Source organism: Stenotrophomonas sp. AR029 (assembly GCF_047520695.2).
GTDB lineage: Bacteria > Pseudomonadota > Gammaproteobacteria > Xanthomonadales > Xanthomonadaceae > Stenotrophomonas > Stenotrophomonas sepilia.
In genome coordinates, this window is sequence record NZ_JAXBQQ020000007.1 from 177,767 (window position 1) to 225,918 (window position 48,152).

41 protein-coding genes (1 of these 41 cut by a window edge) are annotated in these 48,152 nt (G+C 67.7%); 23 read left to right on the forward strand and 18 right to left on the reverse strand.

Annotation, left to right across the window (positions count from 1 at the left end; genetic code table 11):
* Positions 1–347, forward strand: partial view of a zinc-binding dehydrogenase gene (locus ACM0PB_RS18385; RefSeq protein ID WP_374082852.1) — the 3' end only. The gene continues 631 nt to the left of window position 1, outside the view; only the last 347 of its 978 coding nucleotides appear in the window; the start codon falls outside the window, past its left edge; the stop codon is at positions 345–347.
* A gap of 217 nt (positions 348–564) precedes the next feature.
* Entirely contained in the window at positions 565–3,192 is a 2,628-nt protein-coding gene (locus ACM0PB_RS18390; protein WP_164229992.1) for a TonB-dependent receptor, read from the forward strand.
* A gap of 66 nt (positions 3,193–3,258) precedes the next feature.
* Here ACM0PB_RS18390 and betT read toward each other — a convergent pair whose 3' ends face one another.
* The 4 genes from betT to ACM0PB_RS18410 form a co-directional block, all read right to left on the reverse strand.
* Positions 3,259–5,238 (reverse strand): choline BCCT transporter BetT, encoded by a 1,980-nt coding sequence (betT, locus tag ACM0PB_RS18395; protein ID WP_005416952.1) that lies wholly within the window; start codon positions 5,236–5,238, stop codon positions 3,259–3,261.
* 196 nt (positions 5,239–5,434) lie between these two features.
* Positions 5,435–5,815, reverse strand: a complete 381-nt coding sequence (locus ACM0PB_RS18400; protein WP_005416954.1) for a VOC family protein — start codon at positions 5,813–5,815, stop codon at positions 5,435–5,437.
* A 96-nt stretch (positions 5,816–5,911) separates the two neighbouring features.
* Positions 5,912–6,235 (reverse strand): DMT family transporter, encoded by a 324-nt coding sequence (locus tag ACM0PB_RS18405; RefSeq protein ID WP_005416957.1) that lies wholly within the window; start codon positions 6,233–6,235, stop codon positions 5,912–5,914.
* Positions 6,235–6,588, reverse strand: coding sequence for an SMR family transporter (locus ACM0PB_RS18410; protein WP_005416959.1), 354 nt, complete (start codon positions 6,586–6,588; stop codon positions 6,235–6,237). Before ACM0PB_RS18410 ends, ACM0PB_RS18405 begins: the two co-directional genes overlap by 1 nt.
* Before the next feature lie 158 nt (positions 6,589–6,746).
* Between ACM0PB_RS18410 and ACM0PB_RS18415 the strand changes: the two genes are divergently transcribed.
* On the forward strand, positions 6,747–7,598 hold the full coding sequence (locus tag ACM0PB_RS18415) for a LysR family transcriptional regulator (RefSeq protein WP_005416961.1): 852 nt from the start codon (positions 6,747–6,749) through the stop codon (positions 7,596–7,598).
* 33 nt (positions 7,599–7,631) lie between these two features.
* On the opposite strand, the gene ACM0PB_RS18420 is transcribed toward ACM0PB_RS18415, so the two are convergent.
* Positions 7,632–8,552, reverse strand: a complete 921-nt coding sequence (locus ACM0PB_RS18420) for a M14 family metallopeptidase (protein ID WP_005416963.1) — start codon at positions 8,550–8,552, stop codon at positions 7,632–7,634.
* Between the two features lie 131 nt (positions 8,553–8,683).
* On the opposite strand from ACM0PB_RS18420, the gene ACM0PB_RS18425 reads away from it, so the two are divergent.
* The 3 genes from ACM0PB_RS18425 (at position 8,684) to ACM0PB_RS18435 (ending at position 13,418) form a co-directional block, all read left to right on the forward strand.
* Entirely contained in the window at positions 8,684–10,765 is a 2,082-nt protein-coding gene (locus ACM0PB_RS18425; RefSeq protein WP_005416965.1) for a TonB-dependent receptor family protein, read from the forward strand.
* Positions 10,766–10,827: 62 nt separating this feature from the next.
* Entirely contained in the window at positions 10,828–12,600 is a 1,773-nt protein-coding gene (locus tag ACM0PB_RS18430) for a chloride channel protein (protein ID WP_050562703.1), read from the forward strand.
* A gap of 101 nt (positions 12,601–12,701) precedes the next feature.
* On the forward strand, positions 12,702–13,418 hold the full coding sequence (locus tag ACM0PB_RS18435) for an MgtC/SapB family protein (protein ID WP_005416969.1): 717 nt from the start codon (positions 12,702–12,704) through the stop codon (positions 13,416–13,418).
* A gap of 1 nt (position 13,419) precedes the next feature.
* Here the strand turns inward: ACM0PB_RS18435 and ACM0PB_RS18440 are convergent, their stop codons facing one another.
* Entirely contained in the window at positions 13,420–13,824 is a 405-nt protein-coding gene (locus ACM0PB_RS18440; RefSeq protein ID WP_005416971.1) for a MerR family transcriptional regulator, read from the reverse strand.
* A gap of 63 nt (positions 13,825–13,887) precedes the next feature.
* Here ACM0PB_RS18440 and ACM0PB_RS18445 point away from each other — a divergent pair, with 63 nt between their 5' ends.
* Positions 13,888–14,715, forward strand: a complete 828-nt coding sequence (locus ACM0PB_RS18445) for a class I SAM-dependent methyltransferase (protein ID WP_005416972.1) — start codon at positions 13,888–13,890, stop codon at positions 14,713–14,715.
* Between the two features lie 80 nt (positions 14,716–14,795).
* Here ACM0PB_RS18445 and ACM0PB_RS18450 read toward each other — a convergent pair whose 3' ends face one another.
* The 4 genes from ACM0PB_RS18450 to ACM0PB_RS18465 form a co-directional block, all read right to left on the reverse strand.
* On the reverse strand, positions 14,796–15,059 hold the full coding sequence (locus ACM0PB_RS18450; RefSeq protein WP_223224455.1) for a DUF6959 family protein: 264 nt from the start codon (positions 15,057–15,059) through the stop codon (positions 14,796–14,798).
* Between the two features lie 148 nt (positions 15,060–15,207).
* Entirely contained in the window at positions 15,208–16,044 is an 837-nt protein-coding gene (locus ACM0PB_RS18455) for an OmpA family protein (RefSeq protein ID WP_414604554.1), read from the reverse strand.
* A gap of 61 nt (positions 16,045–16,105) precedes the next feature.
* Complete coding sequence (locus ACM0PB_RS18460) at positions 16,106–21,487, reverse strand: ESPR-type extended signal peptide-containing protein (RefSeq protein WP_495495131.1); 5,382 nt, start codon at positions 21,485–21,487, stop codon at positions 16,106–16,108.
* 235 nt (positions 21,488–21,722) lie between these two features.
* The gene (locus ACM0PB_RS18465; RefSeq protein WP_053500175.1) at positions 21,723–22,703 is read right to left on the reverse strand and encodes an AraC family transcriptional regulator; all 981 of its coding nucleotides are present in this window, start codon (positions 22,701–22,703) and stop codon (positions 21,723–21,725) included.
* Positions 22,704–23,390: 687 nt separating this feature from the next.
* Here ACM0PB_RS18465 and ACM0PB_RS18470 point away from each other — a divergent pair.
* From ACM0PB_RS18470 to ACM0PB_RS18530, 13 genes are all read left to right on the forward strand, one after another.
* Positions 23,391–23,579: a Flp family type IVb pilin gene (locus tag ACM0PB_RS18470; protein ID WP_005416979.1), complete on the forward strand. Its 189-nt coding sequence runs from the start codon at positions 23,391–23,393 to the stop codon at positions 23,577–23,579.
* An 89-nt stretch (positions 23,580–23,668) separates the two neighbouring features.
* Positions 23,669–24,214: an A24 family peptidase gene (locus tag ACM0PB_RS18475; protein WP_065185730.1), complete on the forward strand. Its 546-nt coding sequence runs from the start codon at positions 23,669–23,671 to the stop codon at positions 24,212–24,214.
* Complete coding sequence (locus tag ACM0PB_RS18480) at positions 24,211–24,687, forward strand: TadE/TadG family type IV pilus assembly protein (RefSeq protein WP_053500170.1); 477 nt, start codon at positions 24,211–24,213, stop codon at positions 24,685–24,687. Before ACM0PB_RS18475 ends, ACM0PB_RS18480 begins: the two co-directional genes overlap by 4 nt.
* 25 nt (positions 24,688–24,712) lie before the next feature.
* Complete coding sequence (gene cpaB / locus ACM0PB_RS18485) at positions 24,713–25,750, forward strand: Flp pilus assembly protein CpaB (protein WP_065178476.1); 1,038 nt, start codon at positions 24,713–24,715, stop codon at positions 25,748–25,750.
* Between the two features lie 18 nt (positions 25,751–25,768).
* Positions 25,769–27,127, forward strand: coding sequence for a type II and III secretion system protein family protein (locus tag ACM0PB_RS18490; protein WP_065178477.1), 1,359 nt, complete (start codon positions 25,769–25,771; stop codon positions 27,125–27,127).
* A 28-nt stretch (positions 27,128–27,155) separates the two neighbouring features.
* Complete coding sequence (locus ACM0PB_RS18495) at positions 27,156–28,412, forward strand: CpaE/TadZ family protein (protein ID WP_065185731.1); 1,257 nt, start codon at positions 27,156–27,158, stop codon at positions 28,410–28,412.
* Positions 28,397–29,743, forward strand: coding sequence for a TadA family conjugal transfer-associated ATPase (locus ACM0PB_RS18500; RefSeq protein ID WP_053500164.1), 1,347 nt, complete (start codon positions 28,397–28,399; stop codon positions 29,741–29,743). The genes ACM0PB_RS18495 and ACM0PB_RS18500 overlap by 16 nt, the downstream gene beginning before the upstream one ends.
* Before the next feature lie 2 nt (positions 29,744–29,745).
* Complete coding sequence (locus ACM0PB_RS18505; protein ID WP_005416988.1) at positions 29,746–30,702, forward strand: type II secretion system F family protein; 957 nt, start codon at positions 29,746–29,748, stop codon at positions 30,700–30,702.
* A gap of 28 nt (positions 30,703–30,730) precedes the next feature.
* Positions 30,731–31,666, forward strand: coding sequence for a type II secretion system F family protein (locus tag ACM0PB_RS18510; protein ID WP_005416989.1), 936 nt, complete (start codon positions 30,731–30,733; stop codon positions 31,664–31,666).
* A complete protein-coding gene (locus tag ACM0PB_RS18515; protein ID WP_414604856.1) occupies positions 31,666–32,556 on the forward strand; it encodes a tetratricopeptide repeat protein in 891 nt (296 codons plus the stop codon). Before ACM0PB_RS18510 ends, ACM0PB_RS18515 begins: the two co-directional genes overlap by 1 nt.
* The gene (locus ACM0PB_RS18520; protein WP_164093277.1) at positions 32,553–33,026 is read left to right on the forward strand and encodes a DUF3613 domain-containing protein; all 474 of its coding nucleotides are present in this window, start codon (positions 32,553–32,555) and stop codon (positions 33,024–33,026) included. The genes ACM0PB_RS18515 and ACM0PB_RS18520 overlap by 4 nt, the downstream gene beginning before the upstream one ends.
* A gap of 8 nt (positions 33,027–33,034) precedes the next feature.
* Positions 33,035–35,185 carry a TadG family pilus assembly protein gene (locus ACM0PB_RS18525; protein ID WP_005416993.1) on the forward strand — a complete coding sequence of 717 codons (2,151 nt, stop codon included), beginning with the start codon at positions 33,035–33,037 and terminating at the stop codon, positions 35,183–35,185.
* Between the two features lie 99 nt (positions 35,186–35,284).
* Positions 35,285–35,989 carry a DUF2968 domain-containing protein gene (locus tag ACM0PB_RS18530; RefSeq protein WP_032954256.1) on the forward strand — a complete coding sequence of 235 codons (705 nt, stop codon included), beginning with the start codon at positions 35,285–35,287 and terminating at the stop codon, positions 35,987–35,989.
* A 74-nt stretch (positions 35,990–36,063) separates the two neighbouring features.
* On the opposite strand, the gene ACM0PB_RS18535 is transcribed toward ACM0PB_RS18530, so the two are convergent.
* Positions 36,064–36,450, reverse strand: a complete 387-nt coding sequence (locus ACM0PB_RS18535; RefSeq protein WP_005416995.1) for a hypothetical protein — start codon at positions 36,448–36,450, stop codon at positions 36,064–36,066.
* Between the two features lie 186 nt (positions 36,451–36,636).
* On the opposite strand from ACM0PB_RS18535, the gene ACM0PB_RS18540 reads away from it, so the two are divergent.
* Positions 36,637–37,461 (forward strand): alpha/beta fold hydrolase, encoded by an 825-nt coding sequence (locus ACM0PB_RS18540; protein WP_005416996.1) that lies wholly within the window; start codon positions 36,637–36,639, stop codon positions 37,459–37,461.
* Between the two features lie 102 nt (positions 37,462–37,563).
* On the opposite strand, the gene ACM0PB_RS18545 is transcribed toward ACM0PB_RS18540, so the two are convergent.
* The 7 genes from ACM0PB_RS18545 to ACM0PB_RS18575 form a co-directional block, all read right to left on the reverse strand.
* Positions 37,564–39,213 carry an MFS transporter gene (locus ACM0PB_RS18545; RefSeq protein ID WP_005416997.1) on the reverse strand — a complete coding sequence of 550 codons (1,650 nt, stop codon included), beginning with the start codon at positions 39,211–39,213 and terminating at the stop codon, positions 37,564–37,566.
* On the reverse strand, positions 39,207–40,490 hold the full coding sequence (locus tag ACM0PB_RS18550) for an alginate export family protein (protein WP_005416999.1): 1,284 nt from the start codon (positions 40,488–40,490) through the stop codon (positions 39,207–39,209). The genes ACM0PB_RS18545 and ACM0PB_RS18550 overlap by 7 nt, the downstream gene beginning before the upstream one ends.
* A complete protein-coding gene (locus ACM0PB_RS18555; protein WP_171955791.1) occupies positions 40,469–42,316 on the reverse strand; it encodes an amidohydrolase in 1,848 nt (615 codons plus the stop codon). Before ACM0PB_RS18555 ends, ACM0PB_RS18550 begins: the two co-directional genes overlap by 22 nt.
* Before the next feature lie 119 nt (positions 42,317–42,435).
* Complete coding sequence (locus tag ACM0PB_RS18560; protein ID WP_005417004.1) at positions 42,436–42,861, reverse strand: DoxX family protein; 426 nt, start codon at positions 42,859–42,861, stop codon at positions 42,436–42,438.
* Between the two features lie 2 nt (positions 42,862–42,863).
* The gene (locus ACM0PB_RS18565) at positions 42,864–43,520 is read right to left on the reverse strand and encodes a hydrolase (RefSeq protein WP_005417006.1); all 657 of its coding nucleotides are present in this window, start codon (positions 43,518–43,520) and stop codon (positions 42,864–42,866) included.
* Positions 43,517–43,960 (reverse strand): helix-turn-helix transcriptional regulator, encoded by a 444-nt coding sequence (locus ACM0PB_RS18570; RefSeq protein WP_050562701.1) that lies wholly within the window; start codon positions 43,958–43,960, stop codon positions 43,517–43,519. Before ACM0PB_RS18570 ends, ACM0PB_RS18565 begins: the two co-directional genes overlap by 4 nt.
* 50 nt (positions 43,961–44,010) lie before the next feature.
* The gene (locus tag ACM0PB_RS18575; RefSeq protein ID WP_005417009.1) at positions 44,011–44,343 is read right to left on the reverse strand and encodes a hypothetical protein; all 333 of its coding nucleotides are present in this window, start codon (positions 44,341–44,343) and stop codon (positions 44,011–44,013) included.
* Between the two features lie 96 nt (positions 44,344–44,439).
* On the opposite strand from ACM0PB_RS18575, the gene ACM0PB_RS18580 reads away from it, so the two are divergent.
* Both ACM0PB_RS18580 and ACM0PB_RS18585 read left to right on the forward strand, forming a co-directional pair.
* The gene (locus ACM0PB_RS18580) at positions 44,440–47,469 is read left to right on the forward strand and encodes a sensor histidine kinase (protein ID WP_164230004.1); all 3,030 of its coding nucleotides are present in this window, start codon (positions 44,440–44,442) and stop codon (positions 47,467–47,469) included.
* Positions 47,462–48,115: a response regulator gene (locus ACM0PB_RS18585; RefSeq protein WP_065196123.1), complete on the forward strand. Its 654-nt coding sequence runs from the start codon at positions 47,462–47,464 to the stop codon at positions 48,113–48,115. The genes ACM0PB_RS18580 and ACM0PB_RS18585 overlap by 8 nt, the downstream gene beginning before the upstream one ends.
* Positions 48,116–48,152 lie beyond the last annotated feature (37 nt).

A 48,152-nucleotide genomic window follows, 5' to 3' on the forward strand; every position in this document is an offset into this window, starting at 1 on the left:
CCGCAGTGGATTCCATCGGCGGCGACGCCAGTGGCGATCTCGTCGACCTGCTCGGCCACCACGGCACGCTGGTGTCGTTCGGTGTGATGAGTGGCGAACCGATGCACATTCCCGCCGGCGGCCTGATCTACAAGGAGGCCACGGTGAAGGGCTTCTGGGGCAGCAAGGTCAGCCAGGCGATGGCGGTGGAGGACAAGCGCCGGCTGGTCGGCGAGCTGCTCAAGCGCGCGGCCAGCGGCGAACTGACCTTGCCGGTGGAGCAGATCTTCGCGCTGGACGATATCGCCCAAGCGGCGAAGGCGGGCGCCGGTTCGGGCCGTAACGGCAAGGTGCTGCTGCGGCCGTGATGGCCGGACAACCGGGGTCAGATCCTTTTCCAACGGAATGGGATCTGACCCCCAGGAGGAGTGACCCCCAGGAGGAGTGCGGACCAACGGTCCGCACCCACCGAGTCGGCTCGTTAAGAACCTGTGATGTATAACTGAATGCGCTTTCGTCATTGGAAGGCGCAGGTACCTGCATGCGGTACTGACGGCTCCCCCCCCGTTCGGCGTTGCCGCTTCCATGTACCGCACCACCCTGAACCTGCTTGCCGGCGCGATCGCGCTGGGCCTCACTGCTGGCACCGCCAGCGCCTCTGAAACCACCGATGCCGGCAAGGACAGCACCACCCTCGGCGCCGTGCTGGTGACCGGCTCCAACATCAAGCGCAGCGATACCGCCGGGCCCAACCCGGTGCAGATCGTCAGCCGTGAACAGATCGAGCAGACCGGCCGCTCCACCCTCACCGACGTGCTGCGCAATCTGTCGGCCAATGCCGGCAACAGCTTCGACGAGCAGTACACGGGCAGCTTCGCCGCCGGCTCTGCATCGATCGGCCTGCGTGGCCTGTCGCCGAAGAACACGCTGGTGCTGGTCAACGGCTACCGCGTATCCAACTTCGGCTTCGCGCTCAATACCCAGGACACGTTCGTCGACCTCAACGCGCTGCCGATCAGCGCAGTCGAGCGCATCGAAGTGCTCAAGGATGGTGCTTCGGCGGTGTATGGCTCCGATGCCATCGCAGGTGTCATCAACATCATCCTGCGCAGGAACTTCCAGGGCGTGGAAGTGGGTGGCGGCTTCGGTACCGCCACCCAGGGCGGCCTGAACGAACGCAAGGCCAACCTGCTGGCCGGCTTCGGCGACCTCGAACAGCAGGGCTGGAACGTGCTGTTCGGCTTGGACCTGCTCAAGCGTGATCGCCTCGACGCCGACCAGCGCGCCTATACCCGCAGCGGCGATTTCCGCGACAAGCCCGGCGGACGCCTGGCCGGCTGGTCCACCGCCGGTGGCAACTGGCTGTCCAACCCACGTGCACCTCAGCCGTTCGCCAACTGCCCCGAGGGCAGCCAGCTGCGCCCGTACAGCGACTTCGGCAGTACCCTGCCCGGCCAGGCCTGCGCCTTCAATGCGCAGCCGTTCAAGACCCTGCAACCCGGCGCCGAGCGCCTGCAGGCCTCGTTGAGTGCAACCTACCGCTTCAATGACAGCGTCGAGGCCTTCGCCGATATGCTGTACAGCCACAACAAGGCCGACCAGATCTTCAGCGCGCCGCTGACCGTCGGCCCCGGCCTGCGCGCGTACAACCCGGCCACCGGCACGCTGATTGACGTGCCGGCGGTGCTGCCGGTCGGCCACCCGAACAACCCGGGCAGCACGCCGCTGCCGTTCGAGTACACCTTCTTCGATCTCGGCCCGCGCCTGAAGGACAACACGCAGGTGTTCTACCGTGCCCTGGCCGGCGTGCGCGGCAGCGGTGAACGCTGGGACTGGGAAGTCGCGGCGCTGACCTCGCAAAGTGCGCAGCGCGAGTACGTCGACAATTTCGTCAACCGCTATGCGTTCGAACAGATCCTGCGCGACGGAAGCTACAACTTCCTCAACCCGTCCGCCACGCCGGGCGCGCTGGATGCACTGCGTCTGCAGACCAAGCGGCCAGGCTGGTACAAGCTGCACGCGTTGAACCTAAAGGCCTCGACCTCGCTGTGGCAGATGCCGGCCGGTACGGTCGGCTTTGCCTGGGGTGCCGAGTTCCGCAAGGAATCGCTTGACGCGCGCACCAGCGCGCAGGTGCTGTCGGGCACCGAACTGCGCCCGGCCATCAACGTGGTCAACGGCGAGCGCCAGGTCAGTGCCGCCTATGCCGAACTGAGCGTGCCACTGCACCGCACGTTGGAGCTGCAGGTGGCCGGCCGCGGCGATCACTATGACGACTTCGGCAAGGCGTTCTCGCCGAAGGTGGCGCTGCGCTGGCAGCCGCTGGACAGCCTGCTGCTGCGTGGTTCGTTCTCGCGTGGCTTCCGCGCCCCCTCGCTGCCGGAGATCGCGCCCGGCCAGACCGTCAGCTACGGCTCGGTGATCGATCCGCTGGATCCGCTGCAGCCCGGCGGCAGCCGTGGCGTCACCAACATCCGCACCGGCAACCCCGACCTGAAGGCCGAACGCTCGCGCAACTTCAACGTGGGTGCGGTGTGGTCTCCGGATGGTGATACCAGCATCGGCCTGGACTGGTACCGCATCGAGCAGGACAACCTGGTCAAGCCGGACAGCGCGCAGTTCATCGTCGACAACCCGACCCTGTTCCCGGGCCGCGTGCAACGTGATGCGCAGGGACGCATCCAGTTCATCTCCAACCAGTATGCCAACCAGGGCGAGTTGACCACCTCGGGGCTGGACCTGGACGCCAGCCGCACCTTCCGTACCCACGGCTGGGGCAACTTCACCGTGGCCGGCAGCTGGACCCACCTGCTGAGCTTCAAGCAGCCGCTGGTGGCTGGCCAGTCGCCGTACGAAGGCGCCGGCAACAACCGCCACGGCGCACTGCCGCGTACGCGCGGCACCACCTCATTGAACTGGGCGGTGGGCGACTGGAGCAGCACGCTGAGCCTGCAGTACGTGAGCGGCTACGACCAGCGCGTGGCGACGGCGACCAGCAATCCGGGGCTGCGTAACCGCGTCAAGCCGTATCACCAGCTGGACCTTTACGTGGCGTACGAGGGAATTCCGAATACCACGCTGTCGCTGTCGGTGCTGAACCTGACCGACAAGGATCCGCCGTTCGATCCGGCTGGCGGTTCCAACGGCTTCGACATCAGCCAGTACAACCTGCGCGGACAGTTCGTCTCGCTGGGTGCGCGCTACCGGTTCTGATGCGCCAACGGGGCGGCGATGATGCGCCGCCCCGTTCGCGTTGCCGGCCAGCGGCCGGCACTACCATCACCGGCTCAGGTGCAGGAACTGCAGGTGCCGTTCGTACTGGCTGATGATGTCGTTGATGATCTGCTTGCGGCTGTAGCCCACCAGGTCGTAGTCCTGGCTGCCTTCGAACAGATGCACCTCGGCGCGGTAGTAGCGCTGGTTGCGCAGTTGCTGCGCGGCAAACGACGGGGTCAGGTAGCCGCTCAGGATCACCCGGTACAGGAAGTCCTGCTGCTCGCCGTGGTTCACCGTCAGCTCCATGTCGCCGGCCTCGAAGCGGGTGGATACATCCCAACCCTGCCCGCGCAGCTGTTCGGCCACCGCCTCCATCGCCGGCTTCACGGTGTCATCCATGAAGCGGTAGACCTGGTCGCGCACCGGGAAGTGCATGGCCTGGCTCAGGCGCTGGCGCCAGCCCTGATGATGGCGATCGTCTCCGATCAACGGCGACGGCCGGTACTGCAGCGCGCGCTTGCGGTGCGACTCGTCACTGAACGCGCGGGTCAGGCCCCACATCATCAGCAGCAGGATCGCCGAGAACGGCAGCGATGCCAGCACCACCGCCGATTTCAATGCATCGATGCTGCCGGCCAGCAACAACCCTGCGGTCAGCACCGCAATCACTGTGCCCCAGAACACGCGCAGCCAGCGCGGACCATCGTCTTCGGGTGATCCACCATGCGACGACAGCGTGGACAACACCACCGCTCCCGAATCAGCGGAGGTCACGAAGAAGATGAAGCTCACCAGCACCGTCACCGCGATCACCGTGCGGCTCCACGGGTAGCCATCCAGCAGTGCATACAACACGGTCGGTGGGTCATCCACCGCCAGCTGCGCCAGTTGCTGCTGGCCGTGGTGGAGCACCTGGTCCAGCGCGCTGTTGCCGAAGATCGACAGCCAGGCCAGGGTGAAGCCGAGCGGGATCAGCAGCACCCCGAACACGAATTCGCGGATAGTGCGGCCACGTGAGATGCGCGCGATGAACAGGCCGACGAACGGTGCCCAGCCGATCCACCAGGCCCAGTAGAACACCGTCCAGCCGCCCAGCCATTCCGGTCGGCCGCCATAGGCGTACACATCGAAACTCTTGCCGACCACGCTGCCCAGGTAGTCGCCCAGGTTCTGCATCAGCGTGCTGAACAGGTACTGCGTCGGCCCGGCGAACAGCATGAACAGCACCAGCGCGATCGCCAGCAGCATGTTGATGTTGGCCATCCAGCGCACGCCCTTCTCGACGCCGGACACGGCCACGGCCACGGCCGCGCCCATCATGCTGACCACCAGGATGATCTGCACCAGGTTGGAGTGCGGAATGTCGAACAGGTGCGAGAGGCCGGCATTGAGGTGCAGCACGCCGAAGCCCATGTCGGCACCGATGCCGAATACGGTGGCGACGATGCCCAGCGCATCCACGGTGTAGCCGATCGGGCCATTGATGCGCTTGCCGATCAGTGGGTACAGCGCAGAGCGCAGGGCCAGTGGCAGGTTGTGGCGATAGGCGAAGTAGGCCATCGCCATCGCCGCCAGCGCGAACACGCCCCAGCCGTGCAGGCCCCAGTGCAGGAACAGCAGCTGCATGGCCTGGCGCGCGCCAGCCTCGCCTGCGGCCGGATCGCCCTGCGGCGGCTGCAGGTAGTGGGTCAGCGGTTCGGATACGCAGAAGAAGAACAGGGTGATGCTGATGCCGGCGGCGAACAGCATGCCGGCCCATGAGAGGTAACTGAACTCCGGCTCGTCATGGTCGGCACCCAGCTTGATGCCACCGTACTTGGACAACGCCACGCCCACCACGAACACCAGGTACAGGGTCATGGCCAGCAGGTAGTACCAGCCGACGTTGAGGGCGGCCCAGTCCTGTGCCTTGAGCAGAAGGCGGCCCGCGCCGAGCGGGAACAGGCTGACGAACAGCGCGAACGCCACGACAACGATCGCCGCGAAGGCGAACACAGGCCGAAGGGTGCGCACCGGGGATTGTTGCGGCTCCAGTACTTCCATGGGGCGGCGTTCTCCGGAAGATCAAAGGGTTAGCCGACCGATTCTGGCTGAACCGCAGTGGACAGAGCATGAAGTTGCGGCCTGTGGTCGCAGGCCCGTCCGCTCATTCCGTGGTATCACGCGCGCGCTGCGACGCACCCTTGCTTGCGCGGGCCGCGCGCACCGCCTGCGGCGCGGCCACGCGCATCCTGTCCGATCACGACATTACATGCACCGCACACAGCTTGTTGCCATCCGGGTCACGCAGATAGGCCAGGAACACCTGCCGACCGGACATGTTGCGGACGCCGGGCGGATCTTCGATGGCGCTGCCACCGTGAGCCACTCCAGCTTCCTGCCAGGCACGCACGGCCTCTGCACTGCCCAGACTGAAACCGATGGTGCCGCCGTTGGCATGGCACGCTGGCTGCCCATCGATCGGCGCGGTTACACCGAACATCCGTCCATCCTTGAAGTACAGCAGCCGTCCCTTCTCGTCGAATACGCCCGCACGCGCGTCCATCGCGGCGAACAGGGCGTCGTAGAAGCGACGTGCGGCATCCATGTCGTTCGTCCCTACGGTGATGTGGCTGAACATGCGGGCACTCCATGTGGAAAACCGCAGTGTCGATGAGCGCGGGCGACTTCGCAAATCGCTGCACCATCGCCGCCCCGCTCGCGTCCGGGCGTGCTGCTACTTGGCGGTGCTGAGCAGCAGTACCGCCGCCGTGACCAAGGCGATGCCAACCCAGCCGATCGGCCGCAGGCGGTTGCCGAACAACAGGCGTCCGCAGCTGGCGGTGCCGATCACGCCGATCGCCCCCCACATCGCATAGGCCGTGGCCAGATCCATGTAGCGCACGGCCTGGCCCAGCAGGGCGAAGGCGATCCAGACCAGGACGATCGCACGGGCGCCCCAGCGCCAACGACGGAAACCTTCCGACTTGGCCACCATCATGTTGGCGGCGACGTCGATCAGCGCCGAGCAGATCACGAAAAACAGGGCCAGGGTGTTCATCAGTGCGCCTCCCCGAGGGTGACGCAGACGATGCCGGCCACCGCCAGCATCAGGCCGGCCAGCTGCTGCAGCGACAGGCTCTCGCCGAACACGGTGAGGCCGACCACGGTCAGCAGGGTCAGGCCGAGGCCTTCCCACACCGCGTAGGCCACGCCCACAGCAATGCGGCGCACCGACTGCGCGAGGAAGAAGTAGGACAGCGCCAGCGCGCCGGCCATGATCAGGTAGCCGCTCCAGCCGCCGTCGCGGGCGGCATGGGCCATGAACGAGGTGCCGACCACCTCGGCGATGATCGCCACGGTCAGGCAGGCCCAGGCGGCCAGCGCGCCACGGGCGGGAACGGTACGGGACATGTGAAGCTCCTTGCAGGCGGGGACCGCGCCGCCTCTTCAATGGGTCCACGGCATGCGTGGAGGGTCCGGAACGCCCGCAGACAGGGGCGACGGCGGCCAGTATCATCGCCTTTTACGGTGGCACCAAAATGGATCCCATCGACAGGAGCGATGGATCAATGCCCTATTCCCCCGAATCCCTGCAGGCCTTCGTGGAAGCGGCCGCGCTGGGCTCGTTCTCGGCGGCGGCGCGCCGCCTGCGCAAGACCCAGTCAACGGTCAGTACCGCCATTGCCCATCTGGAGGCCGACCTGGGCGTGAGCCTGTTCGACCGCAGCGGGCGCTACCCCCGGTTGACCGAGGCCGGGCGCCAGGTGCTCGGCCATGCCCAGGAAATCCTCGCCGCCGATGCCCGCCTGCAGCAGTTGAGTGTGCGCCTGGCCGCGCCGGTCGAAGCGCGGCTGACCGTGGTGTTCTCCGACGTGTACCAGCTCGATCCGGAGCAGCGCGTGCTGCAGCGCTTTGCCGAAGCATTCCCGGAGATCGAACTGGAATGGCTGGATGCCGAAGGCGATGACGTGCTGGAGCTGGTCGGCAGCGGCCGCGCCGCGCTGGGCCTGCTGCCGCAACAGGAAAGCTATCCGGATGGCCTGATGGCCCGGCCGTTGGCCCATCACAGCGAACTGTCGGTGTACGTGGCGCGCGAGCACCCACTGGCCAGCGCCGGCCGTCGCAGCGCCGCACAGCTGGCGCGGCACCGGCAGGTGCGATTGAGTGCGGAGGTCGATCAATCCCACATCGTCACCGGCCTGGCCTGGACCGCCACCGACTATCTGATGGTGATGGAGATGGCCGAGGACGGCATCGGCTGGGCCGAGCTGCCGCGGGCACTGGTGCAACGTTATGACCGCGGGCGACTGGTGGAACTGACGCTGCCCGGCTGGCCGCGGCGCATCCACAGCGACCTGCTCTGGCGCCGCGACGCGCCGCCGGGACCGGCCGCACTGTGGTGGGCCGACGCGTTGGGGTGATACGAGTTGCCGGCCAGCGGCCGGCACTACCGGTCAACGATGGGCGAGCGCGTAATCCAGTGCCGCGCACACCGCGGCCACCTGCGCGTCGTTGCACTGCTGCGGGGTCGCCCGGGAGCTGTCCGGGTAGACCTCGGTGGTGGTAGTGAACTTCGCACCGGTGATGCCCGCGCACAGTCCCAGCTTCACCAGCGGATATTCGATCACGCCGTGGGCCACCAGCGGCGAACCGATGATCTCGCCCTTGTCGTCAGCCGGCGCGATGTGGGTGACCTTCTCCACCGCGGCGATCACCGCCTGCTGGAAGACCGGCTGCGGGTTCTCGCTGTCATCCACCAGGTAGAAGCCATCGGGGATCAGGCCCGGTTCGAACGGCCTGCCGTCACGCGCGGCCAACGCCGGGCGGAACTCGCTCTCGTCGCTGTCGGTGGTCTCGTGCAGGTCGATGTGCAGCACGAACTGGCCCTTGTACGGCGCGATCAGATCGATCACCGCCGTTGATTCACGCGCCGGGCCGTCGGCGCGGAAGTTGCGGTTCGGGTCGATCGCATCGAAGTTCCAGCGGTTGATGCGCTCGAAGCCCCACGGATTCACGCACGGTGCCACCAGCAGATTGGCCTTGCCGGCGTAGTCGGCGGCGTGCTTTTCGAGGAATTCCAGCGCGCCCATCACGCCGCTGGTCTCATAACCGTGCACGCCACCGGTAACCAGGGCAGCCGGCAGCACCGGGTTCCAATCGCGGCTGCGCAGAGCGAACAGGGTGTAGGTCTCGCCAGCGTAGTCGAGCTGGCCGTAGGCCACCTTGTCGAAGCGCGAGGCCAGCGCCTCGATGCGCGGCAGCACTTCCTCGTCATAGCGACGCAGGCGCTGCTGGCGGCCACGCCACGTCTCCCGTTCCGCCGCTCCCCACGGCTGGCCAGGGGTTCCGACGGGGTAGAAGGCGGCTTGGGACATGGCAGATCTCAGCGAGTCAGGAAGCGATCGCCCACTCTACCACTGGGGGAACAGCGTGAACCGGCGGCGCATTCCATTGGCGAATGGAATCAGCAATAATTCTCATTTACCGCCTTCCACAGCCCGCACCGATGCCCATCCCTGCCCTGCAACCGGCCCGCCTGCCGCTGGCCGCCGCCCTTACCCTGTGCCTGCTCCCGGCCGCCACCGCCTTCGCCCAGGACGGCGCCACCACGCTGGACAGCATCCAGGTCTCGGGCAGCTGGCTGGGCACCGGCCTGCATGACAGCGTGAAGAGCTTCGCCGGCGCGCGCACCGTGGTCGACCGCCAGCGCATCGAGGCCAGCGGCGCGGCCAGCCTCGGCGATGCGATGCGCCGCATCCCCGGCGTGCAGGTCACCGACAACTCCGGCACCGCGGGCAGTTCGGTGTCGCTGAACATCGGCGTGCGCGGCCTCACCGGGCGCTACTCGCCGCGCTCGACCGTACTGTTGGACGGCGTGCCGCTGGCGGTGGCGCCGTATGGCCAGCCACAGCTGTCGTTCGCGACGACCAGCCTGTCCAACATCGAGTCGATCGACGTGGTGCGCGGCGGCGGCGCGGTGCGCTACGGGCCGCAGAACGTGGGCGGCATCATCAACTTCAGCACCCGCTCCATTCCCACCGAGGCCGGCCTGCACGGCGAAGCCGGCATGCGCTACACCGCCTACGACCATGGCGGCGGTGACAGCACCCAGTACAACGCCTTCCTCGGCGGTACCGGCGACAATGGCCTGGGCGCGGCCCTGCTGTACTCCGGCCAGGATGGTCGCGGCTGGCGCCGGGGCAGCGATGACCGCTTCAATGATCTCGCGCTGAAGTTCGCCTACGCCATCGATGCGCAGCAGGAACTGCGCGCCAAGCTGTCCTACTACGATGTGCGCTCGCTGACCCCGGGCGGCCTGACCCGCAACCAGTACGAGGCCGATCCGTTCCAGAACACCCGCCCCACCGATTTCTGGAAGGGCCACCGCACCGGCGTCGACCTGGGCTACACCAACACGCTGTCGGCCAACAGCGAGTTCGAGGTACTGGCCTATTACAACGAAAGCAGCCGAGCCAGCTCGCTGATCAACGCCGCCAACACCCAGCTGACCGTGCAGCCGCGCGACTACCGCGTGCTCGGCATCGAGCCGCGCTATACCCAGCGCCTGCACTGGGGCAGCGCGATGCATGACATCACCGCCGGCTACCGCTTCCTGCGCGAGCGCGGCAACGACCGCAGCTACACCGTCGCCCGCCGCACCGGCGCGGCCAGTGCCACCACCCGCTTCGACAACGCCACCGACGCGCACGCCTTCTACATCGACGACCGCATCGCGATCGGCCAGTGGCGGATCACCCCGGGCGTGCGCATGGAGTGGATCGACATGGACCGCCGCCAGACCGGTGGCGCGGCGACCTTCAGCAGCCGCAACGACAAGGCTCTGCCCTCGCTCAACATCGCTTATCTGCTGACTCCGCAGCTGACCGTGTTCGGCAACTACACCACCTCGTTCGGGCCGGTGCAGAACATCCAGCTCAATTCGCAGACGGCCAACAACCCGCTGAACCCGGAAATCGCCAGGACCACCGAGCTGGGCGCGCGCTGGCAGGACGGCGCCCTGCGCGCGGAAGTGACCGTGTTCAAGATGCGCTTCGACAACCAGATCCTGCAGGTGCCGGGAATCACCCCGCCGACCTTCCAGAACATCGGCGCCACCGACCACAAGGGCGTGGAGAGTGCACTGGAGTACCACTTCGCCGAGGACAGTGCGCTGGCCGGGTTGGAGCTGTACGCCAACTACACCTGGACCAAGGCGATCCAGCAGTCGGGCGACAACCGTGGCCTGGACGTGCCGTTCTACTCGCGCGACACCGACAGCGTCGGCGCCCGCTACGCGCTGGCCGGCTGGACCTTCAATGTCTCCAGCACCCACCAGAGCGGCCAGTTCTCCGATGCCGCCAACACCTGGGAAGAAACCGCCGATGCGCGCGTGGGCCGCGTGCCGGGCGTGCGCCTGTGGAACGCGCAGGTGGCCTGGCAGGTGCCGGGCCTGGGCGACAGCGAGATTGCGCTGGGCGTGAACAACCTGGCCGACAAGCGCTGGTACACCCGCAACGTTGATGGCAACGCCGGCCGCATGGTGGCCGCGCCGCGCACGTTCTACGTGCAGGGCCGCTACCGCTTCTGAGGCGGTAGCCACCCGATGCGGTGACGGTGGCGCTCACGGTGGCGGCGTATCATGCCGCCACCATGTCACTGCCTGTTTCGCCATCGCGCCTGCATCTGGCCTTCCAGGGCCTGCGCCTGCGCCTGCGTGGCAGCGACCTGTGGTTCATCGCGCTGGCGTTGCTGGTCGGCTTGATCGCCGGCTACCTGACCCTGCTGCAGTCGGGCATCGCGCGCTGGCTGCAGGGCACGCTGTATGGCCTGGACGACGGTATGCGCCTGAGCTCCCTGCCCTCGCTGACATGGACCGCGCTGCTGGTGCTGCCGCTGGGTGGCCTGCTGGTCGGCCTGGTCAGCCTGGCCGCGACCCGGCTCAAGCGGCCCCTGCTCGATGCGGTGGAAGCCAATGCCCTGCATGGCGGCCGCATGTCGATGCGCGACAACCTGATCGTGCTGACCCAGACCCTGCTGTCCAATGGCTGCGGCGCCTCGGTGGGTCTGGAGGCTTCGTATACGCAGATGGGCGCCGGCAGTGGTTCGCAGCTGGGCCGGGTGATGCGCCTGCGCCGCAATGACGTGCGCATCCTGGTCGGCGCCGGTGCCGCCGGCGCCATCGCCGCCGCCTTCGGTGCGCCACTGGCGGGCGCGTTCTATGCGTTCGAGATCGTCATCGGCGCCTACACCCCGGCCGCACTGGCGCCGGTGGCGGTGGCTGCACTGGCCGGCGCGTTCGTGGCCGACCAGGCTGGCATCGAGGCCTACCTGCTGCCCGCTGCCTCGACCATCGACGTTCGCGCCGCCGACTACGCCATCTACGGTCTGCTCGGCTGCTGCTGCGCGATGGTCGGCATTGCCATCATGCGGCTGATCGCCTCGATCGAGGGCACGGTCAAGCGCAGCCCGCTGCCTGCCTGGGGTCGGCCGGTGGTCGGTGGACTGCTGCTGATACCGCTGGCCCTGGCCAGCCCGCAGGTGCTGTCGTCCGGACATGGCGCCCTGCACCTGGACCTGACCACGCACCTGCCGCTGATCTGGATCGGCGGCCTGCTGACCCTGAAGTGCCTGGCCTCGGGCATCTCGCTGGGCTTCGGCTTCCGTGGCGGCCTGTTCTTCGCCTCGCTGTTCATGGGCACCCTGGTCGGCGCGCTGTTCGCCGGCCTGCTGGCCATGGCCACCGGCGTGCCGGTGGTCGACGCCACCTCCGCCGCGCTGGCCGGCATGGCAGCGCTGGCCGCAGCCGTGGTCGGCGCGCCGATGACCATGGCCATGCTGGTACTGGAAGGCACCCACGACTTCCTGCTGACCAGCGTGGTGATGAGTGCGGTGCTGGTGTCCAGCACGCTGGTACGGCAGTGGTTTGGTTATTCGTTCTCGACCTGGCGCATGCACCTGCGCGGGGAGACCATCAAGAGTGCCCGCGACGTGGGCTGGGTACAGAACCTCAACGCCGGCCGACTGATGCGCAAGGGCGTGGCCACCGCCCCGTCCGACCTTGACGCCGCCACGTTCCGCCAGCGCTTCCCGCTGGGCTCGGGCAGCCGGGTGATCCTGATCGACAGCGAGGGCCACTACGCCGGCATCGTGCAGATTCCGCGCGTCTACGGCGACGGCGTGAAACCGGAGACGGCGATTGGCGAGCTGGCCGAGAACCGTGACGTGTCGCTGTCGCCGTCCGCGGACGTGGTCAGCGTGATGCAGCGCTTCGACCAGACCCAGGCCGATGAACTGGCCGTGGTCGGCGCCGACGGCCAGGTGCTGGGCGTAGTGTCCGAAGCCTTCGTACGCAAGCGCTACGCTGAGGAGCTGGACAAGCGCCAGCGCGAACTGATGGGCGAGCGCGTCGACGACACCGACTGACCCGACAAAAAGGGGACGGAGGGGATTAAGTCGCTTCTGGCACTTTCGAAATCCACGCATGGCGTGGATCTATTGTCACCTCGACCGGGTAGACTCCGGCCATGCGCTTCATTGAGACTTTCCAGGCAGGTCCCTTCGCCGACACCGTGGTCAGCCTGCTGGCCGCCTTCGTGCTGGGTACGTTGATCGGTGCCGAGCGCCAGTACCGGCAACGCACCGCCGGCCTGCGCACCAACGTGCTTGTGGCAGTCGGCGCCGCCGCCTTCGTCGACCTCGGCATGCGCATCGCCGGCAGTGCCGAGGCGGTGCGGGTGATCTCCTACGTGGTCTCCGGTGTCGGCTTCCTCGGCGCCGGCGTGATCATGAAGGAAGGCATGAACGTGCGTGGCCTGAACACCGCCGCCACCCTGTGGTGCTCTGCAGCGGTCGGCAGCTGCACCGGCGCGGACATGCTGGCCGAAGGCGTGCTGCTGACCGTGCTGATCATCGCCGGCAACACCCTGCTGCGGCCGTTGGTGAATGCCATCAACCGCATTCCGATCAACGAGGCAGCGACCGAAGCCACCTACGAGGTGCGCCTGAGCGTGGATGCCGACGCCGTGCCGCGGGTGCGCGAGCGCCTGGTCGATGCGCTGGAAGCGGCGCAGTATCCGGTGGGCGATGTGCAGGTGGTCGAGCATGCCGACGCGCCTACCGATGTGATCGCGGTGCTGGTCAGTACGGCCGTGAGTGCCGATGAACTGGACGTGGTGCTGGCACGGATGGAGCAGGTGCCGGGCGTGCTGCATGCCACGTGGGAAGTCAGTACCCGCGATTGATTCAACCGCCCATCCGCTGCTGCGCGCGCAACAGTTTCCGGAACGAACCGCACTTGCGGGCATCCTCCGCCTGCGGGCAGGCCGCTGCGCGCTGCAGGTGCCGGCGCACCCGCTGCAACCGGGTGATCTGCCGCTGCAGCACCTCGGCTTGTGCCAGCAGTGCCTCGCGGTCGAGTGAGATGCACCCCTGCTGCGACGGCAGCGATGCACCGATCTGCTGCAGCGACAGCCCGGCCGCCTGGCCCAGGCCGATCAGCGCCAGCCGTTCCAGCACCTGCGCGTCGTACTGCCGGCGCAGGCCGCGGCGCCCCAGCGCCTGCAGCAACCCCAGCTGTTCGTAGTAGCGCAGGGTCGAGGCCGGCACGCCACTGCGCTTGACCACCTCGCCGATATCCAGTTCGCGCACGGGCTTGACCTCAAGTGACCTTCAAGCACCAAGCTATGGGCAACTACCCGGCGAGGCAAGGCCATGGCAAGCACATCTCCCATTGATCAGAACGCCCTGTGGAACGGCCCTGGCGGCCAGGCGTGGGTTGCGCAACAGGCTGTTCTTGACGGCCTGTTCCAGCCGATGGCTGACCTGCTGGTCACCGAACTTCCTGAGACCGTTACCGAACTGCTCGACATCGGCTGCGGCACCGGCGCCAGCCTGCTGGCCGCGGCCGCAGCGCGTCCCGCGGCACATTGCACCGGCCTGGACATCTCCGCGCCGATGCTGGCGCTGGCCCATCAGCGCGCCAAGGCGGCAGGACTGGACGCGGACTTCATCGTGGCAGACGCGCAGCGCCATCCGCTGCCGCCCGCGCACTTCGACTGGATCCAGTCGCGGCTGGGCGTCATGTTCTTCGAGGACAGCCAGGCCGCGTTCGCCAACCTGCATCGTGCCAGGACACCGGGCGCTGGGCTGCGCTTCATCGCGTGGCGCAGTGCCGGGGAGAATCCGTTCATGACCACCGCCGAGCGCGCCATTGGCGATGAACTGGATCTTCCGCCCCGCGTACCCGGCGCACCGGGACAGTTCGCTTTTGCCGATGGCGAGCGCGTGCAGCGCCTGTTGCAGGCCGCCGGCTGGAATGACGTGGAAGTGGTTGCGGTGGACCTGCCCTGTTCGCTCGCCCGCGAAGACCTGCCGACCTATGTCGGTCACCTGGGACCGTTGGGACTGGCCCTGCGATCGATGCCGGAAGCCCGCGCCGCAGTGCTTCGCGAAAAAGCACTGGCCGCATTCGCGCCGTTCATCGAAGGTGACCGCGTTCGCGTGGATGCCGCATGTTGGTTGATCCGCGCCCACGCTTGAAAAAAGGGGACGGAGGGGATTAAGTCGCATATGCCCCGGTTGTGCCGGAAACGACTTAATCCCCTCCGTCCCTTTTTCTGCTAGAGGGCCTCGCCGGCGTCGGCCAGGCGCGATTCGATCAGTGCGTACCACTGCTGCAGCACGTCGATCAGCATGTCCAGCTCGGCATCGGTGCGCTGTGCGCGGCCACTGCGCAGGCAGGCCTGGGCTTCCTGCAGCTGGGCCAGGAACCCGGCCACGGTATCGGCCTGCAGGATCAGGCCCGGCAGGCGCCGCCCGGGGATGCGCACCACGGCATGGTTGCCGAGCTGGCCGTACACGCTGAGCGTAGCTTCCGTCTTCATGGAGAGGGGCAGGAATTGGGCATTCATCGCGTGCACCGTTTGGAAACCTGAGCCGCAGGCAGGCGTGGACGACGGGGGAGACGTTGCCACGCCTGCCGGCGGTCAGGGGGGACTCGGGATGCCGGGGCATCGCCCCGGCGCAGGAAGGTCAACGTGGCTGTGCCATCCCGGCGATCTGCACGCGCCGGTTCGGCGCCAGGCAGCCAATCAGCTCGCGCCGGTTGCGCTGCTCGCACTGCACGATCGGCTCGGCCGCACCGCGTCCTTCGGCACTGATGCTGGCTGCAGGCACGCCCCCCTGCACCAGGGCGTTGCGCACGGCATCGGCGCGGCGCTGCGACAGTGCCTGGTTGTAGCTGGCGCTGCCAATGCGGTCGGTGTAGCCGGTTACCTTGATCGACTGCACCTGCGCGGCCTCGCGTACCTGCGCCAGGATGCCCTGCACCGCCTGCTGGCCTTCGGCGCTGAGTACCGCGCTGTCGAATCCGAACAGCGCGTCGGCCGACAGCCGCAGGGGCTGCTCCGGCAGCGGTGCCGGTGCCAGCGGCGCTGGTGGCCGCGGCGGTTCGAGCACGGCCGCGCACGACTCCGGCTTCCAATAACCGCCCTGCGCGATGCCCTTGCTGTCGAAGCGCACCTGGAACTGGCAGGTGAAGTACTCCGCGCCCTGCGCGGTGCGGAAGTTGAACAGGTAGTTCCACTCGCGCACGCCCCACATGCCTTCATTGAAGTGCGGCGTGCCCAGCAGCGTGTACAGCTGCCGCTTGCTCATTCCCGGCGCGAAGCGGCGCAGGTCGGCGACGTCGGGATAGATGCCTTCCTTCAGCGAGGCCTTGGAGGCCTCCGGGAAGTGCACGGCGGTGGCTTCGGCAGGACCGTCGGCGGCCGGCGCATGGCTGCGGCAGGCGGCCAGCAGGCCCATCCCCAGGATCAGGCCCAGCGTGGCGGCACATTGGCCGGCGCGGGCGATGCGATGCTGTTTCATGTCGTTCCCCCTGTAGACGTTTCCGCGATACCGGGCCGCGGGTGCGGCCCGGCGGCGGGGATCACCACTGGATGCCGGCACCGACGGCCACACCGGCCTCGCCACGGCTGTTGGTCGAACCGCTGAACTTGTAGATCCAGCGGCCGCCTTCGGAGACACCGGAGATACCGACCGCCACGCCCGATTCGCCGTTGTAGCTGCCAGCCGCGATCGAGGCCATGCTGCGGCCCGCCTCGCTCGGCTGCGGCAGCGCTGCGGTGGCCATCGCCGACGCGATACCGGCCGAAGCACGATTGTCGGTCTTGCGCAGGTCGCGCTCGAAGCCGCCCATGCGCTCGTCGGTGTAGGCCTTGGACCAGTCCAGGGTCTGCGCCATGCCCGACTTCAGCTGGTCGACGTTGACGGCATCGGTGCCAGCAGTACCGGCGGCGACGTTGCGCACCGTGGTCGGGCCGCTGCTGGTGCTGCCCAGGGTGACACTGTTGTAGTTGGTCGCGCCGTTCACCGTGGTGTCGTAGCGGATCGTGCCCTGCTGCGAAGCCTGCAGCTGGCGCACGTTGACCGCATCGGTGGCCTGCGAGCCGTCTGCCACGTTGACCACCTGGCGTTCGGCACCGGCGGCACCGACAGAGACCGTGTTGGCCCGGTTCGCCACCGAACCCGCACCCAGCGCCACCGAGTTGTCGGCCTGCGCCTGCGAACCATTGCCCAGCGCGGTCGAGTTGGCACCGGCGGCGGTGGAGCCTGCGCCGCCGGCGGCCGAGTTGGCGCCGCTGGCGGACGGATCGGCCAGGTTGTTGGTGTTGTTGGCGCGGAAGCTGCCCGCCACGTTGGTGATGTTCTGGATCTTCTGGTCGGTGTACTTCTTCGACTCGTCGATGGCGTAGTTCACGCCGTTCTTCAGTTGGCCGACATTGGTCGCGTCATAGGTGTCCGAGCCATCGGCTACGTGGGTGATCTTGCGTTCGCTGCCACTGCTGCCGACCGAGACCTCACCGGCCGAATTGCTGGCACCGGTCTGCCCGTAGGCGCCGGTGTAGCCGCTCTGTGCACCGACGCTGGCGACCGAACCGGCACCCAGCGCCACGCTGTTGCCGGCACTGCTGCTGGCACCGTTGCCGACCGCCACGCTGTTCGCACCGGCTGCGCTGGCCTGCGGGCCGACCGCCACCGCTTCCGCACCTGCCGCGGTGGCTGCGGCCGCCGTTGAGTTGACCGCCAGGTACGCACTGCCACCACCGCCATTGGTGATGCGCTGGTTTAGGACCTTCAGCGAGCCGTCGACAGCGGTGAAGGCGGCGGTGACGTTGTTGTAGTCGCCGCTGGTGAAGGTGCCATCGGTGGCGATGCTGGAGATGCTGAACGTCGGCGCGGTCCACACGTTGGTGGTGCCGTTGTAGGCGGTGGTGCCGCCGAAGTAGGTGGCGATGGTGCTGTTCGTGCTGAACAGCTGGTCGCCGGTGATGGCATCACTGCTGCCAGCCAGGATGCTGCCGGCGGCGACGTTGGTGATCTTCACCGCGCCGGTGCCGGTACCCGTCAGCGTCACGCTGTTGAGCACGTTGCCACTGCCATCGACGTCGTACTTCACGGCCAGCTTGTCGATCTCGCCGGTCTGGTCGGCAACGTTGGCCAGCGAGTTGCTGACGGCATCGAACGCGGTGCCAACATCGTTGTAGCTGCCCTTGGTCACGGTGCCGTTGGCGGCGACGTTGTTGATCGAGTAGGTCGGTGCGGTCAGTACGCCGTTGGCATCGACCGCGGCACCACCGCCCAGATGGGTGGCTACCGCCTGGTTGGCGGCAAACAGCTGGGCACCATTGATGGCCTCACTGCTGGTGGCACTGACCTGGCCCGGGCCAAGGTTGCGCAGCGTGGTTGCCGTGCCGGTCTGGCCCAGCGTGGCGCTGGCGTAGTTGACACTGCCATCGGCGTTGAGGTCATAGCGCAGCGCGCCCTGTTCCGATGCCTGCAGCTGGCCAACATTGACCGCGTCGGTCGCAGCAGTACCGGCCGCCATGTTGGTGACCTGGCGCTCGGCACCGGCCGCACCGATGGAGACACTGTTGGCACGGTCGGCCAGGCTGCCGGCGCCGACCGCGATGCTGTTGGCGGCAGTGGCGCGGGCATTGGTACCCACCGCGATCGAGTCGGCGCCGCTGGCCACCGCCTCGGTACCGGTCGAGTTCACCCGCAGGTACTTGGTGCCACCGTTGCGGATGTCGGTGATCTGCGTATTGAGGTTGACCAGCGAGCCATCGACTGCGGCGAAGGCATCGGTGGCATTCTCATACAGGCCCTTGGCGATGGCACCACCAGTGGAGATCGTGCTGATCTCGAACAACGGTGCAGTAAAGATGCCGCTGGCCGGATCGAAAGCCGCACGACCACCGAAGAAACTGGCGATGGCACTGTTGGTAGCCGCCAGCTGGCCGCCGTTGACCGCCTCCAGGCTACCGGCGGTGACCGCGCCGGCGGCAAGATTGCCGATGGTGGTGGTGCCGGTGCCTGCGCCGAGCGTGACCCGGCGATAGTTCGGGTTGCCCGAGCCGTCCAGGTCATAGGTGACCGCTGCGGAGGCCACATCGTCGATCAGACTGATGGCGCCCTTCAGCTGGGCCACGTTGACAGCATCGGTATTGGCGCTGCCCGCGGCAAGGTTGGTGATCTGGCGCTCGCCGCCACCGGCTGTGCCCACCGACACTTCGCCGGCCGAGACCTGGGGTGCGGTGAGGCCGTACGCGCTGTAGCTGGCCTGAGCGCCGCGCAGTGCAGCGGAGCGGTAACCCAGCGCGACCGAGTTGGCCTGGTTCGAAGTGGCTTCGGCACCCAGCAGGGTCTGTCCGTTGGCGGTGCCCACGGCACTGTCACCGACGACGACCGAGTGGCCCATGCGGGCGGCATAGTCGGCCGTCGGCACGCCGGTCGGATTGCTGGGATCGTTCACGCCATCGCCGGGGAAGGCGACATTGGCATCGACCTTCGGCAGTTCATGGCGTGCATTGGCACCGATCACCACTTCCTTGGACCCGTTGGCGAAGGCGCCATCGCCCATCAACACTTGATAGTCCTGTGCCGCGTTGACCGCCCAGCAGGAAATATCGGCCAGCGCGATGTCCAGGCACTTGGCCGCCCACGCCGGCGAGTCGGTTGGCAGAAGGAGGCCCAGCAGGCCACCGGGATTGCCGTTGTTGATGTTGTAGATGTAACTGTCGGAAGTCACGCCACCGATCAGGGTCAGGTGCGAGCTGCCGCCCGTGGCTGCGCCGCCCAGGCCATTGAGCGTGCTGCCGACCGGCGACAGGTTGACCACCGGCAGGCCCAGCACATTGACCGTCGAATAGGTCTGCATGACGTTGGCGTTGCTGAGCTTGAGATTGCCGTTGCTCAGGTAGCCGTTGCCGCCGAACAGGCTGGTGGTGGTCGGCCCGATCAGCTGGCCGACATTGCCGACCAGGCCACCGGTGCCGATGATCAGGCCAGCATTCGGGTCGGCCGGCGCGGGCGCCTTCGGACTGGTTGGCGGAATCGCCGAGGGTTGGGTCAGGCCGAGGCTGCCCAGCGTGCCTCCCACCAGGCCACCCACGGCGCTGCCCAGGTTGCCGACGGTGCCATTGAGATTGCCGTTGAGCAGGTTGCCCACCGCGCTTCCGACACTGCCCAGCGTGCTGCCCAGCACGCCGCCCAGGCCGCCGGTGGGGCTGCCGGTGGTGCCGTTGAGAATGCCGCCCACGGCGCTGCCGACCTGGCCAACGGTGCCGTTCAGTGCGCCGCCCACTGCACTTCCAACGGTACCGACAGTGCCGTTCAGAGCACCGTCCACGGCGCCGCCGACCTGGCCGACGGTGTTGTTGAGCGTGCCACCCACGGCGCCGCCAACCTGGCCGACGGTGCCGTTCAGTGCGCCGCCCACTGCACTTCCAACGGTACCGACAGTGCCGTTCAGAGCACCGCCAACTGCGCCACCGACTGCGCCGACCGCGTTGTGGAGCGTGCCGCCCACTGCACTTCCAACGGTACCGACAGTACCGTTCAGAGAACCGCCAACTGCGCCACCGACTGCGCCCACCGTGTTGTTGAGCGTGCCACCCACGGCGCTGCCGACCTGGCCGACGGTGCCGTTCAGTGCGCCGCCCACTGCACTTCCAACGGTACCGACAGTGCCGTTCAGAGCACCGTCCACTGCGCCGCCGACTGCGCCTACCGTGTTGTTGAGCGTGCCGCCCACGGCGCTGCCGACCTGGCCGACGGTGCCGTTCAGTGCGCCGCCCACTGCACTTCCAACGGTACCGACAGTACCGTTCAGAGCACCGCCAACTGCGTCACCGACTGCGCCCACCGTGTTGTTGAGCGTGCCACCCACGGCGCTGCCAACCGTGCTGACTGTGCCGTTCAGCGCGCCACCCACTGCGCTACCAACTGCACCCGCGGCACTGTGAAGCGTCCCACCGACAGCACCCACCGCACCACCCACCAGGTTGCCGACGCCCAGTGCGCTGTGCTGCGCCGCGACGGTCGCCTGTCCGGCCAGCTTCAGGTTGCGATCGGCCACTACCTCCTGGCCGTCCGGCGCCTGCACGCGCACCTTGCCGGCGACGCCGGCATCGAAGGCGGCGCTGATGGCACGATCATGGGTCTCACCCGGCAGCTCCTCCTTGGCGGGCAGCGTGACTGCCGCCGTCGCCCGGGCCTGGCCCTGCCCTTCGATGTGATGGCCAGCGACCGCCAGATGCGTGTCGGCCTTGCCGTCGACGGTGGCTTTCAGCCCAGGCAGTGATCCGGCGGCTGCACCGCTGAGGCCGGCGGCCGCCCGGGCACCCGTATCGATCGAAGCGACCTGGCGGCCAGCGATGCCGACCTTGGCCCTGGCGCGCGCATCGGCAGCGACGCCCAGCGGCGCCTGGGCGCCGGGCGCAACGTGCGCAGCCAGCGATGCATCCACCTGTGCCGCCCTGGCCGCAGCGTTGCCCACGCCAACATTGGCGCGGACATCAGCCGCCAGCGCCGGCACGGCCACTTGCTTCGGCACGGTGTTCGCTGCCAGCTTCACCTGCACTGTGGCCGGCAACACGTCAGGTACCAACGGCAGCAACGTGGTACTCAACTGCAGGCCCAGACGAGCATCCGCACTGATTGCGGGGCTGTTCTGCGCCTGCCGCGCGGCAGCAGCCAGGGCCACTTCCGCGTCAACCTTGACCGGCATCGGCTGCGCATACTTTGCCGCGAGTGCTTGCAGGTCACGCAGCGATTGATTGGTTTCCGAGGCCCCAGCGTGACCGCTGGCCAGCGCACACAGCAGTGCCAGCGCCAGGGCCGTGGGCATCAGCAGGAAGGCGCGCGGATCGCGTGCGGCGCTGCCGCCGCTGTCGCCGGTGGCCAGTTCCGAGGCCACAACCAGAGCATTGAGCTGGCGGTTCCATACACGCCGGTAGATGCGGTTCATGAGCATTTCCCCCGTAGGCGAACAACTGGAATGTCTGTGGACTTGCCGCTAGGCAGGTGACTGACATTTCAGCGGTTGCAACGAGGGCGGTGCACTTCAATCCGGCACGGCAATCGCGCATTCCGGCAAATCCACGGCCGGAATCGGCAGCCGGCTATGCATAAGCGGCAACACGATCGGCAAGCGGATACGCAATTCCGGCATAAACACCGCAAAAACCCTTGCCGGGCCTGGATCAGGCCGGTTGGCCGATCTGCGCGGGTGCGCGCATCAGGGTGTCGCGCGGCAGTTCGCCGAATACCTTGCGGTAGTTGTCAGCGAAGCGCGACAGGTCCCACAGCCCGCAGCTCAGGGCGATCGCCTTCACCGAGCGACGGCTGGAGTCTGCCATCGACAGGCTGCGGCAGGCCGCGCACAGGCGCAGCATTGAGAGGTAGCGGTTCGGCGAGGTTCCAAACAGGTCCTCGAACGCATAGCGCAGGCCGCGCTCGCTGACGCCGGCGGCATCGCAGATCTCGTTCATGTAGATGTTGCGACGCAGGTTGAGCCGCATGAAGTTCTCTGCACGCTGCGCGATCAGATAATGCGTGCGCCGCGCACGGGTGCAGCCCGGGCGATCCGCCGCACCGGCGCCCAGCAGGGCCTGCACATGCTCATGCAGCAGGTTCTCGGTTTCATCCGGCTGCAGCCCTGCCCCCTGTCCCAGCTGCAGGTGCAGCTGCTGGTAATGGCGCGCCAGCGGCGTGGCGTCGCTGGCCAGGTTGAACAGCGAAAGTGCCTGGCCGGCAGGTGGCGTGCTGCGCAGGCTCAGTTCGGTCAGCTTGCGCTGGACGCGGGCCACCGGCACCAGCATCAGGGTCATGTGCGTGCCCGGGCTCAGGGTGAACTCACTGATGCCCTCCGGCATGATCGTCAGCGCCATGCCCGGCGTGAGCGGCACGCCGTGGCACCAGCTCATCGTTTCATCGGTGGCGTGCAGGTACCCCAGCATCGCCCAGTCCGGCGGCAGCATGAAACGGCCACGGCAATGGAAGCCGCAGCTGATGCTGCAGAACAGGGCTTCCTCGTGCACGCGCGAAGCGAACGCCGCCCGTGGCCCGTTGCCATCCAGCAGCAGCAGTTCGACATCACAGACGCGAAGCACGCCGCTCAGCGTGGCCAGGTCTATGGACCGAAGGCCGCTGTCGTCGCTGTCCTCTACCCCACCATCGACCATGACAGTGTTGTCCCCCCGTTGATCCGCCATCCGCTGCGGCCCCCACTGCCTGACAGGGCGCGCAACGATCCAGAATCCATTTCTGTTGCCACGCCGGCAGCACCGGCGTCGATGCGATCGTACAAATCAATGCAAGAGCTTGAATGCGAGTATGCCCAATAATCGGCAAAGGTAAACCCGCGGCCCGGCATGATGAAAATGGATACACAAGTGAAGAAAATGTCGGAGCGGCTGGCACGGTTTTCGCATGGACCACAAAGCGAATCACATTATCTGCACGACAATGAATCGTTTTGCGTGCGAACGGATTTTCGTCACAGAAACCATCTGAAATTTTCAGGCTTCCGGGGTTTCTGCCGAATTTGCATATAGGTTCCGGTTGCAGCCAACCGCCATTCAGGCAAAGTCGACATTACGGTGATCCGGCCATCTGGCCGCACCCAGGGGGACAGCATGACCACGCACGCATCACTGGATGCCTCGACCACCGGCCCCGGGCCGTCCGGTCGCGACCGTGCGGCCGATGTCCCGCCTGGAAACGATCACCCTGCTTGAGCACAGCGGGCCAGTCCCGCCGTGCCTCCTCCGCCAGGACGCGCGGAGGCCCACGGACGATCCCGGCGGAGCCGGGCCACCGCCCAACGCAGGTGTACTGCATCCGCAGACAGGTAGAGGGAGACATTGGTCATGAACGCATCGATCCGCAAATTCCTGAAGGAAGAAGACGGCGTCACCGCGCTCGAGTACGGGCTGCTGGCTGCCGTCATCGCTGGCGTCCTGATTGCGGTCGGCAACGACCAGATCAAGGGGTTCTTCGAAACGCTGTTCAAGAACCTCTCCGCACTGGCCACCAAGGCGTCGGGCTCGACGACCTGAGCGGCGACCGCGCGCGGCCGGCAGGGCCGCGACGGCGGGGCGCATGGAACCAGGCGAAGACCGTCCAGTGACGGACGATGGAGTGTGCGATGACAGTGCTGGGATTGTTGGCCATCGGCGTCTGCCTGCGGATCGCGATCAGTGATCTGTATGCCCGTCGGGTGCCCAACACCTGGCTGGTCGCCGCATGCGTGATCGCCACTGCGGTGATCGTGGTCGGCCAGTTCAGTGCGCCGCGCCAGCCGTGGCTGCCCCACCTGGCCGGCGCGGCGATCGGCCTGTTGGCGCTGCTGCCGTTCCATGCCCTGCGCTGGATGGGCGCCGGGGACGTGAAGTTCTTCGCCGTGGTGGGCCTGATGCTGGGCTGGCAGGCGCTGCTGCCGGTCTGGCTGGTAGCGAGCCTCGCGGCTGGGTTGCATGCCGTGCTGGTGCTGGCCGGTCGCCGCCTGGGCGTGCTGCTGCCCGGTCACCTGCAGATGCAGGTCAATCGCACCAGCACGCAGTGGCAAGCGCATCCGGTGCTGCGTGACATGCAGGCCGCCCGCCAGGGACGACGTGGCATTCCCTATGCAGCCTACCTGGCACTGGCCGCCATCGGCTGGGTGCTGGCCAGCATCTACGGAGGTGCACCATGAACATCCGCAGCCCACGCCTGCAACGCGGTGTCGCCAGCATCGAGTTCGCCCTGATGCTGATGCTCGGCCTGTTGCCGCTGCTGCTGTTCACCTTCTCCGGGGTGATGATCATGGCGGCGCAACAGACCCTGGCCACCGCCTCGGCCGAAGGCGCGCGCGCCTCGCTGCGCTACGGCACCGCCAGCGAACGACGCACAGCCGCCTGCGTCGCCGCACGCACCTCGATGCAATGGTTGCTGCAGTTTTCCAAGCAGAACGTGGACTGCAGCGCGGGGGGCAGCAACGCCATCGTGGTGTCGGCACAGGCGCCCTGCGCCGGTCTGGCCACGGCCCAGTGCATGACCGTGACGGTCAGCTACGACTACGCCAACCATCCCTTCCTGCCCGGCACCGCCACGCTCTACAAGTGGGTGATGCAGGCCCCCATCCGCAGCGTCGCGGTCGCGCAGCTCGATCTCGGCAGCGGCAATTGATGATCGGTACTTTGGAGACGGTTCCATGCTCAAGTTGACCCGCATCGCTGCCGTCGCCCTGATCGGCCTGGCCGTGCTGCTGGCGCTGATCGCCTTCATGATCGGGCGCAAACCCGCCGCACCTGCAACGGTCGCGCCAGTCGCTCACAACGAGGCCCAGGCGATCACCGTGGTCGAAGCCGTGGCACGCCTGCCTGCGGGCGAGCCGATCAGCGCCAACGGCCTGCGCCTGGCCCAGCGCACCTCACCCGTCCCCGGCGCCGCTACCAGCATTGCCGCCGTGACCGGCAAGGTGCCGGTGCAGGACATTGCCGAAGGCAGTGTGATCAACGGCAGCGCGTTGGCTCAGGGCTTCTCGCTGCAGCTGCGGCCGGGCGAGCGTGCCCTGGCCGTGCCCGTGGACGAACTGGTCGGTGCCGGCAACCGCATCCTTCCCGGTGATTTCGTCGACGTCTTCCTCAACCTCCGCAACGCCCAGCCCAACATCAACAGCCCTGGCGAAGCCGCGCAGACGCGCCTGCTGCTGTCGCGCCTGCGCGTCCTGAGCTACGGCCAGCAGGACATCGTGCCGGTGGCCACAGAGACTACTTCCAACAGCGAGGCCGACTCCCGCAACGACCCGCGCGCTGCCGACATCACCGGAAGTGGCAGCACGCACAGCAACAGCAATGAAGCGCCGCAACCCGCACGCAGCGCGGTGCTTGCGGTACCGGTGGCCGACGCCAACCGGCTGCTGCTGGGTGCGCAGCAGGGCAAGCTTTTCCTGGCCCTGCGCAATCCCGCCGATACCGGCCTGCCCGACCTGGCGTTGTTCCCGCAATCGCGCGGAGTGATCGACCCGCTGCGTGGGCTCGACGCCGAACAGCAGCTCGCCCTGCAGCGGCCGGAGAACCACGCTTTTGCCGGTATCGACAGCGACGCGCTGGCCGGACGTGGCAGTGCACCGCAACGCGGCACCCCGGATTCACCGTCGCGCGCGCCGGCGCCACGTCGCAGTGCACCGCGCGCGTCGGGGATCGAGATCATCCGCGGCGACAGTTCCGCATCCCGTGCCTCCCTTTGACCTGCATCGAGTGCATCCATGACCGAACGTCGCCGCCGTCCACGCCTCTCCCTCCGCCAGCGCTGGCTGGCCCTGCTGCTGGTGCTGCTGGCGCCGGCAACGAGCGTGGCCGCCGATGACCTGGTGCTGCAGGCGCGCGAGCAGCGTCCCTGGAACCTGCCGGCCGACCTGGAGCGGGTGGCCATTGCCGACCCGGGTGTGGCCGACATCGTGATGCTGCGCGGGCAGCGCCAGGCGCTGCTGGTCGGCAAGATGCCCGGTACCACCACCCTGCTGCTGTGGCACCGCAGACAGGCCGAGCCACAGCGGTTGACGGTACGGGTGCAAAGCGCCGTACAGGGCGCTGCCAGCACCGGCGGTACCGGGCTGGTGTTCACCCAGCAGGACCAGCAGGGCCTCCTGCAGGGAAGCACCGACAGCATGCTCACGCACATGCAGGAACAGCGCACTGCGGCGATGGCGCTGGGCAAGGACGGCATGCTTGCCGATGCGTCCACCATCAACAGTGGGGGCGTGGTCCAGGTCGAGGTCAAGGTGGTCGAGTTCAACAAGACCGCGATGAAGCAGATCGGCATCAACTTCCAGAACCGCAACGGGGGCTTCGCCTATGGCTTCGCGCGGCCCGGCACTGGCCTGCCCGGCAATACCGGCCTGCTGCCCGGCATGAAGGAAGGCAACAGCAGCAACGAGGCCGTGTCGCCGATTTCCTCGGCGTTCCGGCTGGTGTTCGGCTCGACCAAGGGACTGTGGAACGCCGATGTCGAACTGCTGCAGAGCAATGGCATGGCGCGCGTGCTGGCCGAGCCGACGCTGGTGGCACTGTCCGGCCAGAGCGCCAGCTTCCTGGCCGGTGGCGAGCTGCCGATCCTGGAGCCGCAGGGGCTTGGCACCACCACCATCACCTACAAGCCCTTCGGCATCGGCCTGACCGTGACCCCAACGGTACTGGCGCCGAACCGGATCGCGCTGAAGGTGGCGCCGGAGGCGAGCGACCTGGACTACAGCAACGCGATCGTGCTCAACAACGTGCAGATTCCCTCGATCACCACCCGTCGCGCCGATACCACGGTCGAGCTGGGCGATGGCGAGAGCTTCGTCATCGGTGGCCTGGTCAGCTCCAACATCGTCTCCAACGTCAACAAGATTCCACTGCTGGGCGACCTGCCGATCATTGGTTCGTTCTTCCGCAACTTCGACTACAAGCGCCAGGACAAGGAGCTGGTGATCATCGTCACCCCGCGTCTGGTGCAGCCGCTGGCACGCAATACCGAACTGCCGCTGCCTGGCGAGCGCGAAGCCAAGCCGCATCTTCCCGAATGGGGATCGTGGTTGCTGGGGCCGGTCAGCCAGGACCCGGTGCCCGGCTTCTCGCGCTGACTTCCATGATGCCTGTAGAACCACGCCCATGCCCTACGCCACCGCCCAGCCGCTGCATCCGCAAGGACCGCCGATGAACCTGGTCCTGTACGGCATCGACCGCGAACTGCTGCCCCGGCTGGCCGCCAAGCTGCCGCCGACCACCACCCTGCACTGGCAGGACAGCAGTGCGCCGACGTCGGCGCAGGACCTGCAACGCGGCCCGCAGAGCCTGGTGCTGCTTGACTTCCGGCCCGAGCACGCGGCTGCCTCGAGCGTACTGGCACAGCAGCTGCAGCAGACCCAACCGGACCTGGCGCTGGTCGCGGTCGGCGCCACCAGCGCCGGCCAGGTCGAAGGCGTGGTGATCGCGCTGCGCGCCGGCCTGCGCGATGTGCTGGACCTGGACAGTGACAACGCCGGCATCGAGGCGGCACTGCGGCGCGCACTGTCACCGCGCCCGGCCGCGGTGGCGCAGCATGCGCACAAGGCGCGCCTGATCGTGCTGCTGGGCGTGCGCGCAGGCGTCGGCACCAGTACCCTGGCCGCACATCTTTCGGTGCTGGCGCAACAGACGCGGGCCCTCGCCCAGGGCGATGCAGTGCAACAGGACGGCCTCCTGATGGAACTGGCACAGCCCACCGGTGACCTTGCGCTGTACCTCAATCTCGACAGCCGCTTCCACTACGAGGATGCGCTGCGCAACGCCAGCCGCATCGACGCCACCCTCGCACGCACCGCGATGGCGCGCCATGACTCCGGGCTGGTGCTGCTGGACCGTGCCGGCGGCAGTGATGCCGTGCCCCCGTCCGACCCTGGCGCGCTGCTGCAGCGCCTGCGCGGGGTGTTCGCCAGCGTGCTGTGTGATGCAGGCGGCTGCCCGCTGCGGCAGCTGCCGCCGCTGTTGCTGGACCAGGCAGACGAGATCTGGCTGGTCACCGATGCGTCGATCGCCACGCTGGTCTCGCTGGACCAGGCACTGAAGCATCTTGCAGGCCAGCGCGAGCGCGAAAAGCGCCTGCAACTGGTGATCAACCGCCACGACGACAGCAGCGGCATGAGCCCGGAACAGATCGCACGCCGCTTCGAACTGCCGTTGCTGGCGACATTGCCTGAACGACCGCGTGTGCGCCTTGCCGCCAGCCAGGGCCGCCTGCTGCTGCAGGATGCGCCGCGCGATCCCTACCTGCGTGCCCTCGCCCCGCTCGTGTCACGGCTGGACCCGGCTGCCTGCCCGGTCCAGCCGCATGGCCTGCGGGAAAGACTCTCCCTTGCCCTGGGTGGATCGCAATGGAAGACAAGGTAACCCCGTTCCCGCATGCCGTTGCCCGCCCGCTGCTGCACGAAAGCCCGGGCCACCTGCCGTTCGCACAGACCGAGCAGTACCAGAAGGTGCTGTCGGCCGCGCATGAGCACCTGCTCAACAGCATCGAGGACGAGCGCATCGACATCGATTCCTGGGCCCCGGATACCATCGCCCGCTGGGTGCAGGTACAGACCGTGGGCTTCATCCAGGAATGGCGCATCCCGATCAACGAAGAAGAGATGCAGGTGGTTGCCGAGGGCCTGGTCAAGGAGCTGACCGGTTTCGGCCCGCTGGACGACCTGCTCCACGACCCCTCCATCGAAGACATCCTGATCAACGGTTTCAAGGACGTGCACGTTTCGCAGGGTGGCCAGCTCCGGCGTGCCACCCAGCGCTTCACCGATGACACCCACCTGCTGCGCATCCTGCGCCGCATCCTCGCGCCGCTTGGCCGCCGGCTGGATGATTCCAATCCGATGGTCGATGCGCGCCTGCCCAACGGCGGCCGCCTCAACGCGATCATCTCGCCACTGGCGGTGGACGGGCCGATGGTGTCCATCCGCAAGTTCCGCAAGGACCCGTTCACCCCCGACGAGCTGCTTGCCAAGGGCACCTTCGACGCACCGATGCAGGCCCTGCTGAAGGCGATGGTGCTGGGCCGCTGCAACATCCTGGTCTCCGGCGGCACCAGTTCCGGCAAGACCTCGCTGCTGAATGCACTGGCCAGCTACGTGCCACCCAGCGAGCGCGTCATCACCGTGGAGGACACCGCCGAGCTTTCGCTGAACCATCCGCACGTGGTGCGCCTGGAAAGCCGCATCGGCGGCGCCGAGGGCCAGGGCGCGGTCAGCATCCGCGACCTGGTGCGCAACAGTCTGCGCATGCGCCCGGACCGCATCGTGGTCGGCGAAGTGCGCGGCGCTGAAGTGCTGGAAATGCTGCAGGCGATGAATACCGGCCATGACGGATCGATGGCCACCATCCACGCCAACACGCCACGCGACTGCCTGTACCGCATCGAGATGCTGGCAGGCTTTGCCGGCTTCCAGGGCAGCGAGGACAGCCTGCGCCGGCAGATTGCCAGCGCCATCGACTTCATCGTGCAGATCTCGCGGCTGGGCAGCGGGCGCCGGGTGCTGGTCTCGATCACCGAGATCACCGGGGTCAGCGACAACCTGATCACCACCCAGGAAATGTTCCGCCACGAGGTGCAGATCGACGCCACCGGCCGCGAGACCGACCGCTGGATCGGCCTGGGCTTCCATCCGCACTCGCACAAGCTGGAGCCGTTCCGCCAGCAACTGCGTGAATCGCTCTACGGGGACTTCTGAGCATGGGCACCGGCCTGCTGCTGGGCGTGTTGAGCATCATCTCGGTGCTGCTGGCGCTGGCCGTCTGGCTATGGGGCACCGCCGCCAGCCGTGAGCAGCGCCAGGCCTCGCTGCAGCATGCCGAGCAACAACTGGCGCGCGGCAGCGCGGCCGGCGCGGTACCGGCCGGGCCTGCCGTTGCGGCGGCCAACGATTCGACCCGCCCGGCCAGCACCGGAACCCGTGTACTGCCGTGGGACGGTGTCCTGCAGCGCGCCGGCCTTCCGCCGGGCTGGAAGCTGCCACTGATGCTGCTGGTGCCGGGACTGATGCTTGCGGTCGTGGCGGCGATGCGGCTGGGCACGGCCTGGATGTTTCCGCTGACCCTGCTGCTGTACCTGCTGGGCTGCTGGCTGTGGGTGATGCGCCGGATCACGAAGCTGCGCGCGCAGCTGCTGCACCAGATGCCGGACTTTCTCGACAACCTGGTCCGCCTCACCGCGCTGGGCAACAGCCTGCAGGCCGCGTTCCAGGTGTCTTCGATGCAGACCAGCGCACCACTGCGCGGCCTGCTCGACACCACGGTGCGCTATGCGCGCAGCGGCATGGACCTGGATCGTGCATTGAGCCTGGCCGCGCAGCCGTACCGGATGGACGTACTGAAGGTGCTGGCAGTGGTGATCGGCGTGAGCGTGCGCATCGGTGGCCGCGCCGACCAGATCCTGCAACGCATGGGCGATTTCATGCGCGACCTGGAACAGGCCCAGCAGGAACTGGCGGCCACCACCTCGGAAACACGGATGTCGGCCTGGGTACTGGGGCTGCTGCCGCCCGCCAGTGCGGTGCTGATGGCAATCTCCAGCCCGGCGTTTTTCCAGCCGGTGCTGCACGACCCGCTCGGTCACAGGATCCTGTTGATCGCGCTGGGCCTGGAACTGCTAGGGGCGTTCCTGCTGTACCGCCTGGCCAAATCACTATGACCGCCCACAGCCGCCCCGGAGGTGCCCGATGAGCGCCAGCGCCTGGTTCGCCCTTTCGCTGCTGGTGCTGGCGGCCGGCGTCGCCCTGCTCGGTATCGCCGGCTGGGTGCGCAGCCATCGCGAGCACCGCACCTCAGCCACACTGAAAACCGCCCTGCAGCCGCGTGAGGAAGGCCGCGACACCGAGGCCACGCGCCGCGACTCGCTGGGCTGGATCGAGCGCTTCGGGCGCTCGCTCAGTGGCGGCCGCCTGGAGGCGGCGCTGCTTGCCAACGAAGACAAGCTGCTGTTGGACCTGGCTGGCTGGAACACGCGCCGTGGCACCGCGATCTATCTCGGCCTGCGCCTGCTGCTTGCCCTGTTGGTGCTGGCGCTGGCGCTGGCGTTCAGCAGCGCGCACGGGCTTGCCAAGGTGATGGTGGTGATCGGTGCGCTGGCGGCCGGGCTGCTGCTGCCCAAGTTCGTGCTGTCGTCGTGGGTCAAGCGCCGCCGCCGCGCGGTCGAGAACGAGCTGCCCCTGCTGATCGACCTGCTGCGCCTGCTGCAGGGCGTGGGCTTCAGCATGGACCAGAGCCTGCAGACCCTGGGTGACAAGCTGCGCGATGCATTGCCGGTACTCGGCGGCGAACTGCAGGAAGCCAATGTGGCCTATACCCATGGCCGCACGCGCGCGCAGTCGTTGCGGCGTCTGAGCGAGGTCTACGCCGATGATGACCTGGCCAGCCTGATGCAGTTGATCCTGCAGGTGCATGCGCACGGCGGCGCAGTGCAGGAGCCGTTGCGCCAGTTCAGCATCCGCCTGCGCGAACAGCGCCGCAACGCGTTGAAGGAAAAGGTCGGCAAGCTCTCGGTGAAGATGACCGTGGTGATGATGCTGACCCTGTTGCCGGCACTGATGCTGGTGCTTGCCGGCCCGGCGCTGGTCGCGCTGGCCACCACCCTGTCCAAGATGGGATCTCCCTGATGCCTGCCCTGCGCACCTCCTGCCTGCTGCTTGCCGTCGCCCTCGCCGCCCTGGCCAGTGGCTGCGCCTCGACCACACCGAAATATGTGCGGGCGCCCAGCCTTGCGCCGCCGGAACCCGATCCGCAGAACAGCCGCAACGCCTATCTGGAGCTGATCGAACGCATGCAGCAGCAGGGCGCCTGGTATGCCTCGCTGGCCCACGTGGAGGCCTTCCGCCAGCGCTATGGTGATCGCCCTGCCCTGCGCCTGCTGCAGGCCGACGCACTGCGCGAGACCGGCCAGGCCGACGCGGCGGTCACGCTGTATCGCGAGCTGTCCAGCGGGCCGCAGGCCGCGGCGGCCGCCCACGGCCTGGGCCTGATCGCTGCACGCCGCGACGACGACGCCGGCAGCGAACAGGCGCTGGCGCGCGCCACGCAGCTGCAGCCCTTGAACACCGACTATCTGGGCGACCTTGGCTATGCACGGCTGCGTGCCGGCCAGTTCGATCAAGCCCGCGAGCCGCTGGCCAAGGCCCTGGAACTTTCACCGGGCAACGCCAAGGCAACGGCCAACCTTGCACTCTGGGCGGTACTGCGCGGCGACCAGGCCACGGCGGAGCGGCTATCGGCACAGGCCAGCCTCAACGAGGAAACGCGCCGAAGCATCCAGCAGCAGGCCCAGCAGATCCGCACGCGCCTGCAGCAACGACAGGCCGCTGCCGCCGCCAACGCAGCCACACCTGCACACACGGCCAGCGTCGAGAGTGGCGCTCGTGCATCGGGCGGCGCACGGCTGGCGAGCGAACCCCGCCGCGACCCGCGCGTCCAACGCGATCCGCAGCGCCTGCCACCCTCGATGCTGGAACGCTTCAGCGCCACCGACCACCCGACCGGAAGCACACCATGACCGCGATGCGCCAGACCCGACGCCTGTTGCCCGTGCTGTGCTGCCTGCTTGTGACCGGTGCCGTGCAGGCACAGCAACAGCCATTGACCGGACAGATGCTCGGTGGCCCCTCACTGTCGGCACCGGCTACAGCGCCGATGCAGGCCGAACCGCTCCCCACCGTGGAGTTGGCCGCACCGGCTGCATCCGCCGAGGTGACTGGAGCGCAAGCGTCGACCATCGCAACCGACGTCGCACCTCTTTCAGCACCGCCCGCCGCACCACGTGCACGCCTGCAGAGCGGCGAGGCGACCCGCAACCTGTTCCGCCTGCAGGCCTCCGGGCAGCAGGCCGGCCAACGGCTGCCGATCCTGGGTGACCAGGCCACGCTGAGCTATGCGCGTTACCTGAAGAGCTTTGAACACGAGATCCCGGACTTCTTTGAGACCGATGTCTCCCGGTCCAGGGACGCCTCCTCCTCCGGACGTTGAGGTCGGCCATGAAACGCCCACGACAGTTCAGTTTCAGCCGCGCACGCGGCGGCATGTCGGTCACGATGATGCTGGTCATGCTGGCGCTGGTGGCCATGCTGGGCCTGATCGAGATCGGCTATCTGTTCTGGGCCAAGCGTGACGCGCAGAAGGTGGCCGACCTTGCCGCACTGGCCGGCGCACAGCGGCTGGAGCTGTGCAGCCCGGACAACAGCGACAACAGCGCTGCCCGGCAGAATGCGGTGGTCCAGAACGGGTTCGCAGGCACCCTGCAGATCCGCTGCGGCAACTGGAGCGCCAGCCGTGGCACCGGCACCCGCTTCGTCACCAGCGTCGATGCCAGCAATCCCCGCAATGCGGTTCAGGTGATCGCCGAGCGCAGCGTGCTGCCCTTCTTCGGTCAGACTTCCAGCCTGCCCACCGTGAGCGTGCAGGCCGTGGCGCGCCGTGCCGAACCCACCGCGGTGTTTGCGGTCGGCTCGCAGCTGCTGCGGACCAATGGCGATTCAGTGCTGCTGTCCACCCTGCGCCTGGTTGGCCTGGACGTCACCAATGCCACGGTGCTGTCCTATGACGGCCTGGCGCAGGCCAACGTGACTCCGTCCGGCCTGCTGAAAGCGCTCAACATACCGGTAAGCGCCAACCTCAGCGTGGCCGACTTCAATCGCCTGCTGTCGGTCAACAAGATTTCGCTGGCACAGCTGGTCGATGCTACCGCCACCGTAGTCGGCCGTGACTCCGCAGTGGGGGTGCAGCTGCGCGCCCTGTCCGATCTGGTTGCCACCCAGCTGGACATCAACAAGCTCAACATCGTGCTTGGCAGCCAGTCCGGCGGCGGTGGCCTGTTTGCCGAAGTTGTCTCGCCCGACGGCACGGTCGGCAGCGCACTGGAGTCACAGATCAACGTGCTCAACCTGATCAACACCGCGATCTCCATCGCCAACGATGGCAACGGCGTGGCGGTCAAGGGACTGGACCTGCTGGGCATCAGGATCCAGGCCGGCGTGGTCGAGCCGCCATCGATCGCCATCGGCGGCGTCGGCAGCCGTGCCTACAACGCGCAGGTGCGGCTGATGGCGGACGTGGACAGCAACAACCTGTTCGCGCTGGGGCCGCTGCTGAACCTGCTTGGCACGCGCCTGCACCTGCCGTTGCACGTCGACGTGGCCAACGGTATGGGCACCTTGACCGGCATCCAGTGCGGCGGCAGTCCACCCAAGGCCACGATCCAGGTGGACTCGTCGGTGCTGCGCGCCTGCGTCGGCAATGTCGACCCCGCACAGCGCTTCTCCAAGGCCAATGTCTGCGATGCCACGCTGCAGGACGAACAGCTGCTGAAGCTGCTGGGCCAACCATTGATCAACGACAGGATTACCCTGCCCGCCCTGACCAGCACGCAGACCCTGACCCTGGCCGCCGGCGAGACCGGCTCGACCCGGTTCAATCCGCTCGCAATTGGTGACGCAGTGTCGAGCCTGGTCAACGAACTGCTACGGGTGCTGTCGGGCATGCTCAATTCGCCCAAGCAGGGCATGAACGCCAACGACACCGCCAAGGCGCTGGCCGATCGCTACCTGCAGGCGGCCTTTCCGACTGGCGGACGCTACAACGTCGACCAGGTCATCCCGCTGCTGCGCGATGGCGATCCGGCGCGCAATCTCGCCCCGCTGGGCAACTGGACGGTGAAGAATGGCGTCCCCAAGCCTTGCCTGCTGGGCCTGACCACCTGCTGGGAAGACGGTTCGGTGTGGACCGGTTACAGGACGACCGTCACCGGCCAGGGCCTGGGCCTGCTCGATGGCCTGCTTGGCTCGCTGGTCGGCGGCCTGCTGATCAACCGCTGCGACAGCCTGCTCGGCAACCTGATCGATTACAACGGCTGCGTGCGCAACAATCTGGCGTCCTACATCCAGACCGCACCGGCCGGCTTTCTCGATGGTGCCGGGGGAACGGGTGTCACCAACCCCGATGGCAGCGTCAGCTGCAGCGGACTGCTGTGCACCCTGCTGAAGCCGATCCTGGCCGCACTGCGGCCGGTGCTCAACAGTATTGGCACCCTGCTGACCAACCTGCTGGCCAGCGTGCTGGGCGTTGAACTGGGCCGGACCGACGTCAATGTGCAGTCGATCCAGTGCAGCGCCGCACAGCTGGTCTACTGACCGGTGACGGGCGCCCTTGGCGGCGCCCACACCCATGCTAGACTCCCGGCGGGGAACGACCTTCATCTCAACCCACACTCATCCGTGGATGGTCTAGACATGCGAGAAACTTCAGGGGGCGCGGTCTTTGCCCGGCACGCGCGCAGCGCGGCAGTGCTGGCCGTGGTCATGATGCTGGTGGCACCGGCAGCGATGGCTGCACGTGGCGACCGCGAGGCGGCAGCCGAACCGGCGCGCAGCGCGCCTGTGGTGCGCAATACCGTGGACGAACTCAAGCAGTTGATGGACTCGCGCCAGCTGACCGAGCTGCGCACCACTTACAACGGCAACTACGGCGCCAGCCTGCTGTTCAATGCCAACACCCTGACCTACTACGTCGCCCTGTTCCAGGAGAAGAACTTCTGGCGGGTGATCAAGACCGATGCGGTGGACAACGCCGAGCGCGTCTACCGCACCTTCGCGCAGCAGTCCGAACAGCTCGCCCAGGTCTACATCGACACCACCCGTCTTGAAGCCGGCAAGCGCTACACCGAGCGCCTGGTGGCCTACAACGAAGAACGCCTGCGCACCCTGCAGCAGGAAATGGAACAGCAGCAGGCGCAGTCGGCACAGGTCAGCGCGGCCCTGCAGCAGGCCCAGCAGCAGGCCGTGAGCCTCAGCACCGACGTGCAGAGCACCAACAGCCAGCTGGACGCCCTGCAGCGCCGCATCCAGATCCTGCAGGCCGAACAGGGCAACCCGGAGTTGAGCCTGCCCAAGCCGGACAGTGTGCCCGCACCGGCCGCCGCAAGCGACGGTCGCTGAGAGCTGCACTCACGGTACTCACGCGACGGCGCCCTATGGCGCCGTTGTCGTTTTCGACACTTCAGCGTCCCGCATCACTGGCAGGCGTCGTAGACCGCGTCATCCAGCTGCCGGCGCTGCACGAAATCCAGGCGCCGACGCTTGAGCAACGCCTTCTCACGATCACGCCGGGCACGCTCGCAGGCTGCCGCATCCGTGCTGATCGTGATCAGCGCACCGTGCGCCCGCGCCGCACGCCGTGGCCGCGGCGTTGGCTTCGGTGTCGAGGCCGCTGGCGCCACAGCGCCGCGGGACAATGACTGCTCCGCGGGCACGTCCCAGCGCCATGCGGCACGCCCCTGGCAGGGTGTCTGCTGGTAGACCGGGTGCGGTCCATCCACGCACTTGTAGACATGGGTCTGTGCCGGCGCTGCCATGGGCAGCAGCAGGCACAGCATCAGCGACCATCGCATGGCGGGCATCCGTGCGTTCCTGTGGCGGGCTGCGCTCATCCTCGGCATACGGCTCCCGTCCTGCCAGAGCGATACGCGTCACATCCGATGCAATCCAGCACAGCCGTGCAAGTCGGTCGCCTGCGCCTGCGCTGTACTGCCGAAGGCACCGGCATCCTGCCGAAGCCTTCCCTCCCTTCCGCCAAGGAACCTGCAATGAGCAACTTCGTCACCGTCGCCGATGGCGCCCGCATCTTCTACAAGGATTGGGGCACCGGCCAGCCGATCGTGTTCGCCCACGGTTGGCCGCTGTCTTGCGATGCCTGGGATCCGCAGATGCTGTTCATGGGCCAGAACGGCTTCCGCGTGGTCGCCCACGATCGCCGCAGCCACGGACGCTCCAGCCAGACCTGGAACGGCAACAACATGGACACCTATGCCGATGACCTGGCCGCGGTGATCGAAGCGCTGGACCTGAAGGACGCGATCCTGGTCGGCCATTCCACCGGCGGCGGTGAAGTGGCCCATTACATCGGCCGCCACGGCAGCGCGCGCGTGGCCAAGGTGGTGCTGGTCGGCGCCGTGCCGCCGCTGATGCTGAAGACCGCTGGCAACCCCGCCGGCACCCCGCTGGAGGTCTTCGACGGCATCCGCAAGGGCACCGGCGGCGACCGTTCGCAGTTCTTCAAGGACCTGACCACCCCGTTCTTCGGCGCCAACCGGGATGGCAACAACGTCACCCAGGGCATGCGCGATGCGTTCTGGCTGCAGGGCATGCTCGGTGGCGTCAAGGGCCAGTACGACTGCGTGCACGAATTCTCGGAAGTGGACTACACCGAGGACCTGAAGAAGATCGACGTGCCGGCGCTGGTCGTGCACGGCGATGACGACCAGATCGTGCCGTTCGATGCCTCGGCCAAGCTGTCCTCGCAGATCATCAAGGATGCCGAACTGAAGGTGTACGCCGGTGCGCCGCATGGCCTGACCATCACCCACGCCGACCAGTTCAACGCCGACCTGCTGGCGTTCGCACGCAAGTGAGGTATCGCGGCGGCGCTACCCAGCGCCGCCGCAAAAAAGGGGACGGAGGGGATTAAGTCGTTTGTGCACAAACGACTTAATCCCCTCCGTCCCCTTTTTGTGTCAGATATCGCTGTGATGGTGTGGTACCCCGGTCTTCGGCAGCGGATCATGGCCACCCACGAAGTGGCGTACCACCGGTGCGCGCTCACCGCGATGCAGTTCCCGCAGCACTTCCTGGATCGCCTTGTCGTCGGCGGTGATGCGCTCATGCTGGCGCAGGTGCTCCAGCCACGACGGGGTCACGAAATACTCCAGGTGGATGCCCGGGCTGGCCACGTCCTCGACCACGCCCCAGACCACGGCGCCATCGCGGCGGCGGATCGTGCCCAGCGCGCGCATCTGCGCCTGGAACGTGGCACGATCAGCATCATCGATGCGGTACTCGATGGTGACCAGCACCGGGCCTCGATCGTTCGACACCGGCACCGACAGCTCGGGTGCCGGCCAGTGCCCGGCCGGGCGCAGGTTCAGGTCTTCGGTGCCGGCGATGCGCACGCGCCACACCAGCAACCCACCGATCACCGCACCGGCCGCTGCCACCAGCAATGCCAGTTCGGGCGAGGTGCGCTGAGCGAGCGCGCCCCAGCTCAGGCCGCCGGCGGCCATGCCGGCAGAGAACACCATGATGTACAGCGCCAGCGCGCGCGCACGTACCCATGCCGGAACCGCAGTCTGCGCAGCGATCTGCAGCGACGACAGCACGGTGATCCACGCAAGACCATTGACCAGCATCACTGCCGGAAGCACGTACCAGCTGCGGGTCAGCGCCAGCCCGACCAGGCTCAGGGCCAGCGACAACGTCGCCAGCAGCACCAGCAGGTCGCGATCCATCCGTGCGCGCAGCTTCGGCAGCAGCAACGCACCACCCACTGCGCCGATGCCGATGCAGCCCAGCAGCATGCCGTACTGCCCCGCCCCACCCTGCATCTGCCCACGCACTACCACCGGCAACAGCGCGTTCATTGCCGCGGCGAAGAAGAAGAAGCCGACCGACTTGATCAGCACCGCCTGCAGCCGTCCGGCACGGCTCGCGTAGCGCAGGCCCGCTTTCAATCCGGCACCGAAGCCTTCCGGCGGCAAGCTCGACTGCTTTGGGTCGCGCTTCCAGCCCCACACCACGAACAGCATCGCGGCGAAGGTGATGGCATTGAAGCCGAACGCCCAGACCGCACCCAGCTGGGCGACGATCACGCCGCCGATGGCCGGGCCGATCGAACGGGCGATATTGATGCCGATCGAGTTCAGCGCCACCGCCGAGGCCAGCATCGGCTGTGGCACCAGTTCGGAGACGATGGCGGCCTGCGCGGGCATTGCCATCGCCGCACCGCAGCCCATGCAGAAGGTCAGCAGCACCAGCAACTGCGGGGTCAGCAGGTCCATCGCGGTCAACGCAGCCATCGCTGCGGCCACCAGCAGCATCCAGCCCTGGGTCGCCAACAGGTACTTCCGACGATCGACAATGTCGGCCAGGGTGCCGGCAGCGAGCGCCAGCAGCACGATCGGCACCGTGGTGGCCGACTGCACCAGGGCCACCATCAGCGGCGAACCGGTGCGCTCGGCCATCACCCAGGCGGCGGCCACATCATTGACCCAGGTGCCGATGTTGCTGGCCAGGATTGCCAGCCAGATCGAACGGAACATCTGGATCTTCAGCGGGGACCAGGCACCTGCGTCCTGTACGGGGGGTTGCGACGCGGTTGCGTTCACCATTGCCATGCTCCAACGATCGAGGCGAACAGCGTGTCCTGGCCTCCAGCCTGCTTCAGTGCAGGACCGGCGTCGACCCAGGCCAGCTGCAGCTGCCATTGCCAGTGTTCGCTGGCCTGCCAGCGGGTTTCGGATTTGTACTGGGTGCCGATGCGGCGCGCGCCACCGGCGCTGCCCGGCAACGCCACCAGCGGCGCCGGCGTGGTGTAGACCGCATCGGCACGACGATGCTTCCAGGCCATCTGTACGCCCAGTTCCGTCGTCACCGCGTCGTGCAGGCGCAGGGTCAGGGTCGGCTGCAGGTCCATCAGATTGGCCGGGGCCAGCAGGCTGGCCTCGCTGAAGTAGGCCGATTTCGGGAACAGTGCATTGAAGGTGCCCAGTCGCCGGTCGTGCAGGTTGCCATCGCCACTGGCGATGTCGGCCTTCAGCCCCAGCCGCGGTTGCAGTGGCCGCTCCCTCCAGCGCCAGCCCGTGTCGGTCGCCAGCGTCCAGGCACGGACGTCGAGTGGGCCGGTGGCGGCACGCAGTTCACCGCCCTGCGCCACCAGCTCACTGTTCCAGTCCAGCAGACCTGACTGGCCGAACCAGCGCGCACCGAGTGTCTGCCGGCGCTCGGTTCCCGAGCCCGCCGCAAAGCGCGCACCGTCGCGACGATAGTCCAGCAGGTACAGATCCCACTGTCCCACGCCCTGCCCGCGTGCCGCGGTGGCATAGGCACCCCACAGGTGCGCACCGTGTTCGCTGCGATCATCAAAGGCACCCGGCCGGTTCTCGACCGGCCGCAGGGCCATCAGGTCAAGCGTGCCGAGCCGCCCCTTCCAGCCCAGGCGCGCACCATCGAAGGCCAGGCGGATGTTCGGCCCATCGCGTACCGACAACAGCCGCGAGCTGCCATAGCCGGCTTCCTGCCGGCCGAGCTGCACATGGAAGCCACCGCGCTGCCAGCGCCAGTACGCCTGCTGCACGTCCAAGGCACCACGGTCGGTGCGGCCCGGGCCGCCTGCCTTGCCATTCTCGGCATGCACGCCCAGCTGCAGTTTTGCCTGCCAGGTGTCCTCCACATAGGTGGCCGAAGCCAGTGCGCGCAGCAGGCCATAGCCATCTTCGCTGCCGCCGATACCAAACCGGGTCGGGTCGTAGTACAGGCCACGCAGGCGCAGCGATGCGTCCAGCTGCAGCTCACCGTTGCCCGCGTCGCTGCAGCGGCCGCCCTCGCAGGCCAGCGCCAGCGAGGGCACGGACAGCAGCGCCAGGCTCAGAACGCGAAGCACGAGCATCCCATCGCGCCCCAGAACCCGGCCAGGTCATCGGTCGGCGCCGCGTGATGCGCGGCATGACCGTGAGCACCATGCGTACTGCAGGCCACACCGTGATGGTGGCGATGGGCAGCGGCCAATCCGGTGGCGGCACCACCAACGTGGTAACCACCGAACCGGTTGACCGGCGACCAGTCCGGCATCGCCGGCGGCAGCTGCGGCGCCAGCCCAGCATAATCGCCGTCGGCGTGCACGATGCGCCCGCCGACCACGGTCAGCATGCTGGTGATGTCGGCGATCTGCGCGTCGTCGACGCGGAAGAAATCGGCCGAGAGCAGGATGAAGTCGGCCAGCTGACCAACCTTCAATGTCCCCTTCACTGCTTCGTCGCCGGAGAACCAGGCGCTGCCCTGGGTCCACAGGCGCAGCGCCTGCTCGCGTTCGAGCAGGTTTTCCTCGCCATACAGGGCCAACCCGCCCACGGTGCGCCCGGTCACCAGCCAGGACAACGCCACCCACGGGTTGTAGCTGGCCACGCGGGTGGCGTCGGTGCCTGCGCCCACCGGCACGCCCTCGGCCAACATGCGCTTGACCGGCGGCGTGTGCCGTGCCGCCTGCACGCCGTAGCGCTCGACGAAGGCTTCGCCCTGGTAGGCCATGCGGTGCTGCACGGCGATACCCCCACCCAGCGCGCGGATGCGCTCGATATTGCGCGGAGTGATGGTCTCGGCGTGGTCGATGAACCAGTGCAGGCCATCGAATGGCACCTCGCGGTTGACCTGTTCGTATACATCCAGGATGCGGGTGATGCTCTCGTCGTAGGTGGCGTGGATGCGGAACGGCCAGCGCTTCTCGACCAGCAGCTTCACCACGTCGTGCAGTTCGGGCTCCAGCTCCGGCGGCAGTTCCGGGCGCGGCTCGTTGAACAGTTCGAAGTCGGCGGCGGAGAACACCAGCATCTCGCCCGCGCCGTTGTGGCGCAGCAGGTCATCGCCCTGGCGCGGCTGCAGGATCTCGCTCCAGCCACGGAAGTCATCCACTTCCCTGCCCTTGTTCTGGGTGAACAGGTTGTAGGCGATGCGCACCGTCAGCTGGTCATCGCGATGCAGCTGCTCGATGACCTGGTAGTCCTCGGGGTAGTTCTGGAAGCCACCGCCGGCGTCGATCACCGAGGTGATGCCAAGCCGGTTCAGTTCGCGCATGAAGTGGCGCGTCGAGTTGGCCTGGTACTCGATCGGCAGGCGCGGGCCCTTGGCCAGCGTCGCGTAGAGGATCAGCGCATTCGGCTTGGCCAGCAGCAGCCCGGTCGGGTTGCCCAGCGAATCGCGCACGATCTGGCCACCCGGCGGATCCGGTGTGTCCTTGCTGTAGCCGCAGGCGCGCAGCGCGGCGCGGTTGAGCAGTGCGCGGTCATACAGGTGCAGCAGGAACACCGGCGTATCCGGCGCGATGTCGTTGAGCTCCTGCAGCGTCGGCAGGCGCTTCTCGTTGAACTGCGCGGCGGTAAAGCCACCGACCACGCGGACCCACTGCGGCGCGGGAGTACGGTCTACCTGGGCCTTCAGCATGTCCAGGGCGTCGCCCAGCGAACGCAGGCCGTCCCAGCGCAGTTCCAGGTTGTAGTTCAGGCCGCCACGGATGAGGTGGGTATGGCTGTCGTTGAGGCCGGGCAGCAGGCGCCGGCCCTGCGCGTCGATCAGCGTCGCTTCATTGCCCCAGCCGCGCATGATCTCCTCGTCGCTGCCGACGGCGACGATGCGGCCTTCCTGTACAGCCAGCGCCTGCGCATGCGGCTGCTGCGGGTCGAGGGTGGTGATGCGGGCATTGCGGATGACCAGCGTGCTCATGCGACGCTCCTTGGAAGTGGAATCGAGTGCGGCACCGGCGCGACCTGCCAGGCCGAGCGCAACAGCGGCGCCGCTGGCCAGCACCACGTTGCGGCGGCCGTGATCGAGGGGATCGTGACTCATGCGAATTCTCCCGGAAAGCGTTGGCCGTCCAGCGCCCAGGCGCCGGGGCCGGCCAGCGCGAGGGCCAGCAGCACCGTGGTCCACATCAACGGGTACTCACTGCCGCCGCGCATCCAGAACCAGCCCTTGGGCAGGGCCAACAGCACGGTGAAGCCGATGAAGGCAGCCGCCGCAAGCGCGGCGATGCGGGTCTGCCACCCCAGCAGCACGGCCAGCCCGGACAACACCTGCAGCAAGGCCAACAGCAATGGCAACGGTGCCACTGCCGGCAGCCCGAAACCGCGCAGCTCGGTGGCGAAGCCGGAAAGCCCCGGCCCCCCGAACCAGCCGAACAGCTTGCCCAGCGCGTGCGGCAGCAGGAAGCCTCCTGCCGCCACGCGCAGCATCAGCAGGGCCAGGTCGAGGCCATGGCCGGCAACCATGCTCAGTGCCCGCCTTCCTGCGCACCGAACATCCGCTTGGCGTACTGGATGCCGATGCCGTAGCCGCCAGCGTGATCGCGCGCAATGCCGGTGGTCAGGTCGTAGGTTTCACCCCGTGCCCAGTCGCGCTGCAGTTCGAGCAGGTACTGCACGCTGGTCATCGGCACCGCGCCGGCCTGCACCATGCGGGTGATCGCACGCTCGTGCGCTTCCTCGCTGACATCGCCACAGGCATCGGTGATCACATACACCTCAAAGCCCTGCGCCAGCGCCGACAGTGCCGGGCCGACGATGCAGACGCTGGTCCACAGGCCGGCGATGACCAGACGGCGCTTGCCGATGCGGTTGATCTCATCGATCACAGGCTGGTCTTCCCAGGTGTTCATCGAGGTGCGATCGAACACCGTCTGGCCCGGAAAGATCTGCGGCAGTTCCGGGAACATCGGCCCGGAGAACGATGCCTCGGCGACCGTGGTCAGCACGACCGGTACATTGAAGCCCTTGGCGCCCTTGCCGATCAGCGACACGTTGTTGCGCAGCGCGGAAATGTCGATGGTGTGGGTGGCGAACGCCATCTGCGACTGGAAGTCGATCAGCACCAGGGCGTGGTCGGTCGGCGACAGCAGCGCCGGGGCGGGAGTGGCGGTGGCAAGGCTCATGGGTGGACTCCGTTGGAAACACGATCAAGGGGATGCAACAGGGCGGCATCGCCGGCAACGTACTGGCCGGGGCTGCAGCCGGTCTCCGCGCGGAAGCTGCGGACGAAATGGCTCTGGTCGAAGAAGCCCAGCTGCTGGGCCAGGCAGGCCATCGGCAGCTGCGCGCCCGGCAGCAGCTGGCGCGCGCGCTCGATGCGACGGCGGCGGACATAGCGCAGCGGGCTGGCGCCGGTACCGGCGCGGAACAGGCGTACCAGATGGAAGCGGCTGACGCAGGCGGCCGCCGCCAGCTCGGTCACCCGCAGCGGCTGCGACAGATGCTCATCGACATAGCGCAGGGCGCGCTGCAACGCGGCGGCCTGTTGCGGTGCCAGTGAAGCGGCGGGCGGATCAGGCGGGAAGAGGGTGGCCATGCGGGACGCCGCGAAGGGGTGCCCCATGGTGCGTGACCCCTGCGTGATGCCCCACCCCCGTCGGTCGAGGCCAGCACCTACCCGAATGGGGGAGGCCGACGGCCGAGCAGGCGGCGCCCGAACAACCGCGCATCCAATGAATAGGCGCCAGGGCCCAGCATCAACAGCGCCAATGGCAGCACCGCCTGCGGCCACGGCGCCTGCTGCGCGAACATGCCCACGGCCGCCATCAGCGCCGCCAACGGCGTCAACGCACCCAGCACGAGCATCAGCACTGCCAGCAGGCACAACGCCGACCACCCGCCCGCCTGCATGCCGGGCGTGAACAGCGCAGCGGACAGGCACAACCGCAACCACAGCAGGCCAATGCCCGGACCTCGGTCGGGGAACATCACGAACAGGCGCTGCATGGCGGGGCTCCGGAGGGCATGCCGGCGTGATAGCCGACGCCGGCGCACGCCGCCTACCCCGTTCGGGTCACCCCGGACTGCCCCACACCTGCCAGAATGCGCGCCATGCGTGGCCGCCCCTTCCCGTCCGTGCGTCGCCTGCCGACGCTGCTGACGTGCCTGCTCCTGTTGACCTCCCTGCCCGCCTTTGCCGTGCAGCGCCCGCCGGTGAGCGGCGGGCTGCCCGATTACGAACACACCGCCTGGCGCGTCGGCCAGGGCGCGCCGGGCGATATCTGGGACATTGCCCAGGACCGTGAGGGCCTGTTGTGGCTGGCTACCGGCTCGGGCCTGTACCGCTTCGATGGCCGTCGCTTCGAACGGCAGGCGGCGCCCGCCGGCAGCCAGTTCCCGTCCACCAACATGGTCACGCTGGCGCATGCCGCCGGCGGTGCGCTGTGGATCGGCTACTTCCAGGCCGGCATCAGCCAGTTCACGCATGGGCAGCTGCGCAGCTACGGCCGCGAGCAGGGGGTGCCGGTCGGCGTGGTCCCACGCTTCAGCCAGGATCGCCAGGGCCAGCTCTGGGCGGCGATCAATGGCGGGCTGCGCCGCTTTGACGGACATCGCTGGCAGCCACTGCCGGCCGCTGCCGGCCTGCCAGAGCGCCGTGTGCAGTGGGTGCTGCACGACAGCCGGGGCAGGTTCTGGGTGCTGGCCGACCTGAAGATCTGGATGCGTGCGGCGGGCCAGACCGCGTTCGAGGACACCGGCATCGCGGTCTCGCAGATGGCGACGCTGGCCGAAAGCCCGCAGGGTGAAGTGTGGCTGGCCGACCGGGTGAGAGGCACCTCGCCGCTGGCCAACGCGCAGGGTCTGCTGGCAGACAGCGAACGTGAGGCGCGGCGGTTGCCGGAACTGGTTGCTGCGCGCCTGCAGTTCACTGCCGATGGCGCGCTGTGGGCCACGATGAGCCCGCACGGCGGCGTCGCCCGCATCACCTTCGACGGCACCCGGGCCGTGCGCATGGAACGCTTCGATTCGCCGCAAGGACTGACCGCCACATCGGCAGTGCCGATCATCGTCGATCGCGAAGGCAATCTCTGGATTGGCACCAATCTCGGCCTCAACCGCTTCCGCGCACGCAGCGTGCACGCCCTGGTGGTCGGCCCAAGCGATCCGTACCGCTCGCTGGTGCGGGCCAGTGATGGCCGCGTGTATGGCTATGGCGAAGACCTCAAGCCCTACGACCTGCGGCGCCCCCTGCTGGATGGCAGCGCCACGCAGCTGCAGGCCGCCGCTCGGCAGGCACCCACGCCGATCTGGCAGTTCGACTGGGTCAACCTCGCGCGCACGGTCGCCGGCCACACCACATTGATCCCGCTGCCGGCGCCGTTCACCGGGCAGCCGCTGCATGCCCTGTTGTTCCCCGATGACGGACAGGCCTGGGTCTGCGCCGGAGAACGCGGGGTGCTGCACTACCAGCATGACCAGTGGCAACGTGAAATCCGCCTGCCAGAGCAGGCCTGCTCATCGCTGGCGCTGGATGCCGATGGCCAGCTGCTGCTCGGCTATGCCGATGGCCGCCTGCGCCGCCTGGGTACGAATGGCACCGAGACCTTCGACGCCGGGAACGGCCTGTCGGTAGGGCCGATCACCGCGATGCTGCACCACCGGGACCTTCTGCTGGTCGCCGGCGAAGCGGGGCTGGCGGCACGGCTGGACAACGGCCGGTTCGTTCCGGTGCGCACCGACATGGCCGGTGTCCTGGAGGGCATCACCGGCATGGTCGCCGATGCCAATGGGCACCTGTGGCTAAACGGCAGCCGTGGCCTGGTACGGATGGAAAGCGGGTTGCTGCGCCGTGCCCTGCGCACCGGTCTGCCAGTGACGCCACGCCTGTTCGATGCCATCGACGGCATGCCCGGCATCGCCCTGCAGAGCGGACCGATCGCTACCGCCGCCCTGGCCGACGACGGCCTGCTGTGGCTGGCCACCAACCAGGGCCTGGCCTGGCTGGACACCACCCGCTCGCACGTCAATACGATGGCTCCCAGCGTGCGCATCGGCGAGGTGCTGTATGGCAGCGAGCACGCGCCGCTACGCGATGGCCTGCGCCTCCCGGCCGGCACCAGCCAGCTGCAGATTGAGTACGTGGCGCTGTCGTTGGCACGTCCGGAGCGCAACCGCTACCGCTACCGCCTGTCGGGCGTGGATGACGGCTGGCAGGACGCTGGCAGCAGCACACGTGCGTACTACACCAACCTCGCGCCCGGCAGCTACCGGTTCGAGGTGGAAGCCGCCAACGAGGACGGCATCTGGAGCACCGCACCGGCCAGCCGCAGCTTCCGCATCGCTCCCACCTTCATGCAGACAGTGTGGTTCAAGCTGCTGTGCACCGCCGCCGTGCTTGCACTGCTGGTGCTGGCGGTACGCATCCGCAGCGGGCAGCTGGCCGCACTGTTCCGCGCCCGACTGCAGGAACGCAACGGCGAGCGCGAACGCATCGCGCGCGACCTGCACGACACCCTGCTGCAGGGTAGCCAGGGCCTGATCCTGCGCCTGCACGCGATCAGCCAGTCAGCGCAGACACCGGAGCCTGTGCGCAGTCAGCTTGAGTCAGCGATGCAGCTGGCCGAGCGCAACCTGGCCGAGGGTCGCGAGCGGGTCAATGCGCTGCGCGAGGCGCCGTTCGCGGGCCGCGACCTCGCTTCGGCGCTGGCCGACGTGCACGCCGAATACGCCGGGCATGGCATCAATCCCCTGCGCCTGACCGTGGAAGGCGCGACGCCACCGCTGCAGGCCGACGCGGCCGAAGAGGTGTTCCTGATCGGGCGCGAGGCCATCCGCAATGCGTTGCGCCATGCCAATGCCAGTGCCATTGAAGTGGAACTGTCCTATGGCACGCGTTGTTTCCTGCTGCACGTGCGCGACGACGGCGCCGGCATTGCCGACGAGAACGCCGGCCATGGCCATTGGGGCCTGCAGGGCATGCGTGAGCGCGCCCAGCGCCTCGGCGCGGAACTGCAGCTGTGGACCCGCCCCGGGCTGGGCACCGAGATCGCGCTGGCGGTTCCCGCCCGTCGCCTGTATCACCGCCGCCCATCGCGTTGGCGCTGGCCCTGGAGTAGAACGAGCCATGACTGAATCGCCTACCCCGATCGGCGTACTGGTGGTCGATGATCACCCGTTGCTGCGTGACGGCCTGGCTGCGCTGCTGGGCGCCCATTCCGACCTGCGCCTGCTCGGCGAGGCCGCCGATGGCGAGGAAGCCATCGCGCGCTATCAGCAGCTGCAGCCAGACGTGGTACTGATGGACCTGCAGATGCCACGCCTGGATGGTGTGGAAGCCATCGTGCGGATCCGCACGATGGATCCGCGCGCGCGCATCATCGTGCTGACCACCTACCGTGGTGACGTACGTGCGGTGCGGGCGCTGCAGGCCGGCGCCAGCGCGTACCTGCTGAAGGACATGCTGCGCCATGAACTGGTCGACACCATCCGCATGGTCGCCGGCGGCCGGCGCGCACCGATTCCCCCGGCCGTGGCGGCCAGCATCGCCGCGCATGTAGTGGAAGATCGCTTGTCGCCGCGCGAGACCGAGGTACTGCGGCACGTGGCCGGAGGGCTGTCGAACAAGCGCATCGGCGAGCGCATGCAGATTTCCGAGCAGACGGTGAAGGCGCACATGAAAAGCCTGATGGACAAGCTCGGCGTGGGTGATCGCACGCATGCGGTAACCCAGGCGCTGCGGCGCGGCATCATCAGCCTGGACGACAGCGGTCACGATTAGGGGGTTGTCCGGCAGGGCTTGCAGCCCTGCACCCGCG

Coding starts and splice junctions, on each gene's coding strand:
- ACM0PB_RS18390 (WP_164229992.1), top strand. CDS start 565: ATGTACCGCACCACCCTGAACCTGCTTGCCGGCGCGATCGCGCTGGGC.
- betT (WP_005416952.1), bottom strand. CDS start 5,238: ATGGAAGTACTGGAGCCGCAACAATCCCCGGTGCGCACCCTTCGGCCT.
- ACM0PB_RS18400 (WP_005416954.1), bottom strand. CDS start 5,815: ATGTTCAGCCACATCACCGTAGGGACGAACGACATGGATGCCGCACGT.
- ACM0PB_RS18405 (WP_005416957.1), bottom strand. CDS start 6,235: ATGAACACCCTGGCCCTGTTTTTCGTGATCTGCTCGGCGCTGATCGAC.
- ACM0PB_RS18410 (WP_005416959.1), bottom strand. CDS start 6,588: ATGTCCCGTACCGTTCCCGCCCGTGGCGCGCTGGCCGCCTGGGCCTGC.
- ACM0PB_RS18415 (WP_005416961.1), top strand. CDS start 6,747: ATGCCCTATTCCCCCGAATCCCTGCAGGCCTTCGTGGAAGCGGCCGCG.
- ACM0PB_RS18420 (WP_005416963.1), bottom strand. CDS start 8,552: ATGTCCCAAGCCGCCTTCTACCCCGTCGGAACCCCTGGCCAGCCGTGG.
- ACM0PB_RS18425 (WP_005416965.1), top strand. CDS start 8,684: ATGCCCATCCCTGCCCTGCAACCGGCCCGCCTGCCGCTGGCCGCCGCC.
- ACM0PB_RS18430 (WP_050562703.1), top strand. CDS start 10,828: ATGTCACTGCCTGTTTCGCCATCGCGCCTGCATCTGGCCTTCCAGGGC.
- ACM0PB_RS18435 (WP_005416969.1), top strand. CDS start 12,702: ATGCGCTTCATTGAGACTTTCCAGGCAGGTCCCTTCGCCGACACCGTG.
- ACM0PB_RS18445 (WP_005416972.1), top strand. CDS start 13,888: ATGGCAAGCACATCTCCCATTGATCAGAACGCCCTGTGGAACGGCCCT.
- ACM0PB_RS18450 (WP_223224455.1), bottom strand. CDS start 15,059: ATGAAGACGGAAGCTACGCTCAGCGTGTACGGCCAGCTCGGCAACCAT.
- ACM0PB_RS18455 (WP_414604554.1), bottom strand. CDS start 16,044: ATGAAACAGCATCGCATCGCCCGCGCCGGCCAATGTGCCGCCACGCTG.
- ACM0PB_RS18460 (WP_495495131.1), bottom strand. CDS start 21,487: ATGAACCGCATCTACCGGCGTGTATGGAACCGCCAGCTCAATGCTCTG.
- ACM0PB_RS18465 (WP_053500175.1), bottom strand. CDS start 22,703: ATGGTCGATGGTGGGGTAGAGGACAGCGACGACAGCGGCCTTCGGTCC.
- ACM0PB_RS18470 (WP_005416979.1), top strand. CDS start 23,391: ATGAACGCATCGATCCGCAAATTCCTGAAGGAAGAAGACGGCGTCACC.
- ACM0PB_RS18475 (WP_065185730.1), top strand. CDS start 23,669: ATGACAGTGCTGGGATTGTTGGCCATCGGCGTCTGCCTGCGGATCGCG.
- ACM0PB_RS18480 (WP_053500170.1), top strand. CDS start 24,211: ATGAACATCCGCAGCCCACGCCTGCAACGCGGTGTCGCCAGCATCGAG.
- cpaB (WP_065178476.1), top strand. CDS start 24,713: ATGCTCAAGTTGACCCGCATCGCTGCCGTCGCCCTGATCGGCCTGGCC.
- ACM0PB_RS18490 (WP_065178477.1), top strand. CDS start 25,769: ATGACCGAACGTCGCCGCCGTCCACGCCTCTCCCTCCGCCAGCGCTGG.
- ACM0PB_RS18495 (WP_065185731.1), top strand. CDS start 27,156: ATGCCCTACGCCACCGCCCAGCCGCTGCATCCGCAAGGACCGCCGATG.
- ACM0PB_RS18500 (WP_053500164.1), top strand. CDS start 28,397: ATGGAAGACAAGGTAACCCCGTTCCCGCATGCCGTTGCCCGCCCGCTG.
- ACM0PB_RS18505 (WP_005416988.1), top strand. CDS start 29,746: ATGGGCACCGGCCTGCTGCTGGGCGTGTTGAGCATCATCTCGGTGCTG.
- ACM0PB_RS18510 (WP_005416989.1), top strand. CDS start 30,731: ATGAGCGCCAGCGCCTGGTTCGCCCTTTCGCTGCTGGTGCTGGCGGCC.
- ACM0PB_RS18515 (WP_414604856.1), top strand. CDS start 31,666: ATGCCTGCCCTGCGCACCTCCTGCCTGCTGCTTGCCGTCGCCCTCGCC.
- ACM0PB_RS18520 (WP_164093277.1), top strand. CDS start 32,553: ATGACCGCGATGCGCCAGACCCGACGCCTGTTGCCCGTGCTGTGCTGC.
- ACM0PB_RS18525 (WP_005416993.1), top strand. CDS start 33,035: ATGAAACGCCCACGACAGTTCAGTTTCAGCCGCGCACGCGGCGGCATG.
- ACM0PB_RS18530 (WP_032954256.1), top strand. CDS start 35,285: ATGCGAGAAACTTCAGGGGGCGCGGTCTTTGCCCGGCACGCGCGCAGC.
- ACM0PB_RS18535 (WP_005416995.1), bottom strand. CDS start 36,450: ATGCCCGCCATGCGATGGTCGCTGATGCTGTGCCTGCTGCTGCCCATG.
- ACM0PB_RS18540 (WP_005416996.1), top strand. CDS start 36,637: ATGAGCAACTTCGTCACCGTCGCCGATGGCGCCCGCATCTTCTACAAG.
- ACM0PB_RS18545 (WP_005416997.1), bottom strand. CDS start 39,213: ATGGTGAACGCAACCGCGTCGCAACCCCCCGTACAGGACGCAGGTGCC.
- ACM0PB_RS18550 (WP_005416999.1), bottom strand. CDS start 40,490: ATGCTCGTGCTTCGCGTTCTGAGCCTGGCGCTGCTGTCCGTGCCCTCG.
- ACM0PB_RS18555 (WP_171955791.1), bottom strand. CDS start 42,316: ATGAGCACGCTGGTCATCCGCAATGCCCGCATCACCACCCTCGACCCG.
- ACM0PB_RS18560 (WP_005417004.1), bottom strand. CDS start 42,861: ATGGTTGCCGGCCATGGCCTCGACCTGGCCCTGCTGATGCTGCGCGTG.
- ACM0PB_RS18565 (WP_005417006.1), bottom strand. CDS start 43,520: ATGAGCCTTGCCACCGCCACTCCCGCCCCGGCGCTGCTGTCGCCGACC.
- ACM0PB_RS18570 (WP_050562701.1), bottom strand. CDS start 43,960: ATGGGGCACCCCTTCGCGGCGTCCCGCATGGCCACCCTCTTCCCGCCT.
- ACM0PB_RS18575 (WP_005417009.1), bottom strand. CDS start 44,343: ATGCAGCGCCTGTTCGTGATGTTCCCCGACCGAGGTCCGGGCATTGGC.
- ACM0PB_RS18580 (WP_164230004.1), top strand. CDS start 44,440: ATGCGCGCCATGCGTGGCCGCCCCTTCCCGTCCGTGCGTCGCCTGCCG.
- ACM0PB_RS18585 (WP_065196123.1), top strand. CDS start 47,462: ATGACTGAATCGCCTACCCCGATCGGCGTACTGGTGGTCGATGATCAC.